At 70.7% G+C, this 57,671-nt stretch carries 42 protein-coding genes (1 of these 42 only partly in view); 29 read left to right on the forward strand and 13 right to left on the reverse strand.

Annotated elements, in window-relative coordinates; all coding sequences use genetic code 11:
* Both AQJ27_RS29390 and AQJ27_RS29395 read right to left on the reverse strand, forming a co-directional pair.
* A protein-coding gene (locus AQJ27_RS29390; RefSeq protein ID WP_067375200.1) for a M1 family metallopeptidase crosses the window boundary here: on the reverse strand, positions 1–1,022 show its 5' portion. The gene continues 838 nt to the left of window position 1, outside the view; 1,022 of the gene's 1,860 nt are visible here — the first part of the coding sequence; it begins with the start codon at positions 1,020–1,022; its stop codon lies beyond the left edge, outside the window.
* Between the two features lie 311 nt (positions 1,023–1,333).
* Positions 1,334–1,948, reverse strand: a complete 615-nt coding sequence (locus AQJ27_RS29395) for a DUF6817 domain-containing protein (RefSeq protein ID WP_079065344.1) — start codon at positions 1,946–1,948, stop codon at positions 1,334–1,336.
* Between the two features lie 167 nt (positions 1,949–2,115).
* Between AQJ27_RS29395 and AQJ27_RS29400 the strand changes: the two genes are divergently transcribed.
* Positions 2,116–2,583 carry a GNAT family N-acetyltransferase gene (locus AQJ27_RS29400; RefSeq protein WP_067375202.1) on the forward strand — a complete coding sequence of 156 codons (468 nt, stop codon included), beginning with the start codon at positions 2,116–2,118 and terminating at the stop codon, positions 2,581–2,583.
* 66 nt (positions 2,584–2,649) lie between these two features.
* On the opposite strand, the gene AQJ27_RS29405 is transcribed toward AQJ27_RS29400, so the two are convergent.
* On the reverse strand, positions 2,650–4,605 hold the full coding sequence (locus AQJ27_RS29405; RefSeq protein WP_067375530.1) for a serine/threonine-protein kinase: 1,956 nt from the start codon (positions 4,603–4,605) through the stop codon (positions 2,650–2,652).
* Between the two features lie 155 nt (positions 4,606–4,760).
* On the opposite strand from AQJ27_RS29405, the gene miaB reads away from it, so the two are divergent.
* Both miaB and AQJ27_RS29415 read left to right on the forward strand, forming a co-directional pair.
* Positions 4,761–6,290 carry a tRNA (N6-isopentenyl adenosine(37)-C2)-methylthiotransferase MiaB gene (gene miaB, locus AQJ27_RS29410; protein WP_079065346.1) on the forward strand — a complete coding sequence of 510 codons (1,530 nt, stop codon included), beginning with the start codon at positions 4,761–4,763 and terminating at the stop codon, positions 6,288–6,290.
* Positions 6,291–6,341: 51 nt separating this feature from the next.
* Entirely contained in the window at positions 6,342–7,061 is a 720-nt protein-coding gene (locus tag AQJ27_RS29415; protein WP_067375204.1) for a class III extradiol dioxygenase subunit B-like domain-containing protein, read from the forward strand.
* Positions 7,062–7,331: 270 nt separating this feature from the next.
* Here AQJ27_RS29415 and AQJ27_RS29420 read toward each other — a convergent pair whose 3' ends face one another.
* Together AQJ27_RS29420 and AQJ27_RS29425 are read right to left on the reverse strand one after the other, a co-directional pair.
* The gene (locus AQJ27_RS29420) at positions 7,332–7,595 is read right to left on the reverse strand and encodes an antitoxin (RefSeq protein WP_067375206.1); all 264 of its coding nucleotides are present in this window, start codon (positions 7,593–7,595) and stop codon (positions 7,332–7,334) included.
* A 24-nt stretch (positions 7,596–7,619) separates the two neighbouring features.
* Entirely contained in the window at positions 7,620–7,811 is a 192-nt protein-coding gene (locus AQJ27_RS29425) for a gliding motility protein (RefSeq protein ID WP_235613653.1), read from the reverse strand.
* Positions 7,812–8,096: 285 nt separating this feature from the next.
* Here AQJ27_RS29425 and miaA point away from each other — a divergent pair, with 285 nt between their 5' ends.
* From miaA to hflX, 6 genes are all read left to right on the forward strand, one after another.
* Entirely contained in the window at positions 8,097–9,035 is a 939-nt protein-coding gene (miaA, locus tag AQJ27_RS29430; RefSeq protein WP_067375210.1) for a tRNA (adenosine(37)-N6)-dimethylallyltransferase MiaA, read from the forward strand.
* Between the two features lie 108 nt (positions 9,036–9,143).
* Positions 9,144–9,755 (forward strand): hypothetical protein, encoded by a 612-nt coding sequence (locus AQJ27_RS29435; protein ID WP_096240086.1) that lies wholly within the window; start codon positions 9,144–9,146, stop codon positions 9,753–9,755.
* Positions 9,756–9,819: 64 nt separating this feature from the next.
* Entirely contained in the window at positions 9,820–10,689 is an 870-nt protein-coding gene (gene dapF, locus AQJ27_RS29440) for a diaminopimelate epimerase (protein ID WP_067375212.1), read from the forward strand.
* Positions 10,690–10,926: 237 nt separating this feature from the next.
* A complete protein-coding gene (locus AQJ27_RS29445; RefSeq protein WP_079065347.1) occupies positions 10,927–13,239 on the forward strand; it encodes a RelA/SpoT family protein in 2,313 nt (770 codons plus the stop codon).
* A 67-nt stretch (positions 13,240–13,306) separates the two neighbouring features.
* Positions 13,307–14,788: a M1 family metallopeptidase gene (locus AQJ27_RS29450; protein ID WP_067375214.1), complete on the forward strand. Its 1,482-nt coding sequence runs from the start codon at positions 13,307–13,309 to the stop codon at positions 14,786–14,788.
* Positions 14,789–15,004: 216 nt separating this feature from the next.
* The gene (gene hflX, locus AQJ27_RS29455) at positions 15,005–16,501 is read left to right on the forward strand and encodes a GTPase HflX (protein WP_067375216.1); all 1,497 of its coding nucleotides are present in this window, start codon (positions 15,005–15,007) and stop codon (positions 16,499–16,501) included.
* Between the two features lie 86 nt (positions 16,502–16,587).
* Here the strand turns inward: hflX and AQJ27_RS29460 are convergent, their stop codons facing one another.
* Together AQJ27_RS29460 and AQJ27_RS29465 are read right to left on the reverse strand one after the other, a co-directional pair.
* Entirely contained in the window at positions 16,588–17,766 is a 1,179-nt protein-coding gene (locus AQJ27_RS29460) for a trypsin-like serine peptidase (protein WP_067375218.1), read from the reverse strand.
* Positions 17,767–17,981: 215 nt separating this feature from the next.
* Complete coding sequence (locus AQJ27_RS29465; RefSeq protein WP_067375220.1) at positions 17,982–19,211, reverse strand: trypsin-like serine peptidase; 1,230 nt, start codon at positions 19,209–19,211, stop codon at positions 17,982–17,984.
* 454 nt (positions 19,212–19,665) lie between these two features.
* Here AQJ27_RS29465 and AQJ27_RS29470 point away from each other — a divergent pair, with 454 nt between their 5' ends.
* The 5 genes from AQJ27_RS29470 (at position 19,666) to AQJ27_RS29490 (ending at position 28,371) form a co-directional block, all read left to right on the forward strand.
* On the forward strand, positions 19,666–21,063 hold the full coding sequence (locus tag AQJ27_RS29470; RefSeq protein WP_341866106.1) for a diaminobutyrate--2-oxoglutarate transaminase family protein: 1,398 nt from the start codon (positions 19,666–19,668) through the stop codon (positions 21,061–21,063).
* Positions 21,064–21,312: 249 nt separating this feature from the next.
* Positions 21,313–23,277 (forward strand): IucA/IucC family protein, encoded by a 1,965-nt coding sequence (locus tag AQJ27_RS29475; RefSeq protein WP_067375224.1) that lies wholly within the window; start codon positions 21,313–21,315, stop codon positions 23,275–23,277.
* A 108-nt stretch (positions 23,278–23,385) separates the two neighbouring features.
* Positions 23,386–24,111, forward strand: coding sequence for a GNAT family N-acetyltransferase (locus tag AQJ27_RS29480; protein WP_067375226.1), 726 nt, complete (start codon positions 23,386–23,388; stop codon positions 24,109–24,111).
* Positions 24,112–24,278: 167 nt separating this feature from the next.
* Positions 24,279–26,255 carry an IucA/IucC family protein gene (locus AQJ27_RS29485; protein WP_235613657.1) on the forward strand — a complete coding sequence of 659 codons (1,977 nt, stop codon included), beginning with the start codon at positions 24,279–24,281 and terminating at the stop codon, positions 26,253–26,255.
* A 94-nt stretch (positions 26,256–26,349) separates the two neighbouring features.
* Positions 26,350–28,371, forward strand: coding sequence for an ATP-dependent DNA helicase (locus AQJ27_RS29490; protein WP_067375228.1), 2,022 nt, complete (start codon positions 26,350–26,352; stop codon positions 28,369–28,371).
* 872 nt (positions 28,372–29,243) lie between these two features.
* On the opposite strand, the gene lexA is transcribed toward AQJ27_RS29490, so the two are convergent.
* On the reverse strand, positions 29,244–30,020 hold the full coding sequence (lexA, locus tag AQJ27_RS29495) for a transcriptional repressor LexA (RefSeq protein WP_054229877.1): 777 nt from the start codon (positions 30,018–30,020) through the stop codon (positions 29,244–29,246).
* A 517-nt stretch (positions 30,021–30,537) separates the two neighbouring features.
* Between lexA and nrdR the strand changes: the two genes are divergently transcribed.
* A complete protein-coding gene (nrdR, locus tag AQJ27_RS29500) occupies positions 30,538–31,122 on the forward strand; it encodes a transcriptional regulator NrdR (RefSeq protein WP_067375230.1) in 585 nt (194 codons plus the stop codon).
* Between the two features lie 152 nt (positions 31,123–31,274).
* Positions 31,275–34,175: a vitamin B12-dependent ribonucleotide reductase gene (locus tag AQJ27_RS29505; RefSeq protein ID WP_067375232.1), complete on the forward strand. Its 2,901-nt coding sequence runs from the start codon at positions 31,275–31,277 to the stop codon at positions 34,173–34,175.
* A 113-nt stretch (positions 34,176–34,288) separates the two neighbouring features.
* Here AQJ27_RS29505 and AQJ27_RS29510 read toward each other — a convergent pair whose 3' ends face one another.
* On the reverse strand, positions 34,289–34,822 hold the full coding sequence (locus AQJ27_RS29510) for a TerD family protein (RefSeq protein WP_067375234.1): 534 nt from the start codon (positions 34,820–34,822) through the stop codon (positions 34,289–34,291).
* Positions 34,823–34,978: 156 nt separating this feature from the next.
* Here AQJ27_RS29510 and AQJ27_RS29515 point away from each other — a divergent pair, with 156 nt between their 5' ends.
* From AQJ27_RS29515 to AQJ27_RS29525, 3 genes are all read left to right on the forward strand, one after another.
* Positions 34,979–35,584 (forward strand): YdbC family protein, encoded by a 606-nt coding sequence (locus AQJ27_RS29515; RefSeq protein ID WP_067375237.1) that lies wholly within the window; start codon positions 34,979–34,981, stop codon positions 35,582–35,584.
* A gap of 106 nt (positions 35,585–35,690) precedes the next feature.
* Positions 35,691–36,374, forward strand: a complete 684-nt coding sequence (locus AQJ27_RS29520) for a histidine phosphatase family protein (protein WP_067375240.1) — start codon at positions 35,691–35,693, stop codon at positions 36,372–36,374.
* A complete protein-coding gene (locus tag AQJ27_RS29525) occupies positions 36,364–37,269 on the forward strand; it encodes an ADP-ribosylglycohydrolase family protein (protein ID WP_067375242.1) in 906 nt (301 codons plus the stop codon). The genes AQJ27_RS29520 and AQJ27_RS29525 overlap by 11 nt, the downstream gene beginning before the upstream one ends.
* Before the next feature lie 618 nt (positions 37,270–37,887).
* Here AQJ27_RS29525 and AQJ27_RS29530 read toward each other — a convergent pair.
* On the reverse strand, positions 37,888–39,420 hold the full coding sequence (locus tag AQJ27_RS29530) for an MFS transporter (protein WP_067375244.1): 1,533 nt from the start codon (positions 39,418–39,420) through the stop codon (positions 37,888–37,890).
* Positions 39,421–39,615: 195 nt separating this feature from the next.
* On the opposite strand from AQJ27_RS29530, the gene AQJ27_RS29535 reads away from it, so the two are divergent.
* The 3 genes from AQJ27_RS29535 to AQJ27_RS29545 all read left to right on the forward strand — a co-directional run bounded on the left by AQJ27_RS29535 (position 39,616) and on the right by AQJ27_RS29545 (position 41,900).
* Entirely contained in the window at positions 39,616–40,260 is a 645-nt protein-coding gene (locus AQJ27_RS29535; RefSeq protein WP_079065350.1) for a TetR/AcrR family transcriptional regulator, read from the forward strand.
* A gap of 243 nt (positions 40,261–40,503) precedes the next feature.
* Positions 40,504–41,205, forward strand: a complete 702-nt coding sequence (locus AQJ27_RS29540) for a ribonuclease HII (RefSeq protein WP_054229885.1) — start codon at positions 40,504–40,506, stop codon at positions 41,203–41,205.
* A gap of 68 nt (positions 41,206–41,273) precedes the next feature.
* Positions 41,274–41,900: a hypothetical protein gene (locus AQJ27_RS29545; RefSeq protein ID WP_079065351.1), complete on the forward strand. Its 627-nt coding sequence runs from the start codon at positions 41,274–41,276 to the stop codon at positions 41,898–41,900.
* Positions 41,901–42,540: 640 nt separating this feature from the next.
* On the opposite strand, the gene AQJ27_RS29550 is transcribed toward AQJ27_RS29545, so the two are convergent.
* Together AQJ27_RS29550 and AQJ27_RS29555 are read right to left on the reverse strand one after the other, a co-directional pair.
* A complete protein-coding gene (locus AQJ27_RS29550; protein WP_054229887.1) occupies positions 42,541–43,176 on the reverse strand; it encodes a hypothetical protein in 636 nt (211 codons plus the stop codon).
* Between the two features lie 223 nt (positions 43,177–43,399).
* Entirely contained in the window at positions 43,400–45,598 is a 2,199-nt protein-coding gene (locus AQJ27_RS29555) for a RecQ family ATP-dependent DNA helicase (protein ID WP_067375250.1), read from the reverse strand.
* A 133-nt stretch (positions 45,599–45,731) separates the two neighbouring features.
* Between AQJ27_RS29555 and AQJ27_RS29560 the strand changes: the two genes are divergently transcribed.
* The 7 genes from AQJ27_RS29560 (at position 45,732) to AQJ27_RS29590 (ending at position 56,678) form a co-directional block, all read left to right on the forward strand.
* Entirely contained in the window at positions 45,732–47,258 is a 1,527-nt protein-coding gene (locus tag AQJ27_RS29560) for a DUF4192 domain-containing protein (protein ID WP_067375252.1), read from the forward strand.
* Positions 47,259–47,635: 377 nt separating this feature from the next.
* Positions 47,636–49,771, forward strand: a complete 2,136-nt coding sequence (locus AQJ27_RS29565; RefSeq protein ID WP_235613654.1) for a glycogen debranching N-terminal domain-containing protein — start codon at positions 47,636–47,638, stop codon at positions 49,769–49,771.
* A gap of 131 nt (positions 49,772–49,902) precedes the next feature.
* Complete coding sequence (locus AQJ27_RS29570) at positions 49,903–50,661, forward strand: NUDIX hydrolase (RefSeq protein ID WP_067375254.1); 759 nt, start codon at positions 49,903–49,905, stop codon at positions 50,659–50,661.
* Positions 50,662–50,773: 112 nt separating this feature from the next.
* Entirely contained in the window at positions 50,774–52,687 is a 1,914-nt protein-coding gene (locus tag AQJ27_RS29575) for an ATP-binding cassette domain-containing protein (protein ID WP_067375256.1), read from the forward strand.
* A gap of 162 nt (positions 52,688–52,849) precedes the next feature.
* On the forward strand, positions 52,850–53,737 hold the full coding sequence (locus tag AQJ27_RS29580; protein ID WP_159064415.1) for a FadR/GntR family transcriptional regulator: 888 nt from the start codon (positions 52,850–52,852) through the stop codon (positions 53,735–53,737).
* A gap of 453 nt (positions 53,738–54,190) precedes the next feature.
* On the forward strand, positions 54,191–55,726 hold the full coding sequence (locus AQJ27_RS29585; RefSeq protein ID WP_067375540.1) for an RNA polymerase sigma factor: 1,536 nt from the start codon (positions 54,191–54,193) through the stop codon (positions 55,724–55,726).
* Positions 55,727–55,859: 133 nt separating this feature from the next.
* Positions 55,860–56,678, forward strand: coding sequence for a serine protease (locus AQJ27_RS29590; protein ID WP_067375258.1), 819 nt, complete (start codon positions 55,860–55,862; stop codon positions 56,676–56,678).
* A gap of 353 nt (positions 56,679–57,031) precedes the next feature.
* Here the strand turns inward: AQJ27_RS29590 and AQJ27_RS29595 are convergent, their stop codons facing one another.
* Positions 57,032–57,262: a DUF7455 domain-containing protein gene (locus AQJ27_RS29595; RefSeq protein ID WP_054229894.1), complete on the reverse strand. Its 231-nt coding sequence runs from the start codon at positions 57,260–57,262 to the stop codon at positions 57,032–57,034.
* Positions 57,263–57,671: the final 409 nt, after the last annotated feature.

A 57,671-nucleotide genomic window follows, 5' to 3' on the forward strand; every position in this document is an offset into this window, starting at 1 on the left:
GTGTACGGGTCCAGGTGCCAGCCCGATCCGTCCTTGACGGCGAGAACCGGCAGCGCGTTGCCGATCATGCTGAACGCGCCGTCGTAGCCGAAGCGGTCGGCGCCGCTGGGGACGGTGATCCCCAGGTCGAAGCCGATCGTGGTCGACTGGCCCTGCGCCAGCGGGGTCGGGAGCGCGATCTGCAGGGCGGTGCAGCCGACCGACAGGGCGCCCGCGGTGCCCCCGGTGACGTTGCTGACCGCGATCGGCATCGCGGAGCAGGTGCCGTGGTAGTTGTCCCACAGCCTCAGGTACACCTCGCTGAGCGCGGTCGAGGACGCGTTGGTGAAGGTCGCGCTCTCGTGGCCGGTCCAGACCGTGCCGCTCGTGTTGCTGCTCAGGCTGACGGTGTACGAGGGGGCGGCCGGCGTGCGTGTGGAGTCCGCCGGCGGGGTCGTGCCGCCGGAGGTGTTGAGGGCGATGTCGTCGAGGACGAAGCTCGTCTGGAGGCTGGAGTCCTCGGTCCCGGTGAAGGCGAGGCTCACGGTCTGGCCCGCGAACGCCGACACGTCGAACGACTTCTGTACGTAGCCGGTGGCCTTGTTGAGGTTCGAGTACGTCGCCAGTGTCGTACTGCCGATCTTCGCCGTCAGCTTGTCGTACGCGGTCGACGAGGTCGTCTCGGTGGTGTCGATGTGCAGCCAGAAGGTGAGCGTGGCGCTGCTGCACCCGGACGGGATCGTGACGCTCTGCGAGAGGGTGTCGGTGTGCGTACTGCCGACACCGTTCAGCCAGGCGAAGCTGGTGCCGCCGTGGGCGCTCTGACCGGAACGGCTGGTGATCACGGTCGACGACGACTGGGTCCAGGGCGAAGTCCCGCTCTCGAAACCACCGTTGGTGACCACCTGGGCCGGAGTGCAGTCGGCGGCCAGTGGTGCCGTGGGCGGCGCGGCTGCCGCCGGGGTGACGGGGAGCAGGGCGGCGGCCAACGCGGCGATGCCCAGTGCGCTCGCGGCGAGGGCCTTGTGGGGGGTCGGTCTCACACGAAACTCCTTTGAGGCGGCCGGGATTCCGGCCTGCTCGGTGGCCGCCCTGACGGCCTGGGTGCGCCGGGGGCAGCCGGGGGCTGCACGCATCGCTTGCGCGAGCGCTGGGGTGAGATTTCCGTTGCGTCTCCCTGTGGTCAGGGCGACGGCTGCGGGAAGCCTGGCAGATTTGACCGGGGCATGCCATCAGTGACGGGTAAAAGTGTTCGCTGACCTGAAGTGTTCGGGCTCCGCCCGCGGCCGTGGTCGGTACGAGTCGGTCGAACTCGGTGATCAGTGCCGGGTGCCGGGTGCTGAGTGATCAGTGATCAGTGATCCGGGAGCGCGACGTGCGGGCCGAGTTGCCGCGTGCATGCGTCCCGGGCCGGGGCGGACAGCAGGTCGCCCGCTCCGGCGAACAGCCGGTACAGGGCCGGGCCGTACCGCTCGGCCAGTTCCGCGTTGTGGGCCAGTACGTCGAGCTCGTTGGCGGCGGTGATCTCCAAGAACGCTCGCACGTCGTCGTCCGAGGGGATGTGCTCGCGGCCGGTGAAGCGATCACGGAAGACCACGGGCCGATCGCGTCCGATCCGGGGAAGGACGGCGCCGCGGTCGCAACTCGCGTACAGGTACACCAGCGCCTCGGCCCGGTCGCCGATCAGCTCCGCCAGGGTCGCCCGCTCGGTGACCGGCAGCAGGTACGGGTCGAAGCCGTCGGTCCCGTACGCGGCATGGCACAGCCCCGCCGCCTGGACCGCGGGGTCGCCGCCCCAGGCGGCCAGGAGCCGCCGGACACGGCCGAGGTGCTCCAGCAGCGTGCCGCCCGGATGCGGCATCTCGGCGGTTCCCCGCGCACGCAGGAAGGCTTCGGCACGCGACCACCGGGACGCGTCACCGTCGCCGGTCTCTTCGGGAACTTGGCGTACTTCGGGTACTTCGGTCACTTCAGCCCCTCTCGGGATGGGGATTCAACGTCTCGGCAGGCCACTGAGAGACTCCCACCGTGGAGACGAGTGCGGGGGCGGAGCGGACAAGGCCGGGGCGGGCGCTGCCCGGGAACGGGCCGGACCTAGGGGTGGGTCGAGGGCCGGGTCGAGGGCCGGCCCGTTCCATGGAATGGGCGCTGGAATGGGCGCTGCGCTCCGCGGAGCAGGCGGATGTCGAGGTGATCGCCGAGCTGCGGGCGACGGTGATGCGCCCGGACCTGGAGCGGTTGGGACGGTTCGACGAGCGCCGGGTCCGCCGGCGGCTGCGGGAGTCCTTCTCCCCGGGGCACACATCGGTCGTCATCGCCGACGGCGACTTCGCGGGCTGCGTCACGCTGAGGCCGGCCGAGGACGGGCTGTGGCTGGAGCACTTCTATCTCGTCCCGGACTTCCAGGGCCGGGGGCTCGGTTCGGCGGTCCTGCGCACCCTGCTGGACCGCACCGACGCCGACGGCCTGCCCGTCCGCCTGAATGTCCTGCAGGGCAGCGCCGCCCGGCGACTGTACGAGCGCCACGGGTTCACCGTGGAGGTTCAGGACCCGATCGACGTCTTCATGGTGCGACGACCGGGTCCGGGCGTCCTCGCCCCGTGAGGGGAGAGGCCAGGAGGGGAGAGGCTCATTCGGGGAGAGGCCCGTGCGGGATGAAGAGGTCTGTTCCTAGGCCGCGTTGCGCCAGACCTTCACGTCCAAGGTGGCGGACGTCGTCCCGGACGAACCCCGATACGTCACGAGCCCCACGTGCCCCGTCCCGCTGACCACGCACATCTGCTGGCCGACGGTGAGGTCCTTGACCCAGATGTAGCTCTTGTAGCCGGTCGCCGCCTTGCACGCGTCCAGGCTTCCCTGCCGTCCCACGGGCAGCAGGGCGAGGGAGCTGCCGGAGTCGGTGCCGGGGGCGAGGACCGCCCCCGAGGAGTAGACGGCGTACGTCAGATCCTCGTCGGAGGTCCCGGTGTCCGCCTTGGACCGCACCGGAGTGTCCGCGAGATACAGGTCGTGGCTCGCGGTCATCCGGATCCCGGAGTAGGTCACCGCGACGGGGGCCGTCGGGGCCGCGGGCTTGCTGGACGCGGCGGTGGGGGGAGCCGAGGTGGCGGCTCGCGTGGGCGTCGGGGGCCCCGAAGGGCTGGGCGGCAGAGCGGACTTGGCCGTCTTGGGCTTCTTCGAGGCGTGGGGGGACGGGGAGCCGGACGGCGACGGCGACGCCTCGGCGGGCGTGGCCGACCGCGACGCGGCCACGTCCTGTGCCCGGCTGTCGTTCTTGTCGCCGTCCCCCGGGACGAGCAGCAGCGCGGCGGCCGCCCCACCGGCGACGAGTACGACCGCGGCTGCCGCCAATACCCAGCCCCGGGCCTTGCGGCTCCTGCCGCCCGTGCCCACCGAGGAGGTCTGTGCGGCGTCCGGCTCCTGCGGCCGCGACCAGGGATGCGGAGCGTACGGACCCGGCGCGGCCCCCGAGCCCATCACGAAGGGTCCGGGCAGCGAGGCATGGGACGGCGAGGTGGGGGAGTAGGCCATCGGAGGCCCGAAGGTGCCGGGACCGGCAGGACCGGCGGGACCGGCGGGACCGGCAGGACCGGCGTGCCCAAAGGCGCCGGACCCACCGGGCCCGAAAGCCCCCGACGCACCGGAAGCCCCGTAAGCCCCGGAAGCGTGAGCGTCCGGAACAGCCTCCGCCCGGGCCCGATCGGCACCTTCGGCCCGAGCCGCGATACCCGCCGCCAGTTCGCCCGACAGCCACGCCCCGGACGCGGACCGCGCTACGGCACCGAGATCCGCCTGGATCGTCTGGACGGAGCGTATGACCTCCTCGACGGAAGGCCGCTCGGCGGCGAGCTTGCGCAGACACCGTGCCGCCAGCTCCCGTATCCCCACCGGCACGCGGCTGAGATCGGGCTCCTCGTGCACCACCCGGTAGAGCACCGCGTGCGGATCCCCGTCCCCGAAGGCGGCGTGGCCCGTCGCCGCGAACACCGCGGTCTGTCCCAGCGCGAACACGTCGGCCGACGGCATGGCATCCCCGCCGAGCACCTGCTCCGGCGCCATGTAGGCGACGGTTCCGAGGGCCGTGCCGCTCATCGTCACCGACGTGGCGTCCGCGGCCCGCGCGACACCGAAGTCGATGACCCGCGGGCCGTCGGCGGCGAGCAGGACGTTCGACGGCTTGAGGTCCCGGTGCACGATGCCCTCGCGGTGCACCGCCTGCAGGGCCTCCGCGACACCGGCGATCAGCCGCAGCACGGTGTCGACGGGCAGCGGCCCGTGATCGCGTACCGCGTCGGCGAGGGAAGGCCCCGGCACGTAGGCGGTCGCGCACCACGGCATCGATCCCCCGGTGTCGCTGTCGACGACCGGAGCCGTGTAGAGCCCGTGCACCCGGCTCGCGGCGGCCACCTCGGCCTGGAACCGCTTCCGGAACTCGGCGTTCTCGGCCAGCTCCGGCCGGATCACCTTGACCGCGACGGCCCGCCCGCCCGGCGTGTGCGAGAGATAGACCCGCCCCATGCCTCCGGACCCGAGCCGTGCCACCAGTCGGTAGCCACCGACGACCCGAGGATCGCCGTCCTCCAGAGGCTGGAAACTCTCCGCATCGGCCCCACCGTCGCTCAACACGCCCCACTCCACCCCGAGATCCGTTCTGTGGTGCCCCATTGCATCACGGGCCCCCTCGGCCCGGTGGCGACGGCTGCCGACCTCGTGGTCGGGCCCGGCCCGCTCCTCGAAACCCTCGGGCAGGGGCTCTCCCGGAACCGCCTACCCTTGGAGGCATGACCAGCAGCAGCGACCGGAGTCAGGCAGTGGACGTTCAGGAACCCAAGACCTATGAGGTGCGCACCTACGGGTGCCAGATGAACGTCCACGACTCCGAACGGCTCTCCGGGCTCCTCGAAGGCGCCGGTTACGTGCGCGCGCCCGAAGGGTCCGACGGTGACGCGGACGTCGTCGTCTTCAACACCTGCGCCGTCCGGGAGAACGCCGACAACAGGCTGTACGGCAACCTCGGCCGCCTCGCGCCGATGAAGACGAAGCGCCCCGGGATGCAGATCGCCGTCGGCGGCTGCCTGGCCCAGAAGGACCGCGACACCATCGTGAAGAAGGCGCCCTGGGTGGACGTCGTCTTCGGTACGCACAACATCGGCAAGCTGCCGGTCCTCCTGGAGCGCGCCCGCGTGCAGGAAGAGGCGCAGGTCGAGATCGCCGAGTCGCTGGAGGCGTTCCCTTCCACGCTGCCGACCCGCCGCGAGAGCGCGTACGCGGCCTGGGTCTCCATCTCCGTGGGCTGCAACAACACCTGCACCTTCTGCATCGTCCCGGCGCTGCGCGGCAAGGAGAAGGACCGCAGGACGGGCGACATCCTCGCGGAGATCGAGGCACTGGTCGGCGAGGGCGTCTCCGAGATCACACTGCTCGGGCAGAACGTCAACGCGTACGGCAGCGACATCGGCGACCGCGAGGCGTTCAGCAAGCTGCTGCGGGCCTGCGGGCAGATCGAGGGCCTGGAGCGGGTCCGGTTCACCTCCCCGCACCCCCGTGACTTCACCGACGACGTCATCGCCGCCATGGCCGAGACTCCGAACGTGATGCCGCAGCTGCACATGCCGCTGCAGTCCGGTTCGGACCCGGTCCTGAAGGCGATGCGCCGGTCCTACCGACAGGACCGCTACCTCGGGATCATCGAGAAGGTGCGCGCCGCCATTCCGCACGCCGCCATCACGACCGACATCATCGTGGGCTTCCCCGGCGAGACCGAGGAGGACTTCGAGCAGACCATGCACGTGGCGCGGGAGGCCCGCTTCTCGGCGGCGTTCACGTTCCAGTACTCCAAGCGCCCCGGCACCCCGGCCGCCACCATGGAGGACCAGGTCCCCAAGGAGGTCGTCCAGGCGCGCTACGAGCGTCTCGTCGCCCTCCAGGAGCAGATTTCCTGGGACGAGAACAAGAAGCAGGTCGGCCGCACCCTGGAGCTGATGGTCGCCGAGGGCGAGGGCCGCAAGGACGGCGCCACCCACCGCCTCTCCGGCCGTGCCCCCGACAACCGCCTGGTCCACTTCACCAAGCCCGACCAGGAAGTACGCCCCGGTGACGTGGTCACCGTCGAGGTCACCTACGCCGCCCCGCACCACCTGCTCGCCGAGGGCGCCGTCCTGGACGTGCGCCGCACGCGCGCGGGGGACGCCTGGGAGAAGCGCAACGCGGCCGAGGCGCCGAAGCCCGCCGGTGTGATGCTGGGGCTGCCGAAGATCGGCGCCCCGGAGCCGCTGCCGGTCGCCACCGGCAGCGGGTGCGGCTGCGACTGACCCTGGGACGGGGGGCTCCTGGAGCGACCGCGCGGGGTTACGCTGCCGATCATGCTTGTAGCCGCCGCAGTCTGCCCCTGTCCGCCGCTGCTCGTCCCCGAGGTCGCCGCCGGAGCGGCACCGGAACTGGCCGCCGCGCGCGCGGCCTGCACGGACGCGCTGGGGGTGCTGGCCGCCTCGCGCCCCGACCTGCTGGTCGTCGTCGGGCCCGCCGAACAGAGCGGGCGCGGGTCGTACCCGCAGGGGGCGCCGGGCTCGTTCCGTGGGTTCGGTGTGGACCTCGACGTGCGCCTCGGGGGAGGGGCGTCGCTTGTCGCGGCGCCGGAGCGCCCGCTTCCGCCCTCGCTCGCCGTCGCCGCCTGGCTGCTGGAGCGCACGGGCTGGTCCGACGCCCCTGTCGAAGGCCTTGGGGTGGGAGAACCTCTCGAGGCCGAGCGCTGCGTCTGGGCCGGGGCGGGGATCGTCGCGCGGGCCGACCGGGTGGCCCTGCTGGTGATGGGCGACGCCAGCGCGTGCCGGACGCTCAAGGCACCCGGCTATCTCGACGAACGCGCGGCGGGCTTCGACGCGGAGGTCGCGCGGGCGCTGGGCGCGGCGGACGTGGCGGCCCTGAAGGCGCTGGACGCCGAGCTGGCGTACGAACTGAAGGTCTCCGGGCGGGCCCCCTGGCAGGTCCTCGCGGGCGCGGCCGAGGGTGCGGACCTGGGCGGCGCCCTGCTGTACGAGGACGCGCCGTACGGGGTGGGGTACATGGTGGCGGCCTGGTCCTAGGGGGCGCGAGGTCTTAGGGGTTCCGCGGTCCTAGGAAGGTCCTTCTGCGGTCCTAGGGGGCCTAGCGGTTCCAGCCCGGTCCCAGGGCTCCGCCCGAGAAGGCCGTCGGCCGACAGAGCCGAGCCTCGATACGGCCGAACGGCCGACTGGACACGGTGGCCCGGACACGGCAGCGCGGACATGGCGGCCCGGACACGGCGGACGGCCGGGAGCCCGGTGCGCTCCGCGGCCGTCCGCCGATGTGTGCCGATATATACCGATATATGCCCGTCAGGGCGCCGGAGGCGGTGGGGGCATGTCCGGCGGCGGCGTGGCGCCGTCGGTTTCCTTGTGCGCGAGTCGGTCCATGGCGCCCTTGGCCTTGCCGGTGCCCGTCTGGATCTTGTCGCTGTACTTGCCCTTGGTCTTTTCGTCGACCACCTTCGCGGCCTTGTCGAGACCGTGTGTGACCTTGTCCCCGTGCTGCTGCGCGAGGTCTGAGACCTTGTCCTTGGCGGGTGCCAGTTTGGCTTTCAAATTGTCCAGGAGACTCATGGTCCACCTTCCCTCGCGGGACAGTTACGTGCGGGCGCTTTCGCCGGCCTCGTTGTCCGCGGCCTTTTCGGCGGTCTGCTGCTGGGGGATCTCGACGTCATCCTTGGCGGTGGCCTCCGCGGGCTCGGTCGCCGCGGCCCCGCCTTCGCTCCCGGAGCCTCCCGGGCTCTCGGAGCCTTCGGACTTCTCGGTCGAACCCTTCGCCTCCTCCGTCACCTTCGCCTCGGTATCGGCCGTTTGTGTGTCGGCCTGCACCGCGGCGGTTGACGCCTCCTCCGCAGCCTTCGACCTTCCAAGAAGTCGTGCAAAAACGCCCATATCCACTCCATACGTTACTCGTGAGGGCGAAATTCCGCGTCACCCGGTGCGTCCCATTGCGTCGCACGGGTCACCGGCTCTCGAAAACCGGCGGCTGGAACCTCGCAACAGGCAACGACCCCGGGCCCGTGTCGTCACGTAGCTCGTTCGAGAAGAGGCCCCGAGGTTTGCGAGACTGGGGCGGTGAGTAGCGCACCCCCCGCCCCCCGGGTCATCGCCGTCGTAGGACCGACCGCCGCAGGAAAGTCCGATCTGGGCGTATACCTCGCCCAACGGCTCGGCGGCGAGGTCGTCAACTCCGACTCCATGCAGTTGTACCGAGGGATGGACATCGGTACCGCCAAGCTGACGCCGCAGGAGCGCGGCGGGATCCCGCACCACCTCCTGGACATCTGGGACGTGACCGTCACGGCCAGCGTCGCCGAGTACCAGCGGCTCGCCCGCGCCCGCATCGACGCGCTGCTCGCCGACGGCCGCTGGCCGATCCTGGTGGGCGGCTCCGGGCTGTACGTCCGTGGGGCCGTCGACAATCTGGAGTTCCCCGGCACCGACCCCGAGGTGCGGGCCCGGCTGGAGGAGGAGCTCGCGCTGCGTGGCTCCGGAGCGCTGCACGTGCGTCTGGCCACGGCCGATCCGGAGGCCGCGCAAGCGATCCTGCCCAGCAACGGCCGCCGTATCGTCCGGGCCCTCGAGGTCATCGAGATCACCGGAAAGCCCTTCACCGCCAACCTCCCCGGCCACGACTCCGTCTACGACACCCTGCAGATCGGCGTCGACGTCACGCGCCCCGAGCTCGACGACCGCATCGCGCGCCGCGTCGACCGCATGTGGGAGGCGGGGCTCGTCGACGAGGTGCGTGCGCTGGAGGCGCACGGACTGCGTGAGGGGCGTACGGCATCGCGTGCGCTCGGGTACCAGCAAGTGCTCGCGGCGCTCGCCGGGGAGTGCACCGACGCCGAGGCGCGCGCGGAGACCGTACGCGCCACCAAACGCTTCGCGCGGCGTCAGGACTCCTGGTTCCGGCGCGATCCCCGGGTGCACTGGCTGAGCGGCGCTGCGGCGGATCTCACAGAACTCCCGCAGCTCGCCCTGGCGTTGGTCGAACGACCGGTCACAGCCTGATCACGTCATGGCATCGGGACGCTCCGGCCGCCGTCCGGGCCTTCGGCGCCGTGCCATCATCGAGCTTCGATCGACCAAGTGGAGTCCGAGTTGGGAGGGCGCGTGGCGATGGAGGCCGGCCCTCGCGACACCGCACAGGACGCGGAGCACGACACCGCGCAGGAGCAGCAGAAACCGCAGGAGCAGCAGAAACCGCAGGAACGGCTGGAACCGCTGGAACGTCAGGATTTCGTCGCAGATCGACCGGGCCCTGACGGGGACCTGCTGGGCGGCGACGGTGAGCGGCTCGGTGTCGACGGTGTTCCGCTGAGTTCCGACGGGCCCGACGAGTCTTCCGGCGGTGTGAGCGCCGACGGGCCGACGCCGGACGAGATGGTGCCGGCCGAGGTCGAGGTCGAGCTGCGCCCGCAGCGTCGACTGCGGATCTGGCAGCTCGCGCCGATCGTGATCCTGGCCGCGACGGGCTCCCTGATGTTCGCCTTCCCGCTCGCCTTCGAGTTCGGTGACGGCGGTGCGGTGGTCGCCATGCTCGGCCTGCTGATCTGCTCGTGCGCCGCGGGCTGGGGCATGATGGCCGCCCGCCGGGTCGGCTACGTCTGGCCGGGTCTGCCGCCGCGGGGCACCGGCCGCCGTCTGGACTGGCGTGTCGTGCTCGCGTACGTCGTGGTGGTCGCGGCCGTGGCGGTACTCGCCGTCGGGCGCGTCGCCCGCCTCCGCTGAGGGCCGCCGTCAGCTGGGCCCCTGCCCGCACCGGGGTGTCGGACCGACCCCGTAGGATCGAGGAATGAGCACGCGGATCGCCTTCCTCAAGGGTCACGGGACCGAGAACGACTTCGTGATCGTCCCGGACCCGGAGAACGCCATCGACCTGCCCCCGACCGCCGTGGCCGCCCTGTGCGACCGCCGCGCGGGCATCGGTGGCGACGGTCTGCTGCATGTCGTCCGGTCCGCCGCCCACCCCGAGGCCGAGGAGATGGCGGCCGAAGCGGAGTGGTTCATGGACTACCGCAACGGCGACGGCTCGGTCGCGGAGATGTGCGGCAACGGAGTGCGGGTGTTCGCGCGCTACCTCCAGCGTGCCGGACACGTGGCAGAGGGAGACATCGCGGTCGCCACGCGCGGGGGCGTGAAGAGCGTGCACCTCGCGAAGGACGGCTCCGTCACCGTCGGCATGGGCAAGGCGGTCCTCCCCGAAGGGGACGTCACCGTGAGCGTCGGCGAGCGCAGCTGGCCCGCGCGCAACGTCAACATGGGCAACCCGCACGCCGTCGCCTTCGTGGACGACCTCGCACACGCCGGCAACCTGTTCACGCCGCCGCCGTTCGCTCCGGCCGCGGCCTACCCGGACGGGGTGAACGTCGAATTCGTGGTCGACCGGGGGCCGCGGCACGTCGCCGTGCGCGTCCACGAGCGCGGCTCCGGGGAGACCCGTTCGTGCGGCACGGGCGCGTGCGCCGTGGCCGTCGCGGCGGCCCGCCGCGACGGAGCCGACCCGGCCGTGACGGGGACTCCGTCGACGTACACCGTCGACGTGCCCGGCGGCCGCCTGGTGATCACCGAGGGCCCGGACGGCGAGATCGAGATGACCGGCCCCGCGGTGATCGTCGCCGAGGGCGAGTTCGACGCGGAGTGGCTGGACACCGTCCCGTTCTGAACGGACGTCCCGGGCGATGTCGTAACCCCGGTTCCTTCCAAAACCTCGCGTCCGTAAACCCCCTGAACCTTCGCTCGAATGGGTGATCCGTTTCACGCTCGGCGAGAGGCGGTCAGCCGGGCGTGGTGGGCTCGGTAGCATCAAGCACCGGCCCGGACGGGGGAATCGAGACCAACCCCTGAGCCGCGTACGCCATGGGGCACCCCGTCCGCCGGTCTACGCAGCCGGAGGTGCCCCATGAGTGCGGAGGCGACGAACCCCGCGACGCCAGCCCCTGCAACGCCCTCCCCCGAGCTCTCGGCCTCTCCCCCACGCTCGACTTCGCTCGAGCGGGGGGACCCCCATGAGCAGGGGGTACCCCCATCGCACCGCAGGAAGAGCCGCCCTCGGATCGATCTGCGCCGCCTCGGCCGCGCCGCGCTGCTCGGCACGACGTCCCGCGACCGGCTGCCCGACGCGATCGGTCACGTGGCCGAGGCACATCGCGCGCACCACCCCGACGCGAACATGGAACCGCTGCGCCGGGCCTACGTACTGGCGGAGTCCTCGCACCGCGGCCAGATGCGCAAGAGCGGTGAGCCGTACATCACCCACCCGCTCGCCGTGACCCTGATCCTCGCCGAACTCGGCGCGGAGACCACGACGTTGACCGCATCCCTGCTCCACGACACCGTCGAGGACACGGAAGTGACGCTCGATCAGGTGCGCGAGGAGTTCGGCGACGAGGTCTGCTATCTCGTCGACGGCGTCACCAAGCTGGAAAAGGTGGACTACGGCGCGGCCGCCGAGCCCGAGACGTTCCGCAAGATGCTCGTCGCCACCGGCAACGACGTCCGCGTGATGTCGATCAAACTCGCCGACCGGCTGCACAACATGCGCACGCTCGGCGTCATGCGCCCCGAGAAACAGGCACGCATCGCCAAGGTCACCAGGGACGTGCTGATCCCGCTCGCCGAACGGCTCGGCGTCCAGGCGCTCAAGACCGAGCTGGAGGACCTCGTCTTCGCGATCCTGCACCCCGAGGAGTACGAGCACACCAGGGAACTGATCGTCGACAACGCCTCGCGCGCGAGCGACCCGCTCGCCGAGATCGCCGAGGAGGTGCGCACGGTCCTGCGCGAGGCCGGGATCCCGGCCGAAGTCCTCATCAGGCCCCGGCACTTCGTCTCCGTGCATCGCGTGTCACGCAAACGCGGGCCCATGCGCGGCGCCGACTTCGGACGACTCCTGGTGCTCGTGAACGAGGACGCCGACTGCTACGGGGTCCTCGGCGAACTGCACACCTGTCTCACCCCGGTCGTCTCGGAGTTCAAGGACTTCATCGCGGTCCCCAAGTTCAACCTGTACCAGTCGCTGCACACGGCCGTCGCGAGCGGCGACGGCGAGATCGCCGAAGTCCTCATCCGCACCCACCAGATGCACAAGGTCGCCGAGGCCGGAGTCATCGCACTCGGCAATCCCTACGCTCCTCCTTCGGAGGAGCAGTCGGACGAGCAGTCCGAGGGCCGGCCGGGCGTCGGTGGACGCCCGGTGGACGGCGAGAGGGTGGACCCCACGCGCCCTGGCTGGCTCTCCCGGCTCCTCGACTGGCAGGAGGGCGCCCCGGACCCGGACACGTTCTGGTCCACGCTGCGCGAAGACCTCGCCCAGGACCGCGAGATCACCGTCTTCCGCGCCGACGGTGGCTCGTTGGGCCTTCCGGAGGGCGCCAGTTGTGTGGACGCCGCGTACGCGCAGTACGGCGAGGACGCGCACGCCTGCATCGGCGCCCGCGTCAACGGCCGCCTGGCGACGCTCAGTACGGTCCTGAAGGACGGCGACACCGTGCAGCTCCTCATGGGCCAGGACCCCGCCTCGGAGCCCTCCAGAGAGTGGCTGGAGCACGCGCACACGCCCGCCGCGCGGATCGCCATCCAGCGCTGGCTGGCCGCACACCCCTCACCCGTTGCCACGGAGGACCCGGTCGCCCGGGAAGCCCCGGACACCCCCGAGACCCCGGCCGCGGCCCTCAGGCCGTCCGCCGAGACACCCGCGGCCCGCCCCACGGACGCGTCCGCCGCCCGCCCCACCGACGCCCCAGCCGCCCGCCCCGCCGCCGCGAACGCCGTCGTCGACCAGCCCGGCGCCTCCGTACGCCTCGCGGGCTGCTGTACGCCCGTACCGCCCGACGAGGTGACCGGCTTCGCCGTACGCGGGGGAGTGGTGACCGTCCACCGCGTGGAGTGCGCCGGAGTGGCGCGCATGAAGAACTCGGGGCGCGCGGAGGTGGAAGTGCGCTGGGGCGACACCACCGAGTGCCGGGTCACGCTGGTCGCCGAGTCCTTCGGACGCCCGCATCTGCTCGCCGACCTCACCGAAGCCATCGCCCTGGAGGGCGTCGCGATCGTCTCGGCGACCGTCGAACCCCCCAGCCAGCAGCGCGTACGCCACACGTACACGCTGCAACTCCCGGACGCGGCCCACCTTCCCAGGCTGATGCGCGCGATGCGGAACGTGCCGGGCGTGTACGACGTGAGCCGGGCGCAGCACGCGGCGGCTGCCACGCAGTAGCACCCGATCGGGTGGGCCCGGCGCGAGTCGTCGCCGCGGGGCGGGTGCGCGCTGGTAGCCGTGGTCCATGCTGCTCACCCCCCGCACCAGGAACCGTCGTATCCAGGGGGCGCTCCTCGCCTCCGCCGTCTCGGTCTGTCTCGTCGCCGCGAGCGCCCCGTCCCCGGCCACGCCCCTCGGCATCGGTGACCGCCTCTTCCCGCACCTGGGCAACCCCGGGTACGACGTCAAGTCGTACGACCTCTCCTTCACCTACCCCGGTGTCAACGACAAACCGCTGACGGCCGTCACCACGATCGACGCCGTGACGTCCGAGCGGCTCGAGCGCGTCAATCTGGACTACACGCACGGCACGGTGGAATCGGTCGTGGTCAACGGCGCGCCGGCGACGTTCAAGAGCGCCGGGGAGGACCTGGTGGTGACGCCCGGGGAACCGGTGCCCGCGGGCGGCTGGATGCGGATCACCGTGCGGCACTCGAGCGATCCGGTGACCACCGGGAACGGGGACGGCGGCTGGGTGCGGACGAAGGACGGCCTCGCCATGGCCAACCAGGCCGACGCCGGGCACATGGTCTTCCCGTGCAACGACCACCCCTCGGACAAGGCGATGTTCACCATCCACGTCACCGCGCCCGACGGGTACACCGCCGTGGCCAACGGCCTGCCCACCGGGGTCGACCGGGCCGGGAAGTCCACCACGTGGACGTACCGCACCGCGCACCCCATGGCCACGGAACTCACCCAGGTGTCCATCGGCCGCTCCAGCGTGCTGCACCGCGAGGGTCCGCACGGCCTGCCGGTCCGTGACGTCGTGCCCACCAAGGACCGCGAGCTGCTCGAACCGTGGCTCAAGAAGACGCCCGACCAGATCGCCTGGATGGAGAGCAAGGTCGGCCCGTACCCCTTCGAGACCTACGGGCTGCTGATGGCCCAGGCGCAGACCGGTTTCGAGCTGGAGACACAGACACTCTCTCTCTTCGAGAAAGAGCTCTTCACGCAGCCCGCGCTGCCCAAGTGGTACGTCGAGTCGATCATGGTGCACGAGCTGTCGCACCAGTGGTTCGGCGACAGCGTCAGCCCCCGCGTCTGGTCCGACCTGTGGCTCAACGAGGGCCACGCGACCTGGTACGAGGCCCTGTACGCCGAGGAGAAGGCGGACAAGCCCATGGAGACCCGTATGAAGGCGGCCTACCGCGCCTCCGACTCCTGGCGGGCCGCCGGAGGGCCGCCCGCGGCGCCCAAGGAGCCCGCCCCGGGACAGAAGATCAGCATCTTCCGGCCGAGCGTCTACGACGGGGCCGCGCTCGCCCTGTACGCGCTGCGCCAGGAGATCGGACACCCCACCTTCGAGCGCCTGGAGCGCACCTGGGTCGCCCTTCACCGGGACGGCACGGCCACGACCGCGGACTTCGAGCGGCTCGCGTCCGACCTCGCGAACCGCGACCTGAGCGGGTTCTTCCGCGCCTGGCTCTACGGCACGAAGACACCGCCCATGCCCGGGCACCCGGACTGGAAGAGCGACGCCCCGAAGGCACGCAAGGGCGCCTGAGAACTCGGATGACGAGACGGGACGTGCCGTGCGACCATCATCAGGTCGGCGGCGCGGCCCCGCGAAGGGGTTGGCCCGGCGGAATCCGGGAATCTCCCGGTGGTCCCGGACGTTCTTCCTTGTGACGGGCGGTGTCCCGTCGCCGAACAGGCTTCACCAGTGACGCCATCGATACCACCAGTGACGTATCGGTGTCCCCATCGACGTAAGGATCCAATGACCTCCTCTTCTTCCCCTTCCCAGGACGCGCAGAGCCTCGCGCAGAACTACCCCGAAGGTCTTCGGGCCGATGCCCTGATGGAAGAGGACGTCGCCTGGAGCCACGAGATCGACGGAGAGCGGGACGGCGAACAGTTCGACCGCTCCGAGCGCGCGGCCCTGCGCCGTGTGGCGGGCCTTTCCACCGAGCTCGAGGACGTCACCGAGGTCGAGTACCGACAGCTCCGTCTGGAGCGCGTCGTCCTCGTCGGTGTGTGGACCACGGGAACCATTCAGGACGCGGACAACTCGCTCGCCGAGCTGGCGGCCCTCGCGGAGACCGCGGGCGCGGTCGTGCTCGACGGCGTCGTCCAGCGCCGTGACAAGCCCGACGCGGCCACGTACATCGGATCCGGCAAGGCCAACGAGCTGCGGGACATCGTCCTGGAGACCGGCGCCGACACCGTGATCTGCGACGGTGAGCTGAGCCCCGGCCAGCTGATCCACCTCGAGGACGTCGTCAAGGTCAAGGTCATCGACCGTACGGCCCTGATCCTCGACATCTTCGCCCAGCACGCCAAGTCCCGAGAGGGCAAGGCGCAGGTCGCGCTCGCGCAGATGCAGTACATGCTGCCGAGGCTGCGCGGCTGGGGTCAGTCGCTGTCCCGTCAGATGGGCGGCGGCAAGGGCGGCGGCCTCGCCACCCGTGGTCCCGGTGAGACCAAGATCGAGACGGACCGGCGTCGTATCCGCGAGAAGATGGCGAAGATGCGCCGGGAGATCGCGGACATGAAGACCGGCCGTGAGATCAAGCGCCAGGAGCGCCGCAGGAACAAGGTGCCGTCGGTCGCCATCGCCGGCTACACCAACGCGGGCAAGTCCTCCCTGCTCAACCGCCTCACCGGCGCGGGCGTCCTGGTCCAGAACGAGCTGTTCGCCACCCTGGACCCGACCGTGCGCCGTGCCGAGACGCCCAGCGGGCGGATCTACACCCTCGCGGACACCGTCGGCTTCGTACGGCACCTGCCGCACCACCTCGTCGAGGCGTTCCGCTCCACGATGGAGGAGGTCGGCGACTCCGACCTGATCCTGCACGTGGTGGACGGCTCGCACCCGGCGCCGGAGGAGCAGCTGGCCGCCGTGCGCGAGGTCATCCGCGATGTCGGCGCGACCAACGTGCCCGAGATCGTGGTGATCAACAAGGCGGACGCGGCCGACCCGCTGGTCCTCCAGCGGCTGATGCGGATCGAGAAGCGTTCCATCGCTGTCTCGGCCCGCACCGGGATGAACATCGACCAGCTGCTCGCGCTCATCGACAACGAGCTGCCCCGCCCCTCGGTCGAGATCGAGGCGCTCGTGCCGTACACGCACGGCAGGCTGGTCGCGCGCGCCCACTCCGAGGGCGAGGTGATCTCCGAGGAGCACACCCCGGAGGGCACCCTGCTCAAGGTGCGGGTGCACGAGGAACTGGCGGCCGACCTCGCGCCGTACGTTCCGGCGCCCGTCGCGCTCTAGTCGCCCGCTTCCGCAGGGACGACGTACGAAGGCCCGCACCCTCTCGCAGGGTGCGGGCCTTCGCCGTGGCCGGGTGAGCGCGGCGCCTACCGTCCGCCGTACCGCTTGCTCATGTTCTCGTAGAGCGCCTGCGCGCCCTTGCCGAGCTGCGGCCCCGCGAGCCAGGTGCTGTCGGCCGGGCCGATCGAGGTGTTCGAGACCAACTCGGTCTTGCCGCCGACGACCCGGAACCAGCCGCCGCCGGAGGAACCGCCGGTCATCGTGCAGCCGATGCGGTACATCGTGGGCAGGCTCGGGCTCAGCGACAGCCGGCCCGGCCGGTCGACGCACTTGAACATCTTCAGACCGTTGTACGGCGGCGCGGCCGGGTAGCCCCAGGCGCCCATCGTGCCGACGTCCCCGGCGGAGGGCGCCGAGAAGTCCACGTCCAGCGCGTTGCCGACCGTCTCCTCCAGGGACTTCGAGCCCTGCGCCGGCTTCACGTGCAGGAGCGCGTAGTCGTAGGGGGCGCCCGCGCCGCCCGTCTCGTCGCCGCCCGCGATCCACTCGTTCGAGATGGAGGCCCAGTCGGCCCACCACTCGCCGTACGGGGCGATCTGCGCGGCGGAGGCGTTCCTCAGCTCGGACCCGGACCTGCCCTGGTCGTTGTACGCGGGCACGAAGGCGATGTTGCGGTACCAGCCGCCCTTGCCGCCGGCGTGCACACAGTGGCCCGCCGTCCACACCAGGTTGGACCTGCCCGGGTGGTTGACGTCCTTGACGACGGTCCCGGAGCAGACCATCGAGCCTTGGGGGGAGTCGAAGAAGACCTTCCCGACCGGGGCCGCGTGGTCGTGGTACGGGGTCTTCTCCGCCGTGGCCCCGACCGGCGCCGGATCCGGGTCGCTGACGCCCTGGTCGGCCGCCGCGTCCTTCGCCGAGATCGTCTTGTCCGGGTCTTTGGCGGACTTCATGCGCTCGGGCTTCCACAGCCCCGCGATCACCGGATTGACGAAGTCCTTGGCCTCACTGAGCCACTTGTCCTTGTCCCAGTTCTTCCAGGCGCCGTTCTTCCACTGGTCGACGTCGATGCCATGCTCTTCGAGCTTGCTCTTGACGGCGTCCGGGATCCTGATCTTGTCGTCGCCGTTCTGCGACGAGGAGGCGCTGGACCCGCTCGCCTTGTCGTCGCCCGAGTTGCAGGCGGTGGCGGTGAGCGCCAGGGCGGCGGCGAGGCCGGTGGCGGTGAGAACGCGGCGTCGGCCGCGCCCACGTACGGAACGCATGCTGGTGTAACCCCCGTTGAAGTGCTGACACCTCACTATGCCCGGGCAATCGGGGGCGAACGGCGGTGGAGTGGTGAAGGTTTCTGTGCGCCACCCCACCGCCGCCCGTGCGGCCCGTGTGCGATCCCTGTCAGGCCCGTCGGGTCACCGGCCCGCGCATCGTCGTGTCACGGGCCCGTCGTGTCACGGGCCCGTTGTCCCACCGACCCCTTGTCTCACTGGCTCGCGAACTTCTTGCTCACCGAGTCGTACACGCCCTTGGCGACCGGACCCAGGTGCGGACCCGCCAGCCAGCCCGCGCTGACCGGGCCGATCGAGGTGTTGGACACCAGGGCGGGCTTGCCGTCCGACCCGGTCGCCACCCAGCCGCCGCCGGACGAACCACCGGTCATGGTGCACCCGATGCGGTACATCGTCGGGTCCGCCTTGGCGATGGACAGACGGCCGGGCCTGTCGGTGCACTGGTACAGCTTCTGCCCGTCGAACGGCGCCGCCGCCGGGTAACCGGTCGCCGTGATGCTCGCGACCTTGGGTACGGCCGGAGCGTTGAAGTTCACCGGGAGCGCCGAACCGACCGTCTCCTCCAGGGACTTGCCGTTGCTGCCCTTCTCCGGCGTCACATGCAGGACCGCGTAGTCGTACGACGCGCCCTGACCGCCGGTGGAGCCGCCCTGGGCGATCCACTGGTCCGAGGTCTGCGCCCAGTCGCTCCACCAGACACCGTACGGAGCGACCTCCGTCCGCGCGGCGTTCTGCAGCTGGGCGGACGTCCTGCCGGCGTTGTTGTACGAGGGCACGAAGGCGATGTTGCGGTACCAGCCGCCCTTCTTGCCGGCGTGCACACAGTGGCCCGCGGTCCACACGAGGTTCGACTTGCCCGGGTGCGCCGGGTCCTCGACCACGGTCGCCGAGCAGACCATCGTGCCTTCGGGGGAGTCGAAGAACACCTTGCCCGCTTCGGGCACGCTGTCGTGGTACGCGGCGCTCACGGCCTTCGCCGCTACGGGCGCCGGAGTGGCGTCGGTGACACCCTGGTCACCGGAGAGGTCGTTCTCGTCGACGCCCTTGTTCTTGTCCGGGTCGTCGGCGCCGCGCATCCGGTCCGGGTCCCACAGCCCCTTGATGATGGGGTTGACGAAGTCGTTGGCCTCGCGCAGCCAGTCGTCCTTGTTCCAGTTCTTCCAGGCGCCGTTCTTCCACTTGTCGATGTCGATCCCGTGCTCTTTGAGCTTGTTCTTGATGTCGTCCGGGATCTTGATCTTGCCGTCGTCGCTCTGGGACGCCGACGCGCCGGCCTGGCCGCTCGCGTTGTTGTCGCCCGAGCCGCAGCCGGTGGCGGTCAGCGCCAGCGCCGCCGTCAGGCCGACGGCGGCCAGGACGGGGGAGGTTCTGCGGCGCGCGCTCCTCCCTCGACGAGCGGCGAAGGGTGGGCGTATGGATCGCATGGTGTAACTCCCCCTGGACGTAAGAGAACCTGTCAGGATCCGCCGATCCGGAGTCCCTGGGTACGGGACACAGGTGCATCGTTCGGTGTCTCTGAACGGCACCACACACTATGCGCTCGCTGTGGGGGACATCCCACGGAACGGCAACGGTTCCGTCACGGCAAGGATCTTCGACTCACCCGCTTCCCCGAGCCGGTCGCGTCGTTGGTACGTACGGGGGACCTGCCACCTGCGCTCAGACCCCCTGCCAACTCGCCTCTGGACAGCGGGAGGACCTGAAGTCGTGGCCGTGACCGAGTCTGCGGTGGTACCGGTGGGGCGCGAGCCCGAGGAGACACGGGAGGGCGTGTCCGGGGCGGGGCGAGAGGGGCCGGACGGTGTGCCCGGGGTGGCCGAGAGGGTGCGAGAGACGGGGCCCGGAGTATCCGAGGGGGTGCGAGAGACGGGGCCCGGAGTGTCCGAGGGGGCGCGCGCGGCGCACGAGGGGATTCTGCGGCGTCAGTCGGCGCGCGAGTCGGCGGCCCGCACCTACGCGCGCGCCCTGCCGATCGTCCCCGTGCGGGCGCGGGGACTGACCATCGAGGGCGCGGACGGGCGCCGTTACCTCGACTGCCTCTCCGGCGCGGGCACCCTGGCCCTGGGCCACAACCACCCGGTGGTCCTGGAAGCGATCAGAAAAGTCCTCGACTCCGGGGCCCCACTACACGTCCTCGACCTGGCCACACCCGTCAAGGACGCCTTCACCACCGAGCTGTTCCGCACGCTGCCCCCGGAGTTCGCCGCCCGCGCGCGGGTGCAGTTCTGCGGACCCGCCGGGACGGACGCCGTCGAGGCCGCGTTCAAACTGGTGCGCGCGGCGACCGGGCGCGCCGGAATGCTCGCGTTCACCGGTGCCTATCACGGGATGACCGCGGGGGCGCTCGAAGCATCCGGGGGCGCGACCGAGGTACGGGTCGCGCGCCTGCCCTACCCCCAGGACTACCGATGCCCGTTCGGCATCGGCGGCGAGCGAGGTGCCGAACTCGCCGCGCGCTGGACCGAGTCCCTGCTCGACGACACCAAGTCCGGCGTGCCACGCCCCGCCGGGATGATCCTCGAACCCGTCCAGGGCGAGGGCGGGGTGATTCCCGCGCCCGACGACTGGATGCGCCGGATGCGCGAGATCACCGCGGCGCGCTCCATTCCCCTCATCGCGGACGAGGTCCAGACCGGCGTCGGGCGCACCGGAGCCTTCTGGGCCGTGGAACACAGCGGGATCACCCCGGACGTGATGGTCCTGTCCAAGGCCATCGGAGGCAGTCTGCCGCTGGCCGTCGTCGTCTACCGCGACGACCTCGACGTGTGGCAACCGGGCGCCCACGCGGGCACGTTCCGCGGCAACCAGCTGGCCATGGCCGCGGGCACGGCGACCCTCGCCTACGTCCGCGAGAACGGACTGGCCGAGCGCGCGGCGACCCTGGGCTCCCGCATGCTCACTCAACTACGCCGACTCGCCGAGGAGTTCCCGTGCATCGGTGACGTACGGGGACGCGGGCTGATGATCGGCGTCGAGCTGGTGGATCCCGAGTCGGCCCCGGACACCACCACCGACGGTCCCCGGCCCGCCGCCCCCGAACTCGCCGCCGCCGTGCAGCGCGAGTGCCTGCGCCGTGGTCTGATCGTGGAGCTGGGCGGGCGCCGCGCCAGCGTGGTGCGGCTCCTGCCGCCCTTGACGATCAGCGACGAACAGGCGACCGCGGTGCTCGATCGACTGGCGGACGCGGTGGCGACGGTGGCGACGGCGGCGCGAGCGGGACTGGGCGGGCCGGCCGGGCACGGTCGGGGCTCCGCCTCCGGTGAACACGCCGGATAGGACCCGCAACCGCCGCGGGCGGCCCGTACAGCGGTCCCCGCGACGGGCCCCCGCGCCCGGGCGGGACGCAGACCTCACTCGGACCACCTCACTCGGACCACCCCCTCGCCCCCGGCCCGGACCACCGTCCGCCCACTCGGACCGACCAGGAACGCCCCACCCCCCACGCCCCACCCCCACGCCCCTCGCGCACGCCAGTACCGCCCCGGTTCGTCGTCGCACGAGCCTGAACGACCCCGAGGAACTCTCTTGAACGCCACCCCCGAACCCGACGGCCGTCCCGACACCCACGAGCGAGCGGCCTGTGGCACGCAGACCCCGCCGTCCTTGGGAGCCGACGCGGTCCCCCGGCAGAAGGGAGGGGCCCGAGAGGTCGAGCGGCTGCGCGGCGCCACCGCCGACCTGCTGGAGCACCCCGTCGCCCACACCGCGGCCCAGGCGGCGGCGGTCGAGAACCTGTTGCGCTGCTGGGTACGGGAGAACAACCTGCCCGCCCCCGCCGACGGCACCCTCCACATCCCCCTTCCGGCCAGCGGCACCTCCCTCCTGACGCCGGTCCACCACTGGTCCCCGACCGGCTGGCACCGCTTCGGCCTCCCGCACCTCGCCGACGCTCCCGAGGGAGCACCGCCCGCCGACGCCGTCACCGTGGCGGCGCTGCTCGCGCGGCAGGCGGCGACGGGCGACGGGACGACGAGCACGGCCGAGGCGGCGTCGACGCCCGTTTCCGAAACAGGCCCCGCCGGGGACGGTGCCGACCTGGTCGGCCGTGTCGCCGACTCGGTACGGCGGACCGTCGTGTTCATCAACGACCGCAGGGAACGGCCCGCCGACACCCCCGACTTCTTCCTCGCCACCGAACAAGCACTGGTGCTGGGGCACCCGTGGCACCCCACCCCGAAAAGCCGGGAAGGGCTCTCCGAGGCCGAAGCGCGGCTGTACTCACCCGAGTTGCGCGGCTCCTTCCCGCTGCACTGGATGGCGGTCGCCCCCGCGGTCCTGGCGGCCGACTCGGCGTGGACGGAGCGCGGCCGGCCCGTCCCCGCGCAGCAGCTCACCGCGCGGCTGGCCGGAGCCGGGCTCCCTCTGCCCGACGGGTACGCCGCCCTGCCGCTGCACCCCTGGCAGCTGGCCGACGTCCGGCACCGGCCCGAGACCGCGGCCCTGCTCGACGCCGGACTGCTCCGGGACCTCGGCCCGCACGGCTCCGCCTGGCACCCGACCTCCTCCGTCCGCACCCTCTACCGCTCCGGCGCCCCCGCGATGCTCAAGCTGTCACTGGGCCTGCGCATCACCAACTCCCGCCGTGAGAACCTCCGCAAGGAGCTCCACCGCGGAGTGGAGGTCCACCGTCTGCTGCGCAGCGGCCTGTCCAAGCAGTGGCAGTCCGCCCATCCGGGCTTCGACATCGTCCGCGACCCGGCCTGGCTCGCCGTCAACGCTCCGGACGGCACCCCCCTGGCCGGGCTCGACGTGATGATCCGCCACAACCCGTTCGGGCCGACCGACGACGCCGGCTGTGTCGCGGGGCTCGTCTCTCCCCGGCCCCACGCCCGACCCGGCGCACGCAGCGGATCCGAGGACCGGCCCGTGATGCGGTCCCGGCTCGCCGAGATCGTCACCCGCCTCGCCGGACGCACCAGCAGGCCCCGTGGCGCCGTCGCCGCCGAGTGGTTCCTGCGCTACCTCGAACACGTCGTACGCCCCGTGCTGTGGCTCGACAGCGAGGCGGGGATCGCGCTGGAAGCACACCAGCAGAACACCCTGCTCCTGCTGGACCCCGAGGGCTGGCCCACGGGCGGCCGCTACCGCGACAACCAGGGCTACTACTTCCGTGCGTCCCGGCGCGCAGAGCTGGACGCCCGGCTGCCCGGCATCGGCGAACACAGCGACACCTTCGTCTCCGACGAGGTCACCGACGAACGCTTCGCCTACTACCTGGCGATCAACAACGTGCTCGGCCTCATCGGCGCGTTCGGCTCCCAGCACCTCGCCGACGAACAACTGCTGCTCGCCGCCTTCCGCCGCTTCCTCACCGACGTGGCCTGCGGCCCGGCCCGACTGCGTACGCCCCTGCCCGCGCACCTCCTCGACTCGCCCGTCCTGCGCTGCAAGGCCAACTTGCTGACCCGGCTGCAAGGCCTCGACGAACTCGTCGGCCCGGTCGACACCCAGTCCGTCTACGTCACCCTCGCCAACCCGCTCCATTCCTGACGAAGCCGCCCTCGCCGACCCCTGCCGTTCCTGACGAAGTCGTCCTCGCCAATCCCCTGCCAGCCCTGAGGAACATGTCCCACCCCGTCTCCTGAGAGGAGCGTCGCCGTGCCTCCCACCGATGCGAGCACCGACGCCGGTACCGTCCCCGTCACCGACCCTGGCCCCGGGCCGAGCACGGACAACGAGGACACCCTCGACCTGCGCCTGCCCGACGAGCTCCTCGCGCTCCTCGGCTGCGAGGTCGAGGCGGCCGGGGGAGACGGCCTGCTCGACCACATCGGTGGCTGGGGCCCGATCGCCACTCCCGTGGGCGCCTTCCAGCTGGTCCCCGTCCGCGTGGAGCGTGATCTCCCGCTCGTCTCCCGCTGGATGAACGACCCCGCCGTCGCGGAGTTCTGGGAGCTGGCAGGACCCGAGTCGGTCGCGGAAGAACATCTGTGCCGCCAGCTCGACGGCGACGGCCGCAGTGTGCCCTGCCTCGGTGTGCTGGACGGCACCCCGATGAGCTACTGGGAGATCTACCGCGCGGACCTCGACCTCCTGGCCCGCCACTATCCCGCCCGCCCGCACGACACCGGCCTTCACCTCCTCGTCGGCGGTGTCGCCAACCGCGGACGAGGCCTTGGCTCCGCCCTGCTCCGAGCCGTCGCCGACCTCGTACTGGACAAGCGCCCGGCCTGCGCCCGCGTCGTCGCGGAACCCGACCTCCGTAACACCCCCTCCGTCTCCGCCTTCCTGAGCGCGGGCTTCCGGTTCTCCGCCGAGGTCGACCTGCCCGGCAAACGGGCAGCCCTCATGGTCCGGGACCGGAGCCTGCGCGATCTGTTGTAGCGCCCTGCCCGCACCGCACCGCTCGTTCCGATCCGGTTCCCTGTCAAGGAGTCCCCGTGCCGCATCCATCCGCCACCCCGGCCTCCGGAGAGCTGCCCGCCTTGTACGACCCGCCCGAGCTGCGCAAAGACCGATGGGACCAGGTCGGCCGCCGGCTGCTCGCGAAAATGATCGGCGAGTTCGCCCACGAGGAGATCGTCAGACCGGAACCGGAACCGCAACCGGAATCCGATCTCGATCCGGGGTCGGAGCCGGGGTCGGAGCCGGGTTCGGGGCCGGAGCCCGGTTCGGAGGCTCGGCGGGGCGCCGAGGGAAAAGTGGCCCCCCTCCGCGGTGAGCACAACCCGGCGACCGGCCTCGATCCCTCCGCCGGAGCGGCCTCCTCGCGACCCTCCCCACGCCCCACCTCCACCCACCACGACACCCCGCACCACGACACCCCGCACCACGACACCCCGCACGAGAACACCGGGCACACCGACACCCTCCGCCCCTACGCCCTCCGCCTCGACGCCGGCGGCAGCCTCTCCTTCCGCGCCCGCCGTGCCTCGTACGACAGCTGGCGCGTCGACCCCGCCTCGCTCACCCTCACCGAGGAGGGGGCGGAGCCGTGCCCCTTCACCGACCCGCTCGGCTTCCTCACCCGGGCCCGCGGCACGATGGAGATCGACGGCGCGACGCTCGGCCACGTGGTCCGTGAACTGAGCACGACGCTCGCCGCGGACGCCCGCCTCCACCGCGACGCCCGTACGGCGGCCGAACTGGCCGACCTCGGCTACGCCGAACTGGAGGGCCACCAGACCGGCCACCCCTGGATCGTGCTGAACAAGGGCCGCCTCGGCTTCTCCGCGTCGGACGCCGCCGACTGGGCGCCGGAGGCCCGCAGAGCGACGCCGATTCCCTGGATCGCGGTGCACACCACGCTCGCCACCTACCGAGGCGTCCCGAGCCTCCACTCCGCCGAACAGCTCTACGCGCGCGAACTCGCCCCCGCCACGCGGGAGTCCTTCGAAGGGGTACTACGCGCGCGTGGGCTCACTCCGGAGTCGTACCTCTATCTGCCCGTGCACCCCTGGCAGTGGGACGACGTCGTGCTGCCGCTCTTCGCGCCCTCCGTGGCCGCGGGAGCGATCGTGCCGCTGCCCTCCGACGGGGACCTGCGGCTCCCGCAGCAGTCGATCCGTACGTTCCTGAACGTCTCACGCCCGGACCGGCACACGGTGAAACTGCCGCTGTCCGTGCTCAACACCCTGGTCTGGCGCGGCCTGCCGACGGAACGCACGCTCGCGGCGCCCGCCGTCACCGCCTGGATGCACGCCCTGAGAGACGCCGACCCTTTTCTGCGGGACACCTGCGGGGTGATCCTGCTCGGCGAGGTCGCCTCGGTGACGGTGAACCACCCCGTGTACGACGCCCTCCCCGAAGTGCCCTATCAGTACAAGGAGTTGCTCGGCGCGATCTGGCGCGAACCGGTCTCCCGCCATCTGGCGCCCGGTGAACGCGCGCGCACCCTGGCCGCGCTCCTGCACACCGACCCGGACGGCCGCGCCTTCACCGCGGAGCTCGTCGCCCGCTCGGGTCTCGCCCCCAACGTCTGGCTGCGCCGCCTCTTCGCCGCGCTCCTGCCGCCGCTGCTGCACTTCCTCTATCGGTACGGCACGGTGTTCAGCCCCCATGGAGAGAACGCGATCGTCGTCTTCGACGACCGAGACGTCCCCGTCCGCCTCGCGGTGAAGGACTTCGTGGACGACGTGAACGTGAGCGCGGACCCCCTGCCCGAGCACGCGACCATGCCGGACGACGTACGGAACGTACTGCTGACCGAGCCGCCGGCGTTCCTGACCCAGTTCATCCACTCCGGGCTCTTCGTGGGGGTCTTCCGCTATCTCGCACCGCTCTGCGAGGAACAACTGGGCGTTCCAGAGGCCGAGTTCTGGGCGCTCGTCCGGGCGGAGATCGTCCGCCACCAGGCGCGCTTTCCCGAGCTCAAGGAGCGCTACGAGATGTTCGACCTGCTCACTCCGCGTATCGAGCGCCTGTGCCTCAACCGCAACCGACTGCACCTCGACGGCTACCGCGACCGTCCCGAGCGCCCGCACGCCGCGGTGCACGGCACGGTCCCGAACCCCCTCCACCGGCCTTGATCATCCGCGCCGTACTCGTTCTCGTCCTGATCGCGTCCGCGGGCCGGGCCTTGATCGCCCGATTGTCAGTGGCGCCCCGTAGGCTGGCAAGGCTATGACAGAGCCCTCACTCCCCGAACTCCTGCACGCTGCCGTCACTGCCGTCGGCGGCACGGAGCGCCCTGGCCAGGTGACCATGGCCGAAGCCGTCGCGGGTGCCATCGACGACAGCTCCCACCTGCTGGTCCAGGCGGGCACCGGCACCGGAAAGTCGCTCGGCTATCTCGTGCCCGCGCTCGCCCACGGGGAGCGGGTCGTCGTGGCGACCGCCACCCTGGCGCTCCAGCGGCAGCTCGTGGAGCGCGATCTTCCGCGGACCGTCGACGCGCTGCATCCGCTGCTGCGCCGCCGCCCGGAGTTCGCGATGCTCAAGGGCCGGTCGAACTACCTGTGTCTGCACCGGCTGCACGAGGGCGTGCCGCAGGACGAGGAGGACGGCCTCTTCGACCAGTTCGAGGCGGCCGCGCCCACCAGCAAGCTGGGCCAGGACCTGCTGCGACTGCGGGACTGGTCGGACGAGACCGAGACCGGCGACCGAGACGACCTCACGCCCGGCGTCTCCGACCGCGCATGGGCTCAGGTGTCCGTTTCGTCCCGTGAGTGCCTGGGCGCCACCAAATGCGCCTACGGAGCGGAGTGCTTCGCCGAGATGGCCCGCGAGCGTGCCAAGCTCGCCGAGGTCGTCGTCACCAATCACGCGCTGCTCGCGATCGACGCCATCGAGGGCGCGCCTGTCCTCCCGCAGCACGAGGTGCTGATCGTCGACGAGGCCCATGAGCTGGTCTCCCGGGTCACCGGTGTCGCGACCGGCGAGCTCACGCCCGGGCAGGTCAACCGTGCGGTGCGCCGCGCCGCGAAGCTCGTCAACGAGAAGGCGGCCGATCAGCTCCAGACCGCCGCCGAGGGCTTCGAGCGGCTGATGGAGCTCGCGCTTCCGGGCCGCCTGGAGGAGATCCCGGAGGATCTCGGATACGCGCTGATGGCACTGCGCGACGCCGCTCGTACGGTGATCTCGGCGATCGGCTCCACCCGCGACAAGTCCGTCCAGGACGAGGACTCCGTCCGCAAGCAGGCGCTCGCCTCGGTGGAGTCGGTGCACGACGTGGCGGAGCGGATCACCAACGGCTCCGAGTGGGACGTCGTCTGGTACGAGCGTCACGACCGCTTCGGCGCCTCGCTCCGCGTCGCCCCCATGTCCGTCTCCGGCCTCCTCAGGGAGAAGCTCTTCGCGGACCGTTCCGTTGTCCTGACGTCCGCCACCCTGAAGCTCGGCGGTGACTTCAACGGGGTGGGGGCGTCGCTGGGACTCGCCCCGGAGGGCATCGAGGGCGACGACCTCCCGCAGTGGAAGGGCGTCGACGTCGGCTCGCCGTTCGACTACCCCAAGCAGGGCATTCTGTACGTGGCCAAGCACCTGTCCCGCCCCGCGCGCGACGGCGACCGTGCGGACATGCTGGACGAGCTCACCGAGCTGATCCAGGCAGCCGGGGGTCGCACGCTGGGGTTGTTCTCCTCGATGCGGGCCGCCCAGCTCGCGGCGGAGGAGCTGCGCTCGCGCATCCCCGAGTACCCCATCCTGCTGCAGGGCGAGGAGACGCTCGGCGAGCTGATCAAGAACTTCGCGGCCGATCCCGAGACCTGCCTCTTCGGCACGCTCTCGCTCTGGCAGGGCGTCGACGTCCCCGGGGCCAGCTGCCAGCTCGTCGTCATGGACAAGATCCCCTTCCCGCGCCCCGACGACCCCCTGATGAGCGCCCGCCAGAAGGCCGTCGAGGAGAACGGCGGCAACGGCTTCATGGCCGTCGCCGCGACTCACGCGGCGCTGCTGATGGCCCAGGGCGCCGGCCGCCTCGTTCGGGCCACGGGTGACCGGGGTGTGGTGGCGGTACTGGACCAGCGCCTCGCGACGGCGCGCTACGGCAGCTATCTCAAGGCGTCCCTCCCCGACTTCTGGTACACCACGGACCGCAACCAGGTACGCAGGTCGCTCACCGCGATCGACGCGGCGGCCTGGAAGTCCGAGGAGACGGTGGAGGCGGGGGAGACGGAGGGAGCGGGGGAGACGGGGGAGGCGTAGGTCTTCCCCGCGCCAGGCCGACGGAACCCGCGCACTCGGCCCGAAGAGGGCCTGCCCGGCTGCCCCTACGGGCGGAGTTGCTCCGCCTCGGATGCCCCGTCGACCAAACAACACCACCCACACGGCCACACCCGGACCTCGCGCACCGCCCGTCCTGCGGGCACCCCCAGGTCCCGCGCGTGCCCTCAGGCTCGGGATCTCCGTCCCGGACCCACCACTGATCCCCCCCGCCACCCGAGCATCCCGCGCGGCGCTTGCGTATGCCGCCCGATGGACGCGCATGTCGCTCAGGCCTGGGTATGCCGCCCGGTGCACGCGTATGTCGCTCAGGCCTGCACATGTCGCGTGGTGCACGCGTATGTCGCTCAGGGCCTGCGTATGTCGTCCGGCGTCTAGGCGTATCGCTCGGCGTCCGCGCATGTCGTTCGACGCCGCGCATGTCGCTGGGCGCCCGGCATGGTCGTCAGACGCCGCGCATGTCGTCCGACGCCTAGGTGTATCGCTCGGCGCCCGGGCACGTCGCCCGACGCCGCGCATGTCGTCCGACGTCTGCGCATATCGCTCGGCGTCCGCGCACGTCGTCCGGCACCCGGCATGTCGCCCGACGCGCGCGTGTGTTGCCCGGGGACTGCGCATATCGCTCGGTGCCCGCGTGTTCCCCTCAATACCTATGGGCGATCCCTCTGCCCCCATGAGCAGACGCCCCTCAGGGGCGCGTCTCGTCGGGACGGGCGGGGCATCTCTGGACGTCGCGCACGCCGCCAACCCCCCGCCTGACCCCCGGAGGGCAACGCACAGGGCCCCGGAACCGGCGCAGGTGGTCCCGGGGCCCGGTCAAGGGCGGGGCGGGGTGTCCCGCCCGGCGTGTGCTGTCACACGCGCCGCAGCACCGCCACCACCTTGCCCAGGATGGTCGCCTCGTCGCCGGGGATCGGCTGGTACGCGGCGTTGTGCGGGAGGAGCCACACATGGCCGTCCTCACGCTTGAACCGCTTCACCGTGGCCTCGCCGTCCAGCATCGCGGCCACGATGTCGCCGTTCTCCGCGACCGGCTGGCGCCGGACCGTCACCCAGTCCCCGTCGCAGATGGCGGCCTCGATCATCGAGTCACCGACGACCTTCAGGACGAACAGCTCGCCGTCACCGACCAGCTGCCGGGGGAGGGGGAAGACGTCCTCCACCGACTCCTCGGCCAGGATCGGGCCACCGGCGGCGATACGGCCGACGAGCGGGACGTACGACGCGGCCGGCTTGCCCGCCGTGTCCGTGGGCTGTGCCGAGGACTGGTCGGAGCCCCGGACCTCGTACGCTCGCGGCCGGTGCGGATCGCGGCGCAGGAAGCCCTTGCGCTCCAGTGCCATCAGCTGGTGGGCGACCGACGAGGTGCTGGAAAGGCCGACCGCCTGTCCGATCTCCCGCATCGACGGCGGGTAGCCGCGCCGCTGCACGGAGTCCCGGATGACCTCGATCACCCGGCGCTGCCTGTCGGTGAGTCCCGAGCTGTCGGCGCGGATGCCTGGAGGTCGCCCTGGCAGGGAGCGCTTGGGCCCCTCATGATTCGTGGCTTCGTTCATCGCATGCACCGGCTCGAGTCGGCCCTGGGAGCGGTCCTGGGCAGTGATGGTGGCACTGTCTGCGGTGGTGGTCACGTCGGCCCCTCTCGATGGTCTCCCTGCTGGACAACGGTAGTAGCTTTCGAAAGGTTGCGCCAAACACACGTTCGAGTGAAAAAACGCGGATTGCCTGCCGTGATCAAGTGTCTGGGTGTATAGCCAACGTTGCATCCGGCGGACAAAAGGGCTCATTGCTGTACTCTTCACCGCCGGGGCGATGACCGTGCCGACAGATGTGGGCCGCGGCCCAGTCTGCCATCCGGCACCCCGTAAGTCGGGTACCGGCCCCCTTCCGCGCGCTGACCACGGTATCTCCGTGTGTCCTGGATCGGTATGGCCGTGCGGCACATGCCATTACGTGCGCGACACGCGTGTCCTGGGTGAATTTAGGGGTCGATCCCCACATCTAGTGGTTGGATTGCTGCAGCAGCCCAGAAGTTGTGGTCCCCCGGGTCTTCGACCCTCCGACCATCGCCTATGCTTGGGGCTGCTTCGAGGGGCCCGAGAGGTCTCGCGAGGTCTATGAGTCGTGCTGTGAAGGAGGGTTGGAGCCATGCACTGCCCCTTCTGCAGGCACCCCGACAGCCGTGTCGTCGACAGTCGTACGACCGATGACGGCACGTCGATCCGCAGGCGCCGCCAGTGCCCCGACTGCTCCCGTCGTTTCACGACGGTGGAGACGTGCTCGCTGATGGTGGTCAAGCGGTCCGGCGTGACTGAACCCTTCAGTCGTACCAAGGTCATCAACGGTGTGCGCAAGGCGTGCCAGGGGCGGCCGGTCACCGAGGACGCGCTCGCCCAGCTCGGCCAGCGGGTCGAGGAGGCGGTGCGGGCCACCGGGAGCGCCGAGCTGACCACCCACGACGTGGGTCTGGCCATACTCGGCCCGTTGCAGGAACTCGACCTCGTCGCCTATCTGCGCTTCGCGTCCGTGTACCGGGCGTTCGACTCGCTCGAGGACTTCGAGGCCGCCATCGTGGAACTCAGGGAAGAGACGAAGCAGCGCCCCGCCGCGGACGAGGATGACGCGGGCGTGGCGGATGCGGGCGTGGCTGCCGCGGACGCGGAGCGCCCGGAAAGCGACCGCGGGTCCGGAGGGACCGTCCAGGTCCCCGTGCCCGCCAACGCCGCCGACTGACGGAAGGGCCGACTCGGATCGGCCCCCCATCGGTGGCGACCAAAGACCTGTTGCGGGCGGCCGCGTAGTGGCGCGCGCAGCACCAGACACACACCTTGCCATGGGAAGAACGTGGCACTTCAGGGCGTTTTAGCCCGATACAGGGAGGCGGCATGACAGAGACGGCGAGCGGTCCGGCACGAGGTTCCCGCGCCAAGGGCACCAAGGCCAGCAAGGGACTGCGCATCGAGCGCATCCACACCACCCCCGGCGTGCACCCGTACGACGAGGTGGAATGGGAGCGCCGTGACGTCGTCATGACCAACTGGCGCGACGGCTCGATCAACTTCGAGCAGCGTGGCGTCGAGTTCCCCGGCTTCTGGTCGGTGAACGCGGTCAACATCGTCACCAGCAAGTACTTCCGTGGTGCCGTGGGCACCCCGCAGCGCGAGGTGAGCCTCAGGCAGCTCATCGACCGCATCGTGAAGACGTACCGGAAGGCCGGCGAGGACTACAAGTACTTCGCCTCGCCCGCCGACGCCGAGATCTTCGAGCACGAGCTGGCGTACGCCCTCCTGCACCAGATCTTCAGCTTCAACAGCCCGGTCTGGTTCAACGTCGGGACGCCTCAGCCCCAGCAGGTCTCGGCCTGCTTCATCCTGTCCGTCGACGACTCCATGGAGTCGATCCTCGACTGGTACAAGGAAGAGGGCATGATCTTCAAGGGCGGCTCCGGCGCCGGCCTGAACCTCTCCCGTATCCGCTCCTCCAAGGAGCTCCTCTCCTCGGGCGGCAACGCCTCGGGTCCCGTCTCCTTCATGCGCGGTGCCGACGCCTCCGCAGGAACGATCAAGTCGGGTGGCGCCACGCGCCGCGCGGCCAAGATGGTCATCCTCGACGTCGACCACCCCGACATCGAGGACTTCATCGAGACCAAGGTCAAGGAGGAGGAGAAGATCCGCGCCCTCCGTGACGCGGGCTTCGACATGGACCTGGGCGGCGACGACATCACGTCCGTCCAGTACCAGAACGCCAACAACTCGGTCCGTGTGAACGACACGTTCATGAAGGCGGTCGAGGAGGGCGGCAAGTTCGGTCTCACCTCCCGTATGACCGGCGAGGTCATCGAGGAGGTCGACGCCAAGACGCTCTTCCGCAAGATGGCCGAGGCCGCCTGGGCCTGCGCCGACCCGGGCATCCAGTACGACGACACGATCAACCACTGGCACACGTGCCCGGAGTCCGGCCGTATCAACGGCTCGAACCCGTGCAGCGAGTACATGCACCTGGACAACACGTCCTGCAACCTCGCCTCGCTGAACCTGATGAAGTTCCTCAAGGACGACGGCAAGGGCCACCAGTCCTTCGAGGTCGAGCGCTTCGCCAAGGTCGTCGAGCTGGTCATCACCGCGATGGACATCTCGATCTGCTTCGCGGACTTCCCGACCCAGAAGATCGGCGAGAACACCCGGGCCTTCCGTCAGCTGGGCATCGGCTACGCCAACCTGGGCGCCCTCCTGATGGCGACCGGTCACGCGTACGACTCCGACGGCGGTCGCGCCCTCGCCGGTGCCATCACCTCGCTGATGACCGGCACCTCGTACCGGCGTTCCGCCGAGCTCGCCGCGGTCGTCGGCCCGTATGACGGCTACGCCCGCAACGCGCAGCCGCACCAGCGCGTCATGAAGCAGCACTCCGACGCCAACGGCGTGGCCGTCCGTGTGGACGACCTGGACACGCCGATCTGGGCCGCCGCCACGGAGGCCTGGCAGGACGTGCTGCACCTCGGTGAGAAGAACGGCTTCCGCAACGCGCAGGCCTCGGTCATCGCCCCGACCGGCACCATCGGTCTCGCGATGTCCTGCGACACCACCGGCCTCGAGCCCGACCTCGCGCTGGTCAAGTTCAAGAAGCTGGTCGGCGGCGGCTCGATGCAGATCGTCAACGGCACCGTTCCGCAGGCCCTGCGCCGCCTGGGCTACCAGGAGGAGCAGATCGAGGCGATCGTCGCCCACATCGCCGAGAACGGCAATGTCGTCGACGCCCCGAGCCTCAAGCACGAGCACTACGAGGTCTTCGACTGCGCCATGGGCGAGCGCTCCATCTCCGCGATGGGCCACGTCCGCATGATGGCCGCGATCCAGCCCTGGATCTCCGGCGCGCTCTCCAAGACGGTCAACCTGCCGGAGACGGCGACCGTCGAGGACGTCGAAGAGGTCTACTTCGAGGCGTGGAAGATGGGCGTCAAGGCGCTCGCGATCTACCGCGACAACTGCAAGGTCGGCCAGCCCCTCTCCGCCAAGACCAAGGAGAAGGAGAAGACCGAGGTCACGGCGAAGGCCGAGGAGACCATCCGCACCGCGGTCGAGAAGGTCGTCGAGTACCGCCCGGTCCGCAAGCGCCTCCCCAAGGGCCGTCCCGGCATCACCACCTCCTTCACGGTGGGCGGCGCCGAGGGCTACATGACCGCCAACTCCTACCCGGACGACGGTCTCGGCGAGGTCTTCCTGAAGATGTCGAAGCAGGGCTCCACCCTCGCGGGCATGATGGACGCCTTCTCGATCGCGGTCTCCGTGGGTCTGCAGTACGGCGTGCCCCTCGAGACGTACGTCTCGAAGTTCACGAACATGCGCTTCGAGCCGGCCGGCATGACGGACGACCCGGACGTGCGGATGGCGCAGTCGATCGTCGACTACATCTTCCGTCGCCTGGCGCTGGACTTCCTGCCCTTCGAGACGCGCTCCGCGCTCGGCATCCACTCCGCCGAGGAGCGTCAGCGTCACCTGGAGACCGGTTCGTACGAGCCGTCCGACGACGAGATGGACGTCGAGGGTCTGGCCCAGTCCGCGCCCCGCGCGCAGGAGCTGAAGGCCGTCGTCACCCCGAAGGCCAAGGTCGAGGTCGAGGTGGCGAAGCCCGCCCCGAAGCAGGCCCACACCAGTGCCGAACTGGTGGAGATGCAGCTGGGCATCCAGGCGGACGCCCCCCTGTGCTTCTCCTGCGGTACGAAGATGCAGCGGGCCGGTTCCTGCTACATCTGCGAGGGCTGCGGCTCGACCAGCGGTTGCAGCTGACCGAAGCCCTGAAACCCTGAAGGGCGGCACGACCACCGGTCGTGCCGCCCTTCGGCGTTTTCTCGCTGCTACGGAGAAAACTGTTTCAGGCGTCTCCGACGGAGAGGGCTGTTTCAGGCGTCGTGGCGTGTGCCCATGACGCGCGGGAACTCGGCCGGGTCGGTGTCGTAGCCGTGGATCCCCGGATGGAAGGTCCACTCTCCGGAGACGTCGCGTACGAACTCGCCGACGGTCGCGGCCGTGGCCCCCAGGACGCCGCCGAAGTTGTCCTCCGCCAGCACGGTGTAGCCCTCCCGCATGCGCAGGCCCGGGTTGAGGACGCCCACGAACGACTTGTGGCCGGAACGCTGCTGGATGAGTACGCCGACCACCACACGCGTGTAGCCGCTGTTGAGGCGGTCGAGTTCCAGCGTCATGACCTCGTCCCAGCCGAAGCCCTTGCCGTCCTTGCTGTCCCGGTTGAGGTAGATGGTGCCGTCCGGGGAGCGGCTGTCGAAGTGCACCACATAGGCGGGACTTCCGTACGGATCGGCGGCCACGTACGTCGCCGCGATGATGTCGAGGTCGGTCGCGGGCTCGCCGACGGGACTCGGGTCCCACTTCACCGCGAGCTCGACCTTGCGGATGCCCTTGTTGAGACCGGTCATCGGATCTCCCCCTCCCCGTTCCCCATCTTCTTGGGCCCCCAACTGCTCTGTTGTCAAGGCCGGTTGTCCATCGTGCCACGCGCGCTGGGGCGCTCGCGCGGGTGCACTCCGCCGGAGCGTGACCGGCGCCACGCTCCGTGGCCTTACGATGGCGCGGTGCTGGTCAAGTGGATTCGCTGCACCGTGGTGGACCGCCGCGGTTTCGAGCGGGGGCAGCGAAAGTGGGCGGGGCTGCTGGGTGAGCCGGGATTCCGGGGGCAGGGCGGGGGCTGGAGCCGAGGGCGGCCCGGGGTGGCGCACATCTTCGCCTTCTGGGAGAGCCGTGCCTTCTACGACTCCTTCATGGCCCGTTCGCACGACCGGCTCGCGGCTGCCCAGTCCGGGACCTTCAAGGACTCGCAGGCCAAACTCTTCGATCACCGGTTCGATGTGAAGACCGGCTTCGAGCCGCGCTTCACCGACTCCGACGTGCTGCGGGTGGCCCACTGCCGCATCCACGAGGAACGGGCCGAACACTTCGCGTTGATGCAGGAGAAGGTCTGGAATCCCGCGATGGCGGGCTCGCCCGGCATGGTGAGGGGCCTGTTCGGCGAGGCGCCGGGCCATGAGTTCCTGATCCTCTCCATGTGGCAGTCGGCCGCCGAACACGGTAAATACCGGACCGAGCGGGTGGAACGGCTCGCGCTGCGCGCCCAGACGGAGGCCGATGTCGCGGCCCTGACCGGCGACATAGTGGCGCTGGAGCCCTCGTGGACGGTCTGACCGGAGTGCCGTCCGCGGGTGTGATCTGCGCGGAGAACATGTGACCTACGCCGTATAGAGCCCGTACGAGTGCTCGATCGGCCGTCAGCCGTTTTAGGGTCTTGGCATGGTTCGACCACGGCGTATCGTCCTTGTCCGGCACGGCGAGTCAGCGGGCAACGCCGATGACACCGTTTATGAACGCGAGCCCGACCACGCTCTGGCGCTCACCGAGAAGGGGTGGCAGCAGGCGGAGGAGACGGGGAAACGGTTGCGCGAGGTCTTCGGGCGGGAGCGCGTAAGCGTGTACGTGTCGCCGTACCGCCGTACGCACGAGACGCTCCGCGCCTTCCACCTCGACCCCGAGCTCATACGGGTGCGCGAGGAACCGCGGCTGCGCGAGCAGGACTGGGGCAACTGGCAGGACCGCGACGACGTACGCCTCCAGAAGGCCTACCGGGACGCGTACGGGCACTTCTTCTACCGCTTCGCGCAGGGCGAGTCCGGCGCCGACGTCTACGACCGGGTCGGCGGCTTCCTGGAGAGCCTCTACCGGAGCTTCGAGGCCCCCGACCACCCGTCGAACGTGCTCCTGGTGACCCACGGTCTTGCCATGCGGCTGTTCTGCATGCGCTGGTTCCACTGGACGGTCGCGGAGTTCGAATCGCTGTCGAATCCGGGGAACGCCGAGATGCGGATGCTCGTCCTCGGCGACGACGGGAAGTACACGCTTGACCGTCCGTTCGAACGCTGGTGTGTACCCGAGTCGTACGGGGACCCCGGGATAGAGTGGCAGGGCGATGACCTCTGATTCCTCTCCCGGCGGACGCCTGGACCGCGCCCTGGCCAGCCTGCGTGGACTCGCGGTGGGGGACGCGCTGGGCTCGCGGTTCTTCGTGCCCGTGAACTACCCGCTGCTCAGGCGGCGCGAGCTGCCGTCCGGCCCCTGGCAGTGGACGGACGACACCGAAATGGCCTCCTCTGTAGTGGCCGTTCTGGCCCGGCACCGCCGCATCGACCAGGACGCGCTGGCCGGCTCCTTCGCCGAGCACCACGATGTCGACCGGGGCTACGGCCCCGCGGTCAACCGGCTGCTGGGGCAGATCCGGGACGGGGGCGACTGGCGGGCGCTGGCGTCCGCCCTCTTCAAGGGACAGGGCTCGTGGGGCAACGGCGCCGCGATGCGGATCGCCCCCCTGGGGGCCTGGTACGCGGACGACCCGGAGCAGGCGGTCCACCAGGCGGAGATCTCGGCGTACACCACCCACCAGCACCGCGAGGCCGTCGTGGGCGCCATGGCCGTCGCCGCGGCCGCCGCCCTGGCGGCCGACCCGGCGAGCCCGCCGAGTGCCGAGGCACTGCTCGACGGCGTCGTCGCGCTGGTCCCGCGCAGCGCCGTGGGAGCCGGTCTGCGGCGCGCTCGCGACATGCTCGACTACGGGGACACGGCGACGGTCGCCGCCGTACTGGGCTGCGGGCGGCGTACGACGGCGCACGACACGGTGCCGTTCGCGCTCTGGTCCGCGGCCCGGGCCCTGGGGAACTACGAAGAGGGCTTCTGGTCGACCGCCCAGGTGGGCGGCGACATGGACACGACCTGCGCCATCGTCGGTGGTGTGATCGCCGCGGGCAAGGCGGGGGCGCCGCCGGGGGAGTGGGTGGAGCGGACGGAGAGCCTGCCGGGTTGGGTGCGGGCGGAGGCTTAGGCCGCGGGGACGGTTCGGTGACGTCGGGGAGAGTCCCCCGCGGAACGCGACGCCCCGGCAGGGGTCGGTGGGTCTCGCGTCTTGTCGGCTTCGGAGGGCTGCGTCGGCCCCCGCATGGCTCGTGCGGCACGGCTACCGCTACCGCTATGGCTGCGGCTCGGTGTGCCCGGAGATTCGTGGGGTAGCGCGTCGCACGAGGTTGGGCGTCGCACGGGGTTGGCCGTCGGCCCCGTACAGCAGTGGCCTGCTGGGCCGCCGGTGATGCGGTACCCCGGTCTGATGGTCCTTCCTTGGCGTCGGCCCGCGCGCTGCACGGCCCGCCCTTGGTGCCGCGTCGCGACCCATGGGGCACTCCCCGGCGCTGTGGTGCCGCTCGCGGGGCCGCGCATGCTGCCGTACCGCTGACTGCGAGGCCCGGACCCTGTGCCGCACCTCCGGCAGGGGCTGCCCTCGGTGCCGTAAGACCTCGAAGGCCGCCCCCGGTGCCGTATGGCTGCTTGCAAGGCCAGGACCCGGGGTGGCGTTCCGCTGCGGATGGCCGGTCCGTGGTCCTCGCCGTCCGTATGCCGGACCGGGGACCGGCCTCCGCAGCCCCGCCAAGTTCCGGCGGGCCCCGCCTCAGCCCGCGGCGGCCCCCGCCGTGCCCGAGAGGGCCTCCAGGTCGCTCTTGCGGACCCGGATCACCAGTGCGGCGGTGGCCAGGGCCAGTACCGCCATCGCGACCGCCGGGACGAAGGCGGTCGAGATGCCCTGGGCGAGCACGTCGTGGCCCCACGGGGCCGGCAGCTGGTGGGTCTTGGCGAACTCCGCCTTCTGCTCGGGCGAGCCGTTCGCCAGGAACTTCGGCAGCTGCTTCTCCGCCTCGTCCCGGCTGGCCGAGCCGAAGACCGTGGTCAGGATGGACAGACCGAGCGAACCGCCCACCTGCTGGGTGACGTTGAGGAGTCCGGACGCGGCACCGGCCTCGTGCTGGGCGACGCCGGAGACCGCGGTCAGGGTCAGTGTCACGAAGTTCAGGCCCATACCGAACGCGAAGAGCAGCATCGGGCCGAGCACCCCGCCGACGTACGTGCTGTCCGGGCTCATGAAGGTCAGCCAGCCGAGCCCGAGCGCGACGAGGGCGGAGCCGACGACCATGAACGGCTTGGGCCCGAGGACCGGCAGGAACCGCTGCGACAGCCCCGCTCCGATGCCGATCGCCGCCGTCACGGGCAGGAACGCGAGACCGGCCTGGATCGGGCTGTAACCCAGCACGTTCTGTACGAACAGGACGATGAAGAAGAACATTCCGAACATCGCCGCGGCCAGACTGAGCATGATCACGTACGTGCCGGAGCGGTTGCGGTCGCCGAACATCTTCAGCGGGGTGATCGGCTCCTTCGCCCGGGTCTCGATGAACGCGAAGCCCAGCAACAGGACCAGCGCCGTGGCGAACGACCCGATCGTGAGGCTGTCGCGCCAGCCCTCCTCCGCGGCACGGATGAACCCGTAGACCAGGGAGGCCATACCGGCCGTCGAGGTGAGCGCGCCCGCGACGTCGAAGCGCCCCGGATGGCGCTCGGACTCGTTGATGTACATCGGGGCGAGCACGGTGATCAGCACACCGATGGGCACGTTGACGAAGAGCACCCAGCGCCAGTCGAGCCACTCGGTGAGCATGCCGCCCGCAAGCAGCCCGATGGCGCCGCCGCCCGCGGAGACCGCGGCGAAGACGGCGAAGGCCCGGTTCCGTTCCGGGCCCTCGGGGAAGGTGGTGGTGATGAGTGCCAGCGCGGTGGGCGACGCTATCGCGCCACCTACGCCCTGGAGGGCCCGCGCGGCCAGCAACTGCCAGGGCTCCTGGGCGAGTCCACCGAGCAGTGAGGCGAGCGTGAACAGCATGATGCCGGTCATGAAGACCCGGCGCCGACCGAGGATGTCACCCGCGCGGCCGCCGAGAAGGAGCAGGCCACCGAAGGTGAGGGTGTACGCGCTGATCACCCAGGTCAGGTCGGTCGTGCTGAATTTGAGCGCGCCTTGAATGTGCGGGAGGGCGATGTTCACAATCGTCGAGTCGAGTACCACCATGAGTTGGCAGGCCGCGATGACGGCGAGTGCGATGCCGGGGTGTCCCTCCCGGCGGGCCGCTCCTGGCTTAGGGTCCTTGATCAACTGAGAGGTTTGAGAGGTTGTCACTATGGTTCCCCCACAAGTGCGTTAGTGAACGCTCGCGTTCACTGTTGCGGCAACGGTAGTGAGTCCCCGACAGTGAACGCAAGCGTTCACTGAAGTCGCTGCCCCGTGTCGTCACTTGGCGCTCGCCCTCCCCGAACTCCCCGCTCCCCCATGCACAACGGAGACACTCAGATGGTTACTTCGCGTTGGACGGCCGCTCCCGCTCAGGCGGCCTCCCTGCGCCGACGCGGTGCCGTGCTCGAACGCGCGATCCTCGACGCCGCGCTCGAGCAGCTCAGTACGGTCGGCTGGAACGGCCTCACGATGGAGGGCGTCGCCGCCCGGGCCCAGACCGGCAAGGCCGCGGTCTACCGCCGCTGGCCGTCCAAGGAGGACCTCGTCGCGGACGCGCTGAAGGCCGGACTGCCGAGCCTGACGGAGGCCCCCGACCTCGGAAGCGTCCGGGACGACCTGCTGGAACTGTGCCGGCAGGTGCGTGAGGCGATGTACTCGCAGCCTGGATTCGCGCTGCGCTCAGTTCTTCACGAATGCGATGTGGCGCAGGCGGAACGCTTTCAGAGTCTGATCGTCGGAGGGGTCATCGAGCCGACCAAGCATCTGCTGCGAGAGATCGTTCACCGTGGAATCGAGCGGGAAGAGGTGCGACCGGACGCCGCGAACTCCTACGTCTTCGACGTCATTCCGGCGATGATGATGTATCGCTCGAAGGTGTGCGCGAGCGAATGGAGTGAGCGGGATCTGGAGGAGATGATCGACCAGCTGATGGTCCCGCTGCTGCGACGGGCGGGGGCTGATCCGCGGGCGGCCGGGGCCTGAATCCGTTGACCGTCGGGCCCTGATCCGTTGACGGTCGGGGCCTGAGTCCGTTGACGGTCGGGTCGCTGGTCCGTTGACCGTCGGGTCGTTGGTCCGTGGGTGGTCGGGCGGCTGGTTCGGGGGTGGTCAGGTGTCTGAGGTGTGGATCATCGGGTGACTGGTTCGTGCTGGTGGCGGGGCTGTGGTCGCTCAGGGAAACCTGGGTGTCGCGAGGGGCTCGGGGCGGCGTAGGCTGAGGGCGCCATGCCGTACGAACCACCGACTCACACCGTCGAGCGCTCCCTCCGCGCCACGACCGGAGCGAAGATCATTGCCGGTGTCGACGAGGTGGGCCGTGGTGCGTGGGCCGGCCCGGTCACCGTCTGCGCCGCCGTCACGGGACTACGCCGTCCACCCGAGGGTCTCACCGACTCCAAACTCCTCACCGTCAAGCGCCGTACCGTGATGGCCGCGGAGTTGGAGAAATGGGTGACGTCGTACGCCCTGGGGCATGCCTCTCCCGAGGAGATCGACGACCTGGGGATGACGGCCGCGCTGCGCCTGGCCGCGGTGCGGGCCCTGGAGGCCTTGCCCGTCCGCCCGGACGCGGTCATCCTCGATGGGAAGCACGACTATCTCGGGTCGCCGTGGCGGGTTCGCACGGTGATCAAGGGTGACCAGTCCTGCGTGGCCGTCGCGGCGGCCTCGGTGATCGCCAAGGTTCAGCGCGACAAAATGATGGCCGAACTGGGTGTCGACCATGCAGACTTCGGTTTTGCGGCCAACGCCGGGTATCCGTCTCCGGTGCACAAGGCCGCACTGGAGGAACGGGGCCCCACTCCGTACCACCGGCTGTCATGGGCGTATCTTGATGCGCTGCCCCAGTGGCGGCACCTCAAGAAGGTCCGCAGCTGGGCGGACGGAAGCGGTCCGGAGATCGAAGGTCAGCTCGGCTTCGATTTCTGACGGTTCCGCTCGCACTCATGTGCCACCCGCCGACGCGAGTCGCACCGGCGTTTGATAAAAATCAGCTCATGCCTCTCATTCCCGAGGAGCCTCAGATTCACGAGAGTGCCCAGGGTCCCCGCGCGACTCCGGCCAGTGGCCGCACCGCGCCGACCCCCCGTCCCGTACCCGGTCCCCGTCCCGCGGCTCCGCCGCGTCCCGGACGTCCGGGACCTGTTCGGCCGATGCCGGCCCAACGCACCCCGCGTGAGCCTGTCGTGGCCACGCCGGGGTCATCCGTTCCGGCGGCCGCGCCCGCTGCCGCCACCCCACAGATCCAGCTGATCCCGGCCTCGGCCGAGGGCGCGCTGGACGCCGCCGAAGAAGCGGTCGACCTCCTGTTGGAGTCGGGCCGAGCCCCCGGTGAGGTGCTGGTGATCACCACCGGCGAACCGCATCCGTGGGCCGCGCACGAACTCTCCTTCGGTGAAGCCGCCTACTGGGCGCAGCACGACTCGGGCGACGACGTCTTCTACGCCGACGCCTCCGTCGCGGGCCGGGCCGCGTCCCGTCCCGTGGTCGTGGTCGCCGTCAACGGCGGCCCCGACGCTGCCGCCGCCACCGCCCTGCCCCTGGCTCTCGGCCGGGCCGGCGCCCTGTTGATCGTCTGCGGCGACCCGCAGCAGATCAACTCGGTGCTGGGCGCCGGGGTCTGAACGAATCCCGGACACCGTCCGGGATTCGCTCGGGCGAGGCTCGGGGCGACGTCCAGGGCGTGATGGTGGTGCCACTACGGCACCACCTGTACGGCGATCCTTTTGGCGTGCCTGGAGCTTGTGTGCCCGCAGGCCTGCGCGTATGTAGTGCGTCGAGTAGCACGTACTTCGTGTGCCTGTAGGCCGGGTGTTTGCAGTACGTGTGCCTGTAGGCCGGGTGCTTGCAGTACGTGTGCCTGTAGGCCGGGTGCTTGCAGTACGTGTGCCTGCAGTACGTGTGCCTACAGTCCGTGTGCTTGCGGTATGTCTGCCTGTGGTTGATGTGCCTGTGGTTCGTGGCCCGTAGTGAGTGCTTGCTCGCCGAGGCCATGGTGGCGGCGGTGCGCGTCTCTGCCCGGCGGGGTGTCTCCTCGGCGCACACCGGCGTCGACGGCCTGGTGGACGTCCGCATGTTCCAGAGGGGCATGTACGCCGCTGGAGCGGGCGCAAGCGCTACGGCACTGCCCCGGCCCCTGCCCGGTCTCGCGGGGCCACCGTGGCACGGGCGGACGCGCCCGGGCCACGGGCACGAGTGCCCCTCAGGGGCCTGCGAGGCGGGTCGGCACCTGGGCGGCGCCGACGCCTCACGGTCGCGGGCGACTCAGCGGGCCGCCGCCCGGCGCAGCACTTCCGACGCGGCGCCCCCGGTGCGCGGGAGCGGCGGCGGTGCCTCGGTCAGGGCGAAGGACTCCGGTGGGGAATCCGCACTCGGACGGCGTCCGCCACGGCCCTCGCCGAGTACCTGCCAGCCGTCGTGCGTCAGCGTGATGTAGGCCCCGCAGCGCAGCCCGTGGAGGGTGCAGGCGTCCCGCAGCCCCCACATCCACGCCCCGTCCTCCTCGGTCCAACGTGCGTCGCCCTCACGGCAGTAGAGCAGCACCGCCGTGCGCACCGGGGTGCGGCGCCGCAGGTCGTGCGGGATCACCCGGCGCAGCTGCGCCAACAGGGAGTTGCGGAACATCCAGCCGTCGGCCGGCGCCGACCGCCGGGTGAACGAGGCGCTCGCCCGCAGCCGCTCGTCCGCGTCGAGAACGGCCACGATGGCGGTCGTGGGTCTCGGCCGGTGCCGTGCATGCAATCCGCTGACGACCTCCCGGGGATTGCGCAGCAGCGGAATCCCCGCAGCGGCCCATTCGGCGGGTTCGAGCATACGGGTCAGTGGGTTGGCGGAAGCGGCGGACAGATCGGCAGACGTCGACATGGATGCCGCCGAGGACGGAGCGAATCCGAAGGTCACGGTCCTCCCTTCGGCTACGCGCCCACACAGCGGGCGGGGTCGGACTTGGGGGAGCGCACGCCGCAGCAGAGCCCTACCGGATCACGGGTGAGCCGTGCGGGGAGCGGACCTCAATTCTTCCTGTCGAACTTGGTTGCGGCAACGAGCAATTGGGGCCACCGACCGTTTTCCGACTATACGTCGCGTATATCCCTGCCCGCTGTTGTTGTTTGCGACACATGGGTCATGCCTGTACGGCCAGGACCAGCGGCAACACGCCCTGCGCCCCGGATCGTCGCAGCATGCGCGCGGCGACCGCGAGTGTCCAGCCCGTCTCGGTGGCGTCGTCCACGAGCAGCACGGGACCGGCTGCTTGCTTGAGGGCGGCTGCCAGCGCGGGCGGCACGGCCAGCGCTCCGTCGAGTGCCTTGAGCCGCTGGGCGCTGTTGCTCCGGGAGACCTGTGAGTCGGCCTCGCCGACGTACTCCACGGACCCCAGCAGCGGCAGTCGGCCGACCTCGGCGATCCGCGCGCCCAGCGACTGGATCAACTGTGGGCGCCTGCGGGAGGCCATGGTGACGACGCCGACCGGGCGCGGCTGCGCGTCGGGCTGCCCGGAGGCCCAGCCGCCGGGCCCCTTCGCCCAGTCGGTCAGGACGCCGACCACGGCCTTCGCCACATCGTCCGGCACAGGTCCGTCTGGTGCCTGGGGTGTGAGCATCGGCCGCAGCCGGTTGCCCCAGCCGATGTCCGAGAGGCGCCCCAAGGCGCGCCCCGGTGCGGCCTGTTCGCCCGCCGGGATGCGTCCCTTCAGGTCGACGCCGATGGCCGGAAGGCCCGTAGGCCACATCTTGCGGGGGTCGACGTCGACACCGGCGCGGCCCAGCTCGCCGTTGGCCGCGTCGAGCGCGGTGGGGGACACGGACGCCTCGAACCGGGCTCCCGCACAGGAGTCACAGCGCCCGCACGGCTTCGCCAGCTCGTCGTCGAGCTGGCGCCGCAGAAACTCCATCCGGCAGCCGGTGGTCGACACGTAGTCGCGCATCGCCTGCTGCTCGGCGGCCCGCTGCTTGGCGACCCAGGCGTAGCGCTCGGTGTCGTACGTCCAGGGCACGCCCGTGGAGATCCAGCCGCCCCGGACGCGCCGCACCGCGCCGTCCACGTCGAGCACTTTGAGCATGGTCTCCAGACGGGACCTGCGCAGCTCCACCAGGGGTTCGAGGGCGGGCAGCGAGAGCGGCCTCTCGGCGCGGGCCAGGACGTCCAGGGTGCGGCGCACCTGCTCCTCCGGAGGGAAGGCGATCGACGCGAAGTACTCCCAGATCGCCTGGTCCTCCTTGCCCGGCAGGAGAAGCACCTCGGCATGCTTCACCCCGCGGCCCGCGCGCCCCACCTGCTGGTAGTACGCGATGGGGGAGGAGGGGGAGCCCAGGTGCACCACGAATCCGAGGTCGGGCTTGTCGAAGCCCATGCCCAGGGCGGATGTGGCGACCAGGGCCTTGACGCGGTTGGCGAGGAGGTCCTCCTCGGCCTGCTGGCGGTCCGCGTTCTCCGTCTTTCCGGTGTACGAGGTGACGGTGTGCCCGCTCTGGCGCAGGAACGCGGTGACCTCCTCGGCGGCGGCCACGGTGAGTGTGTAGATGATGCCCGAGCCCGGCAGGTCGCTCAGGTGCTCGGCGAGCCAGGCCATCCGGTGGGCGGCGTCCGGGAGCCGCAGCACACCGAGGCTCAGGCTCTCCCGGTCCAGCGGCCCGCGCAGGACGAGTGCGTCGGTGCTGGCGCCGGTGCCCAGCTGCTCGGCCACGTCGGCCGTCACGCGCGCGTTGGCGGTCGCGGTGGTGGCCAGGACGGGGACGCCCGGAGGGAGATCGGCGAGCATCGTGCGCAGCCTTCGGTAGTCCGGCCGGAAGTCGTGCCCCCAGTCGGAGATGCAGTGCGCCTCGTCGACCACGAGCAGGCCGGTCGCCGCGGCCAGCTTGGGCAGCACCTGATCGCGGAAGTCGGGATTGTTGAGCCGCTCAGGGCTCACCAGGAGCACGTCGACCTCGCTCGCGGCCACCTCGGCCTGGATCGTCTCCCACTCCTCCGTGTTCGACGAGTTGATGCTCCGAGCGTGGATACCGGCCCGGGCGGCCGCCTCCACCTGGTTGCGCATGAGGGCGAGGAGCGGCGAGACGATGACCGTGGGCCCGGCGCCCCGCTCGCGCAGCAGTGCGGTGGCGACGAAGTACACGGCGGACTTGCCCCAGCCCGTGCGCTGCACGACGAGGGCTCTGCGCTTGTCGGCCACCAGGGCCTCGATGGCGCGCCACTGGTCCTCACGCAGCCGGGCCTCGCCCGCCGAGGCGCCGACAAGGCGGGCGAGTACGGCATCGGCCGCGGCCCGCAGGTCGGCGTTGGGCAGGTCCGTGTCGGTCGGGGGGCGTGGGTCGTCGTTGCTCATGGCCCCATGCAACCCGATGGGTCGGACATCGCGCGAACGAGGCCGCCGGGTTGTGGACAAGTCATGTCGTGGTCATGGCCGGGGTTATCCACAGGGCAAAGCGGAATTTCAAGATCCGCGGGATGGTCACGGCATGACGAATCACAACGAAGCAGCCGGCACGTCCGGTGACAGTGACATCAGCGGGCGCGGTCGGCACGCGGGAGACAGCGCGGGCCACGCGCCGAGCGGGCACAGCGGACGGGGCGCGCACGATGGGCACGACCTGCCCGGGCAACACCAGGTGACCCTGCGCACACCGGCCGAACTGGCCGATGCCCTGCCCTACCTGCTCGGCTACCGGCCCGAGGACAGCATCGTGCTGGTAGCCCTGCACGACGGAGAGAGGCGCGGCCGCTTCGGCGGGCGGGCACGGCTCGGCATCCCCGCCCACGCGGACGACTGGCCGTCCGTCGCCGATCAGCTGGCGCAAGGACTGGTGAAGGGAAGCGAGCGCAGAGGAGCACGGCCCGAAAGCATGGTCGCCTACCTCTGCCAGGAGCCGGGGACCGGAGAGTCGGGACGGGACGTCATGGAACGTCTGCGGCCGCTCGCGCAGTTTCTGCGCACGGCCTGCGGTCGCCTCGACGTCCCCGTCATCGAGGCCCTGTGCATCTCCGACGGCCGCTTCTGGTCGTACTGCTGCCCCGGCCAGGGGTGCTGTTCGTCCGAGGGGCATCCGATGGGACTGCCCGGCACCTCCGTCCTTGCCGCCGCCGCGACCTACGCCGGCCTCCAAGTACGCGGGTCGCTGAGGGAATTCACCGCTCGGTTCATTCCGTGGGAAGGCGCGGCCGCACCGGAGCAGCAGACCGCGCTCGACACGGCGAGCATGGCCCTGGTGCCCAGGATCCTCGACGGCGACGGCCGTGCGGAGGTGGCCGAGGAGACCCTCGGACTGGCCCGGCGGATCATGAAGCGGTTCGCCGACGCCCCGCCTGTGTCCGGCACACGCCTGGCGGACCTCCGCGACGACGGCCTCCTGCAGCACGACGAGGCCGCCACCCTGATCCTCGGACTCCAGGACCGCACAACCCGCGACCGCGCCGCCGAGTGGATGGAGGGCGACGAGGCGGGCCAGGCCCTGCGCCTCTGGCGGGCGCTGGCCCGCCGCTGCGTCGGCCCCTACGGCGAGCACGCGGCGGCACCCCTCACCCTCGCCGGGTGGGTCGCCTGGTCGACCGGTGACGAACTGGAGGCTCGTGAGGCCCTGGCCATGGCACTGGGCGCCGATCCCGACTACCTCTTCGCCCGTCTCCTGCACCAGGCGTGCAACGAGGGCCTCGACCCGGAGTCGATCCGCCGCTGCCTGCGCGCGGAGCGCACCGGCCGGACAGGGGCGGAAGCGGAACAGCCATCGGGTCCCGATCGCCCGACGCCGCGCGATGTCGCCGAGCCGCCGGGCACCTCGAACCGACGCCGGCGCAGGGCACGCACGGCAGGGATCGGGACACCGCGCGGAAGCGGGCGTCCCTCCGGGGCGGGCAGCCTCCGTCGGCGTCGGCCCACCGATGAGGCCGCGCCCGGCGGGGAGGGACCTGGGCGCGTGCCTGAGGCGGCGAGCGAAAGGGCACGTGGCCGCCGCAAGGGAGGTCGGCGGGTTGTGGGGGAGGAGACGTGAGCGTGGGGAGCGGGGCGGATCGACGATTATCGGGTCGGGTGACACATGAGGTGCCGCGGGCACCGGATGTCACTCCACTCGACGCGGCGGAACGCCCCCACCCGCGCGGCACGGGCGGACGGAGCGCGCCCGCGATCTCCAAGCCCGAACCCTCGGCTCCCACCGCACCCGTACCAGCCGTCCGAGGTACGCCCCACCGACCATCCCACCGCCATCCGGTCTGCTTGCCCGGCCCAGGGCGTGACCCCGGACGGGGCCGTTCCGTTCACCTGTGTGGCGGTACCCGTGGCCGGGCCGCGCCGCCGAACGCCCTCGCCCCTCCGGAGCCCCCCACCCGGCGCCGAGCGCGCCCCAGGCGCACTGACCGAGGAAGCCACATGCCCCTGCCCATTCCACCCTCCGATCCCGACGGCGCCCTCCCGCCGGTGCGCGGGCCCGCTCAGCCCTTCCCGCGTCGCGCCGGTTCGCAGGCCCCGTTCGCAGGAGTCGAAAGCGCTTTGAGCCCCTTCGCGGGGCCGGGCGGTTCGGCGGCTCGTCACACCCCGCTTCCCGGGCCGCGCCGGACCACGGACCTGCCACCCGTGCACAACGCCCTGATCTGCGTCGCCCTGCCTGGACTGGCGATCTCCACGGACCAGGGACAGCTGACCGGCCGCGGGCTGGAGGGGTTCTACCGCGCCGGCCGCCGGACGCTGTCCCGCTGCCAGGTGCGAGTGGCAGGGCGCGAACCACTCGCCGTACAGGCCCGGATGATCGCCGCCGACCGAGCCCGCTTCGTCGGGACGGTGCGCGCCTCCGCCGACGGCGGCCCGGATCCCGACGTGGTCGTGGAACGGACGCGCGACGCGGACGGCACGGAACGGATCACGCTGCGCAGCGCCTCCCCCCGCGTCCTGCGCGTGCCCGTCGAGGTCGCCCTCGCTACCGATCTCGCGGAGCTCGGCTCCGTCGCCTCGGGCCGAGCCGGGCCCGAACTACCCGCCAGCGTCCACGACTCGGGCCTGCGATGGTCCTGTGCCACCGGTAGCTCGATCGTCACCGCCGACCCACCGCCCGCCGATGCCCTGGCCTCCGCGGGACTGCTCCGCTGGGAGCTCGAACTGCCACCCGGTGGCACCCGGAGCGTGGAGTTGAGGGTGCGACCGGGCGGTGCGGGGCCGGCCAGAGCCGTCGGCCGCGGCGCCACGAGCCCCCTCTCCGCCGCCCGGGCCACCGGCGACGATCCCAGAGTCCAGGCGCTCATGGACACCTGCGTTGAGGACCTCCAGGCGCTACTGCTGCGCGATGCCTCCCACCCGTCGGACACACACCTCGCGGCGGGGGCGCCGTGGCGATGCGGCCTGGCGCCGGCCGAAGCACTGGTCGCGGCCCGGATGACACTGCCACTCGGTACCCGGCTCGCCGCGGGCACGCTGCGAACCCTCGCCCGCACCCAAATCGCGGGCCCCGGAGCGCAGTCCGGCCTGATCCCCGGGCCGCGCCGGGACGCCGGCCCGCATCTGCCTCCGGGCTGCACGGCCACCGAGGCGACCCTGCTGTTCCCCGTACTGCTCGCGGAGGCCCGGCGCTGGGGACTTCCGGAGCAGGAGACCGAGGAACTGCTGCCCGCGGCCGAGCGGTGCCTTGCATGGCTGCGGGCCACCGTCGGTGACGGCACCTATCTGCCCGACCCGCACCCCGGCGGCCCGTTCCGCTGCGAGACGCAGGCGCACGCCCACCGCGCGGCACTGCTGGGCGCCGATCTGCTCGACGCGTACGGCCGGCCGGGTGGCGAGGGACTGGTGCAGTGGGCCCAGGAACTGCGGACCGCGTTCCGCGGGGACTTCTGGGCCGAGGACCGGGGAGGCGGCAGACCGGCGGCCGCCCGGGCCCCGGACGGGCGCCTCGTACCCCACCTCGGCGCGAGCACCGCCCACCTCCTCGACACAGGGCTGCTCGGCTCCGGCGTGTTCGCCCCCGGCCTCCTCGACAAGGTGCAGACCGAGCAGCTCGCACGGCTGCTCGGCGGCCCGGCCATGGACTCCGGCTGGGGTCTGCGCAGCCTGGGTGCCAAGGAAGCGGCGTACAACCCCTTCGGACACCGCGGCGGCGCCGTGCGCGTCCAGGAGACCGCGACCGCCGTCACCGGTCTGGTCACCGCCGGCTACGAGAAGGAGGCGAGCACCCTGCTCCGGGGGCTGCTGGCCGCCGCCGAGACCTTCGGAAACAGGCTGCCCGAGATGTACGCGGGAGAGCAGCGCACGGAAGGCGGCGCCCCGCTCCCGCACCCCGCTGCCTGTCGGCCTGCGGCCACGGCGGCGGCCGCCGGGGTGCTGCTCCTCACCTCCCTCGCGGGTATCCGCCCCGACGCCCCGGCCCGGACGGTGACGCTGCGCCCCGTCAGTAGCGCGCCGCTGGGCGAGATCGGACTGACGGGACTGCGGATCGCGGGCGCCGCGTTCTCCGTGCGTGTCAGCAGACTCGGTCTCGCGATGGTGGAGGAGGCGGCCGACGGACTGCAGTTGGGAGTGTGACCTCGCGCGACGCGTCCTCGGACGGTGACCGGCAGCGGCCGGTGGGACCCGTACAGGACGGAAGTGGATCATCAGTGGAAGCGACTGACGAAGGGCGTGTTTATCGTCAGGCAGACGACTATGATCGCGGCATGCCCTACGACCCGTCGGCCTTTCCGCCCTTTGCCGTGACCGTGGACCTGGTCGTGCTGACCGTGCGTCGCCATGCCCTGTGTGCGCTGGCGGTACGGAGGGGGGAACAGCCTTTCCAGGGACGATGGGCACTCCCGGGCGGCTTCGTACGGCCCGACGAGGACCTGGGACAGGCGGCCGCGCGCGAGCTGGTCGAGGAGACGGGGCTGCGCGCCCACGACCCGTCGGCCCCGGCACAGGACAACGGCGCACACCTGGAACAGCTGGCGACCTACGGCGACCCCAAGCGCGACCCGCGGATGAGGGTGGTCAGCGTCGCCCATCTCGCGCTGGCCCCCGATCTGCCCGCGCCCAGGGCCGGAGGCGACGCCAACAGCGCGCGCTGGGCGCCCGTGGAGGAGTTGCTGCAACAGGGCGGTTATGGCCGCGACGGAGAGCAGGCGGCACCCCTCGCCTTCGACCACGCCCAGATCCTCTCGGACGGGGTGGAACGCGCCCGGTCCAAGATCGAGTACTCGTCGCTGGCCACCGCCTTCTGCCCGTCCGAGTTCACCGTCGGAGAACTGCGCCGTGTGTACGAGGCTGTGTGGGGGGTGGCACTCGACCCGCGCAACTTCCACCGCAAGGTGACGGGCACTCCGGGATTCCTCGTGCCCACGGGCGGCACGACCACGCGCCAGGGCGGCCGACCCGCGCAGCTGTTCCGCGCCGGCGGCGCCACGTTGCTCAATCCGCCGATGTTGCGCCCCGAAGTCTGACGAGGGCGGATCGACTCACGGGGCGCGTCGCGCCGAAAGACGTGGAGAGAGCTGCCTCGGATAAGCCGCAAGGTGCCCGAAAAACCGCAAATGTCACGCTATCTTGCTGTGAGTGATCCAGGCCATCGGATTGACCAGCAACCCCCGCAAGGAGCTTCCCCCCGCCGTCGACGACGTGTCCTTCGAGGCGCACCCGGGTCGTGTCACAGCGCTCCTCGGAGCCCTGGGCGCGGGCAAGACGACGACGTTGAGGCTCATGCTCGAACTCCAGCGGGGCCGTGGAATCACCTACTACAGAGGCCGTCCACTGCACCGGATCGCCCATCCCTCGCGTGAAGTCGGTGTGCTCCTGAGCGAGGTGGCGGGCCATCCCGCGCGTACGGTCCGCGGACAGCTCGGCATGGTGTGCGCGGCCGTCGGTGTCCCGATTCGGCGTGTCGACGAAGTGATCGAAGTCGTCGGGCTCGTGAGCCTGCGCGACGAACGCCTGGGCACCCTGTCGCGCGGTATGGATCGCCGTCTGGGCCTGGCCTGTGCGCTGCTGTCCGATCCGCACACCCTCGTCCTCGACGATCCCGCCGGCGGCCTCTCTGTCACCGAAGGTCGTTGGCTGCACGGGATTCTGCGGGCTCACGCGGCCCACGGAGGCACCGTTCTGTTCAGCACGGACGACGCCAAGGAGGCCGCTCGGACGGCCGACCGGGTCATCACGCTGGAGGGAGGCCGGCTCGTCGCCGACCAGGAGGCCGCGGACTTCGCCCGCACTCGGCTCCGCCCCCGGGTCGCCGTCCGCAGTCCGCACGCCGCCCGCCTCGGAGCCCTGCTCACCAAGGAGGCCCGCGCCGCGCAGCGTTCCGTCGAGGTCGTGCGCGAGGACGGCAACCGGCTCTCGGTGTACGGCAGCACCTGCGCCGACATCGGCGAGACCGCCTTCCGGCACGGCATCCTCGTACACCAACTCGCCGACGAGACGGGCGACATGGGGCCACGTGCCACGCTTCATGCCGAGGGCCTCGCCTCCGCGACCGTAGTCACCTCTGCCCTCCTGGCCCCTGCCTCCGCGACCTCCACCCCCACAGACGATGCCCCCACGGAAGACATCCCCGCGACCGACGAACCCGCCACCGTCGTAGCCGCGGCCGGTGCGCACACGCCCGACGAGCCGGGGCCGACGGCCGAGTCGCGGACCCGTCCGGCCGCTTCGCCGGGCGTGCGGGACCTGCCCCAGCTCCCGCCCCCCATCGCCGTACGCCAGGCCCCGAGCCCGCTGCGCCCGCTGCGCTACGAACTGCGGCGCGCCACCGGAGTGGGCACCGGTTACCTCACCGCGATCACCGTGCTGGTCACCTCCGCCCTGCTGTCCGTACTCCTGGCCAGAATCGGTCACACACCCCAGCCGCGGCTCCTGGCCGCCTGGCCGCGGGAATGCCCCCTGCCGCCCGCGGCGCTCGGTGCGGGACTGCTCGGGGCGCTCGCCTTCGGCGAGGAGTTCCGCCACCCCGCCCTGGCCGCGGACCGCGGCACCGTCCCCCGCCGCCTGGGACTGCTCGCCGCCAAACTCCTCGTCGCCTCGGTCACCGCGCTGGCGCTGGCCGTCCTCACGGTGGGCTGCGACCTCGAAATGCTCTATCTCGTCTACGGACGAGAGCTCGTCGGAGTTCCCGCGGACTGGCTTTCGCTGAGCGCGAGTTGGATCGGCCTCACGGTGGGCTGCGCCTGGGCGGGAGTGCTGGCGGCGGGCATCTTCCGGTCCACCACCGCCGGGCTCGCGGCGGTGCTCGCCGTCCCGGTCGTGGTCGTACCACTCGTACAAAAGACCTTGGCGGGACCGTCCGTGCGGAAGGCGGCCGGGTTTTCCGAGCGACTGCGCGAGCTCCTGCTGATGCAATGGCCGTTCGGGGGAGCGCGCTATATCGCGGCCGGGGCGCGCCTTGTCGTCCAACCCGTGGGCGGTGCCCTGATGTTGTCGCTGACCGCTCTGCTCTGCGCGTATCTGCTCACGACCCTGCGAAGCAGGGTGCGATGACGACCGTCATTACCCTTCCGTTTCCGCCGTGCGCACAACTCCCCGGAGAACGCCCATTTCTTTCCGATAAGGCGTCAATTGCGACGCGGTGAGCGATCACCCTTTCGTGTGCTTTTCACCAAAGACCTCAAGGGAGTTGGAGACAGCGCCGACAAATGATCCGTGAGTACCCTTGCGCACACCATGATGACCGCCGCCCGCTCCTCAGACTCCGGCCTGGCCGGCCCGGGCGGACTCGACCGATACCCCTACGCCGAGGGCCCCGGTGCCGAACGCGTCGGCGCCTCCGCGTGGGAGGGCGCGGACCCGGAACTGGGCCGCGTCGGCCGGCGCGCCGCAGGCAGCCGCGGACGCGGACTGCACGGCCAACTCGTCCAGCAGCTGGGTCAGATGATCGTCTCCGGTGACCTGGGCGCGGACCGCCCGCTCGTCCCCGAGGAGATCGGACAGCGGTTCGAGGTCTCCCGTACCGTCGTCCGTGAGTCGCTCCGCGTCCTGGAGGCGAAGGGGCTGGTCAGCGCCCGCCCCAACGTCGGCACGCGCGTGCGCCCCGTCAGTGACTGGAACCTTCTCGACCCGGACATCATCGAATGGCGGGCCTTCGGGCCGCAGCGCGACGACCAGCGGCGCGAGCTGAGCGAGCTGCGCTGGACGATCGAGCCGCTCGCCGCGCGTCTGGCCGCCGGGCACGGCCGTGAGGAGGTCCAGCAGCGTCTCGGAGACATGGTCGAGATCATGGGCCACGCCATGGCGCAGGGTGACTCGCTCACCTTCTCGCGGGCCGACGCGGAGTTCCATTCGCTGCTCATCCAGGTATCGGGCAATCGCATGCTGGAGCACCTTTCCGGGATCGTCTCGGCCGCGCTCCAGGTCTCCGGCGGCCCCGTCACCGGCTGTGACCGACCGAACGAGACCTCCTTGACGCACCACGGCCGGATCGTCGACGCCTTGGCCGAGGCCGACGGCGCGGCGGCCGAGGCGGCCATGCGGCAGTTGCTCGCCGTTCACCCCGAGGTGGAGCGCGTGGTGCCCGCGCCGCGCGAGCACTGATCGCGCCCCGAGGGCGGCGTGGTCGGGGGGCGTGTGCCCTCTCGTGGCATCGCTTGGTCGGCGGAGCATCCCCCGCCGGACCCCGTCGGATCCTTCCGGGATCCGGCGGGATCCGGCGATGTGATGAAGGTGATCAAGCCATCGGTTGAGGTGATGAACCCATCGGTTTGAGGTGATGAGTCCATCGGCTGACCTCCTCTGACCGCATCTGGCCGCTTTTGCGCACTTACGGGGTGTGACTCGGGCCACGCAGATTGGGCGTAACGCTCTTCGGAACTGCGCGATGACCTAAGAGGTGACAGCCGAGGAGGGAATACGGACGCCGTTTACGGCGCTGTGCATCTTCCCGGCTCCCGCCCGCGCCGTCGACCCATCCCCAAGTCGGCGGTCGTCGGCTCCTGTCCGCAGTGGACGGGGCCGGAAGCCGTTTTCCAACGTTCCGAGAGGTTGTTCGTGTCGGCCAGCACATCCCGTACGCTCCCGCCGGAGATCGCCGAGTCCGTCTCTGTCATGGCGCTCATTGAGCGGGGAAAGGCTGAGGGGCAGATCGCCGGCGATGACGTGCGTCGGGCCTTCGAAGCTGACCAGATTCCGGCCACTCAGTGGAAGAACGTACTGCGCAGCCTCAACCAGATCCTCGAGGAAGAGGGTGTGACGCTGATGGTCAGTGCCGCGGAGCCCAAGCGCACCCGAAAGAGCGTCGCAGCGAAGAGTCCGGCCAAGCGCACCGCCACCAAGACGGTCGCGGCGAAGACGGTGACCACGAAGAAGGCCACCGCCACCACCGCCCCGGCGGCGCCCATGGCCGGTGATCCGGCTGAGGACGCGTCCGCCAAGAATGTCGCCGCCAAGAAGACGGTCGCCAAGAAGGCCGTCGCGAAGAAGACGGTCGCCAAGAAGGCCGTCGCAAAGAAGACCACCGCCAAGAAGGACGACGTCGAGCTGATCGACGACGAGGCGGTCGAGGAGACCCCGGGCAAGCCCGGTGCCGAGGAGCCCGCCGAGGACGGCGCCCAGGGCTTCGTCCTGTCCGACGAGGACGAGGACGACGCGCCCGCGCAGCAGGTCGCCGCGGCCGGCGCCACCGCCGACCCGGTCAAGGACTACCTCAAGCAGATCGGCAAGGTCCCCCTGCTCAACGCCGAGCAGGAGGTCGAGCTCGCCAAGCGCATCGAGGCCGGTCTGTTCGCCGAGGACAAGCTGGCCAACGCCGACAAGCTCGCCCCGAAGCTCAAGCGCGAGCTGGAGATCATCGCCGAGGACGGCCGCCGGGCCAAGAACCACCTCCTGGAGGCCAACCTCCGTCTGGTGGTCTCCCTGGCCAAGCGCTACACCGGCCGCGGCATGCTCTTCCTGGACCTCATCCAGGAGGGCAACCTCGGTCTGATCCGCGCGGTCGAGAAGTTCGACTACACCAAGGGCTACAAGTTCTCCACGTACGCCACCTGGTGGATCCGTCAGGCGATCACCCGCGCGATGGCCGACCAGGCCCGCACCATCCGTATCCCGGTGCACATGGTCGAGGTCATCAACAAGCTCGCGCGCGTGCAGCGCCAGATGCTCCAGGACCTGGGCCGCGAGCCCACCCCGGAGGAGCTGGCGAAGGAACTCGACATGACCCCTGAGAAGGTCATCGAGGTCCAGAAGTACGGCCGCGAGCCCATCTCGCTGCACACGCCGCTGGGCGAGGACGGCGACAGCGAGTTCGGTGACCTCATCGAGGACTCCGAGGCCGTCGTCCCGGCCGACGCGGTCAGCTTCACGCTCCTCCAGGAGCAGCTGCACTCTGTCCTCGACACCCTGTCCGAGCGCGAGGCGGGCGTCGTCTCCATGCGTTTCGGTCTCACCGACGGTCAGCCGAAGACCCTCGACGAGATCGGCAAGGTGTACGGCGTCACGCGTGAGCGGATCCGTCAGATCGAGTCCAAGACGATGTCGAAGCTGCGCCACCCGTCGCGTTCGCAGGTGCTGCGCGACTACCTCGACTAGGTCTCGACCGTACTGTCGCCGAGGGCCCGACTCCCGATGGGGAGCCGGGCCCTCGGCGCATGCATGGAGTGCGCGCCGCCGTCCGCTGGATCACTCTGGGTTTTCCATGACCATCCCAGAGTGAGGAACGCGCATGCGCCGTCCTTTCGCCCCAGTACTGGCCCTTGCGGCCGCCGCGGCCCTCATACCGCTGGCGGCCCCCGCCCCGGCCGCGACCGACGACGTCATCATCGGGGGCCATCCGGTCGACATCGCTCAGAGTCCGTGGACGGTGGCACTGTCCAGCCGTGACCGGTTCGGGGGTACGCGGGCCGGGCAGTTCTGCGGCGGCGTGGTGATCGGCCCGACGCTCGTGCTGACCGCGGCCCACTGCGTGAGCCCGCTCGTGCTGGGGGCGCCATCGGAGCAGATGCACGACTTGAAGATCATCGCGGACCGTACCGACCTGCTGTCCGGCAAGGGCAAGGAGATCCCGGTGCGCGACACCTGGGTCAATCCGCAGTACGACGCCGTCACGAACGCCGGGGACTTCGCCGTGATCACCCTCGCCTCCCCGCTGCCCCAGAGCTCGGTCATCCGTATGGCCTCCTCGGGGGATCCCGCGTACGCACCCGGCACGGCCGCCGCGGTCTACGGCTGGGGCGATACGACAGGCACCGGCAATTACGCGCTCAGTCTGCGGTCCGCGAGCGTGAAAGTACTGTCCGACTCCGTCTGTGAGCGGGCGTACCCGGGGAGTGAAGACGGAACCTATCAAGCCACTTCCATGGTGTGCGCCGGTGAGGTCGCGGGTGGGCACGATGCCTGTCAGGGGGACAGCGGTGGCCCGCTTGTGGCCCAGGGACGGCTGATCGGCCTTGTGTCGTGGGGCAGCGGCTGTGGGCAGGCGGGAAGCCCCGGGGTCTACACGCGGGTCTCGGACGCCGTCAAGGCGCTCGGCACGAGCCGCTGAGGCCGTACGGGCGGCAGCGATACGGAACGCAGCGGTGTACGGAACGCTGCGGTACGGAACGCTGCGGTACGTAACGCAGCGGATCGCGGATCGCGGATCTCGGAACTCGGGGTGCCGGGGGAAGTGAACCAGGTGGCGTGTGAAGGTGCGCGACACGGGTGCGAACCGGTGACGCGTTGAAGTGCGTGAGTCCGGTGCGCGTCACGTCTCCACGGGGCCGTGACGCTCCGGACGGTGGTGCACTGCACCGCCGGGAAGCGGTACGCATACGGGCGGCCACCCCAAGTAGCAGGGGTGACCGCCCGTACACCGGCCTATTGCCAGAGCTGGCTCGTCGTCGTTGACGCGAAGTGTCAGTGCTCTTCGTCGTTGGACGTTGCCGGGACCGACGTCAGTCGCTCCGTCTCGTCCTGTATCTCAGCGGCGATCTTCTTGAGTTCCGGCTCAAACTTGCGCCCGTGGTGGGCGCAGAAGAGCAGTTCACCGCCGCTGAGGAGGACGACGCGCAGATATGCCTGGGCGCCGCAACGGTCGCAGCGGTCAGCGGCCGTCAGCGGGCTCGCGGGGGTCAGAACAGTAGTCACGTCGCCTCTTCTCTAGCTCGACGAGCTGTCGTACCAGGGTCAACATCCAACCAGGCCGAAAACGTTCCCGCTCGTGGCTTTTCCTCGAAAAATTCTTCCGGGGCGGCTGTCTGCTGCCGGGTGGCGGCGAATGAGCCGTAGTACGTGTCTTTGTGTCTTACGGGTTCGCGCTGTCTGTCAGGGTCAGTCCTCCCCGGCTGGCTTGCCGGTTGTTCATGAGGACGTGCCCGGAGCCTAAATGGTTCATGCCTCGAAGGGAACGTGATATGTACTTCACTCCATCGAGGGATCGAACACTCATACGAGCCTGGACTAGTCTGAGTTCATGCGAGGGTGGCGTTACAACGGCTCTACCAGGCCTCGGTACCCTCTCAGCGGAGACCGAAGCCGACCCCTTACCCAAAAGGGT

This window comes from Streptomyces olivochromogenes (assembly GCF_001514115.1).
Taxonomy (GTDB): Bacteria; Actinomycetota; Actinomycetes; order Streptomycetales; family Streptomycetaceae; genus Streptomyces; species Streptomyces olivochromogenes.

Coding starts and splice junctions, on each gene's coding strand:
- AQJ27_RS29400 (WP_067375202.1), top strand. CDS start 2,116: ATGGAATGGGCGCTGGAATGGGCGCTGCGCTCCGCGGAGCAGGCGGAT.
- miaB (WP_079065346.1), top strand. CDS start 4,761: ATGACCAGCAGCAGCGACCGGAGTCAGGCAGTGGACGTTCAGGAACCC.
- AQJ27_RS29415 (WP_067375204.1), top strand. CDS start 6,342: ATGCTTGTAGCCGCCGCAGTCTGCCCCTGTCCGCCGCTGCTCGTCCCC.
- AQJ27_RS29420 (WP_067375206.1), bottom strand. CDS start 7,595: ATGAGTCTCCTGGACAATTTGAAAGCCAAACTGGCACCCGCCAAGGAC.
- AQJ27_RS29435 (WP_096240086.1), top strand. CDS start 9,144: ATGGAGGCCGGCCCTCGCGACACCGCACAGGACGCGGAGCACGACACC.
- dapF (WP_067375212.1), top strand. CDS start 9,820: ATGAGCACGCGGATCGCCTTCCTCAAGGGTCACGGGACCGAGAACGAC.
- AQJ27_RS29445 (WP_079065347.1), top strand. CDS start 10,927: ATGAGTGCGGAGGCGACGAACCCCGCGACGCCAGCCCCTGCAACGCCC.
- AQJ27_RS29450 (WP_067375214.1), top strand. CDS start 13,307: ATGCTGCTCACCCCCCGCACCAGGAACCGTCGTATCCAGGGGGCGCTC.
- hflX (WP_067375216.1), top strand. CDS start 15,005: ATGACCTCCTCTTCTTCCCCTTCCCAGGACGCGCAGAGCCTCGCGCAG.
- AQJ27_RS29460 (WP_067375218.1), bottom strand. CDS start 17,766: ATGCGTTCCGTACGTGGGCGCGGCCGACGCCGCGTTCTCACCGCCACC.
- AQJ27_RS29465 (WP_067375220.1), bottom strand. CDS start 19,211: ATGCGATCCATACGCCCACCCTTCGCCGCTCGTCGAGGGAGGAGCGCG.
- AQJ27_RS29485 (WP_235613657.1), top strand. CDS start 24,279: ATGATCGGCGAGTTCGCCCACGAGGAGATCGTCAGACCGGAACCGGAA.
- AQJ27_RS29490 (WP_067375228.1), top strand. CDS start 26,350: ATGACAGAGCCCTCACTCCCCGAACTCCTGCACGCTGCCGTCACTGCC.
- nrdR (WP_067375230.1), top strand. CDS start 30,538: ATGCACTGCCCCTTCTGCAGGCACCCCGACAGCCGTGTCGTCGACAGT.
- AQJ27_RS29505 (WP_067375232.1), top strand. CDS start 31,275: ATGACAGAGACGGCGAGCGGTCCGGCACGAGGTTCCCGCGCCAAGGGC.
- AQJ27_RS29510 (WP_067375234.1), bottom strand. CDS start 34,822: ATGACCGGTCTCAACAAGGGCATCCGCAAGGTCGAGCTCGCGGTGAAG.
- AQJ27_RS29520 (WP_067375240.1), top strand. CDS start 35,691: ATGGTTCGACCACGGCGTATCGTCCTTGTCCGGCACGGCGAGTCAGCG.
- AQJ27_RS29525 (WP_067375242.1), top strand. CDS start 36,364: ATGACCTCTGATTCCTCTCCCGGCGGACGCCTGGACCGCGCCCTGGCC.
- AQJ27_RS29535 (WP_079065350.1), top strand. CDS start 39,616: ATGGTTACTTCGCGTTGGACGGCCGCTCCCGCTCAGGCGGCCTCCCTG.
- AQJ27_RS29540 (WP_054229885.1), top strand. CDS start 40,504: ATGCCGTACGAACCACCGACTCACACCGTCGAGCGCTCCCTCCGCGCC.
- AQJ27_RS29545 (WP_079065351.1), top strand. CDS start 41,274: ATGCCTCTCATTCCCGAGGAGCCTCAGATTCACGAGAGTGCCCAGGGT.
- AQJ27_RS29555 (WP_067375250.1), bottom strand. CDS start 45,598: ATGAGCAACGACGACCCACGCCCCCCGACCGACACGGACCTGCCCAAC.
- AQJ27_RS29560 (WP_067375252.1), top strand. CDS start 45,732: ATGACGAATCACAACGAAGCAGCCGGCACGTCCGGTGACAGTGACATC.
- AQJ27_RS29565 (WP_235613654.1), top strand. CDS start 47,636: ATGCCCCTGCCCATTCCACCCTCCGATCCCGACGGCGCCCTCCCGCCG.
- AQJ27_RS29570 (WP_067375254.1), top strand. CDS start 49,903: ATGCCCTACGACCCGTCGGCCTTTCCGCCCTTTGCCGTGACCGTGGAC.
- AQJ27_RS29590 (WP_067375258.1), top strand. CDS start 55,860: ATGCGCCGTCCTTTCGCCCCAGTACTGGCCCTTGCGGCCGCCGCGGCC.